The organism is Cyclobacterium sp. 10D3-21, from assembly GCF_055809755.1.
In genome coordinates this window covers 2,133,843-2,191,513 of record NZ_CM147924.1, presented here as the reverse complement: position 1 = coordinate 2,191,513, position 57,671 = coordinate 2,133,843, and the positions used below count along the sequence as shown (strand labels likewise).

The 57,671-nt window shown below is 38.5% G+C and carries 46 protein-coding genes and 1 tRNA gene (1 of these 47 only partly in view); 21 read left to right on the top strand and 26 right to left on the bottom strand.

The window, feature by feature from the left end; genetic code table 11:
- A protein-coding gene (locus tag AC0L7T_RS08915) for a DUF1349 domain-containing protein (RefSeq protein ID WP_473342210.1) crosses the window boundary here: on the bottom strand, positions 1-547 show its 5' portion. It extends 23 nt beyond the left edge of the window; only the first 547 of its 570 coding nucleotides appear in the window; the start codon lies at positions 545-547; the stop codon falls past the left edge of the window.
- A 266-nt stretch (positions 548-813) separates the two neighbouring features.
- On the opposite strand from AC0L7T_RS08915, the gene AC0L7T_RS08910 reads away from it, so the two are divergent.
- Positions 814-1,059: a hypothetical protein gene (locus AC0L7T_RS08910; RefSeq protein ID WP_473342209.1), complete on the top strand. Its 246-nt coding sequence runs from the start codon at positions 814-816 to the stop codon at positions 1,057-1,059.
- Positions 1,060-1,254: 195 nt separating this feature from the next.
- Here AC0L7T_RS08910 and AC0L7T_RS08905 read toward each other — a convergent pair whose 3' ends face one another.
- The 4 genes from AC0L7T_RS08905 to AC0L7T_RS08890 form a co-directional block, all read right to left on the bottom strand.
- Complete coding sequence (locus AC0L7T_RS08905) at positions 1,255-2,301, bottom strand: hypothetical protein (RefSeq protein WP_473342208.1); 1,047 nt, start codon at positions 2,299-2,301, stop codon at positions 1,255-1,257.
- 472 nt (positions 2,302-2,773) lie between these two features.
- Positions 2,774-3,502: a sulfotransferase-like domain-containing protein gene (locus tag AC0L7T_RS08900; protein ID WP_473342207.1), complete on the bottom strand. Its 729-nt coding sequence runs from the start codon at positions 3,500-3,502 to the stop codon at positions 2,774-2,776.
- Between the two features lie 2 nt (positions 3,503-3,504).
- Positions 3,505-4,416 (bottom strand): aminotransferase class IV, encoded by a 912-nt coding sequence (locus AC0L7T_RS08895; RefSeq protein WP_473342206.1) that lies wholly within the window; start codon positions 4,414-4,416, stop codon positions 3,505-3,507.
- Between the two features lie 63 nt (positions 4,417-4,479).
- The gene (locus tag AC0L7T_RS08890) at positions 4,480-5,445 is read right to left on the bottom strand and encodes a Kelch repeat-containing protein (protein WP_473342205.1); all 966 of its coding nucleotides are present in this window, start codon (positions 5,443-5,445) and stop codon (positions 4,480-4,482) included.
- A 282-nt stretch (positions 5,446-5,727) separates the two neighbouring features.
- Here AC0L7T_RS08890 and AC0L7T_RS08885 point away from each other — a divergent pair, with 282 nt between their 5' ends.
- A complete protein-coding gene (locus AC0L7T_RS08885) occupies positions 5,728-6,402 on the top strand; it encodes a carboxypeptidase-like regulatory domain-containing protein (protein ID WP_473342204.1) in 675 nt (224 codons plus the stop codon).
- An 11-nt stretch (positions 6,403-6,413) separates the two neighbouring features.
- Here the strand turns inward: AC0L7T_RS08885 and thrC are convergent, their stop codons facing one another.
- The 5 genes from thrC to AC0L7T_RS08860 form a co-directional block, all read right to left on the bottom strand.
- Positions 6,414-7,706: a threonine synthase gene (gene thrC / locus AC0L7T_RS08880; protein ID WP_473342203.1), complete on the bottom strand. Its 1,293-nt coding sequence runs from the start codon at positions 7,704-7,706 to the stop codon at positions 6,414-6,416.
- 25 nt (positions 7,707-7,731) lie between these two features.
- Complete coding sequence (locus AC0L7T_RS08875) at positions 7,732-8,676, bottom strand: homoserine kinase (protein WP_473342202.1); 945 nt, start codon at positions 8,674-8,676, stop codon at positions 7,732-7,734.
- A gap of 1 nt (position 8,677) precedes the next feature.
- Positions 8,678-11,125 carry a bifunctional aspartate kinase/homoserine dehydrogenase I gene (thrA, locus tag AC0L7T_RS08870; protein ID WP_473342201.1) on the bottom strand — a complete coding sequence of 816 codons (2,448 nt, stop codon included), beginning with the start codon at positions 11,123-11,125 and terminating at the stop codon, positions 8,678-8,680.
- 657 nt (positions 11,126-11,782) lie between these two features.
- Positions 11,783-12,463: a head GIN domain-containing protein gene (locus tag AC0L7T_RS08865; RefSeq protein WP_473342200.1), complete on the bottom strand. Its 681-nt coding sequence runs from the start codon at positions 12,461-12,463 to the stop codon at positions 11,783-11,785.
- Between the two features lie 20 nt (positions 12,464-12,483).
- Positions 12,484-13,164 (bottom strand): SDR family NAD(P)-dependent oxidoreductase, encoded by a 681-nt coding sequence (locus tag AC0L7T_RS08860; protein ID WP_473342199.1) that lies wholly within the window; start codon positions 13,162-13,164, stop codon positions 12,484-12,486.
- A gap of 85 nt (positions 13,165-13,249) precedes the next feature.
- Between AC0L7T_RS08860 and AC0L7T_RS08855 the strand changes: the two genes are divergently transcribed.
- The 3 genes from AC0L7T_RS08855 (at position 13,250) to AC0L7T_RS08845 (ending at position 15,444) form a co-directional block, all read left to right on the top strand.
- A complete protein-coding gene (locus AC0L7T_RS08855) occupies positions 13,250-14,134 on the top strand; it encodes a mechanosensitive ion channel family protein (protein WP_473342198.1) in 885 nt (294 codons plus the stop codon).
- Positions 14,118-14,456: an MGMT family protein gene (locus AC0L7T_RS08850; RefSeq protein ID WP_473342197.1), complete on the top strand. Its 339-nt coding sequence runs from the start codon at positions 14,118-14,120 to the stop codon at positions 14,454-14,456. The genes AC0L7T_RS08855 and AC0L7T_RS08850 overlap by 17 nt, the downstream gene beginning before the upstream one ends.
- Positions 14,457-14,754: 298 nt before the next feature.
- Positions 14,755-15,444, top strand: a complete 690-nt coding sequence (locus AC0L7T_RS08845) for a sugar transferase (protein WP_473342196.1) — start codon at positions 14,755-14,757, stop codon at positions 15,442-15,444.
- Between the two features lie 194 nt (positions 15,445-15,638).
- Here the strand turns inward: AC0L7T_RS08845 and AC0L7T_RS08840 are convergent, their stop codons facing one another.
- Complete coding sequence (locus tag AC0L7T_RS08840; RefSeq protein WP_473342194.1) at positions 15,639-17,093, bottom strand: sodium:solute symporter; 1,455 nt, start codon at positions 17,091-17,093, stop codon at positions 15,639-15,641.
- Between the two features lie 53 nt (positions 17,094-17,146).
- On the opposite strand from AC0L7T_RS08840, the gene AC0L7T_RS08835 reads away from it, so the two are divergent.
- The 4 genes from AC0L7T_RS08835 (at position 17,147) to AC0L7T_RS08820 (ending at position 21,996) form a co-directional block, all read left to right on the top strand.
- Positions 17,147-17,434 (top strand): ATP-dependent Clp protease adaptor ClpS, encoded by a 288-nt coding sequence (locus AC0L7T_RS08835; protein ID WP_473342193.1) that lies wholly within the window; start codon positions 17,147-17,149, stop codon positions 17,432-17,434.
- A gap of 12 nt (positions 17,435-17,446) precedes the next feature.
- Positions 17,447-18,067 (top strand): recombination mediator RecR, encoded by a 621-nt coding sequence (recR, locus tag AC0L7T_RS08830; RefSeq protein ID WP_473342192.1) that lies wholly within the window; start codon positions 17,447-17,449, stop codon positions 18,065-18,067.
- Between the two features lie 42 nt (positions 18,068-18,109).
- Positions 18,110-18,183, top strand: a tRNA-Ala gene (locus AC0L7T_RS08825).
- 234 nt (positions 18,184-18,417) lie between these two features.
- Positions 18,418-21,996: a T9SS type A sorting domain-containing protein gene (locus tag AC0L7T_RS08820; RefSeq protein ID WP_473342191.1), complete on the top strand. Its 3,579-nt coding sequence runs from the start codon at positions 18,418-18,420 to the stop codon at positions 21,994-21,996.
- A 205-nt stretch (positions 21,997-22,201) separates the two neighbouring features.
- Here the strand turns inward: AC0L7T_RS08820 and AC0L7T_RS08815 are convergent, their stop codons facing one another.
- Together AC0L7T_RS08815 and rimO are read right to left on the bottom strand one after the other, a co-directional pair.
- On the bottom strand, positions 22,202-23,362 hold the full coding sequence (locus tag AC0L7T_RS08815; RefSeq protein ID WP_473342189.1) for a hypothetical protein: 1,161 nt from the start codon (positions 23,360-23,362) through the stop codon (positions 22,202-22,204).
- 59 nt (positions 23,363-23,421) lie between these two features.
- Positions 23,422-24,732 carry a 30S ribosomal protein S12 methylthiotransferase RimO gene (rimO, locus tag AC0L7T_RS08810; protein WP_473342188.1) on the bottom strand — a complete coding sequence of 437 codons (1,311 nt, stop codon included), beginning with the start codon at positions 24,730-24,732 and terminating at the stop codon, positions 23,422-23,424.
- Positions 24,733-25,200: 468 nt separating this feature from the next.
- Between rimO and trhA the strand changes: the two genes are divergently transcribed.
- Together trhA and AC0L7T_RS08800 are read left to right on the top strand one after the other, a co-directional pair.
- Positions 25,201-25,845 (top strand): PAQR family membrane homeostasis protein TrhA, encoded by a 645-nt coding sequence (gene trhA / locus AC0L7T_RS08805; RefSeq protein ID WP_473342187.1) that lies wholly within the window; start codon positions 25,201-25,203, stop codon positions 25,843-25,845.
- Positions 25,846-26,034: 189 nt separating this feature from the next.
- Positions 26,035-26,427 (top strand): DUF302 domain-containing protein, encoded by a 393-nt coding sequence (locus tag AC0L7T_RS08800; RefSeq protein WP_473342185.1) that lies wholly within the window; start codon positions 26,035-26,037, stop codon positions 26,425-26,427.
- A 49-nt stretch (positions 26,428-26,476) separates the two neighbouring features.
- On the opposite strand, the gene AC0L7T_RS08795 is transcribed toward AC0L7T_RS08800, so the two are convergent.
- On the bottom strand, positions 26,477-27,148 hold the full coding sequence (locus AC0L7T_RS08795; protein ID WP_473342184.1) for a ferredoxin reductase domain-containing protein: 672 nt from the start codon (positions 27,146-27,148) through the stop codon (positions 26,477-26,479).
- A gap of 350 nt (positions 27,149-27,498) precedes the next feature.
- Here AC0L7T_RS08795 and AC0L7T_RS08790 point away from each other — a divergent pair, with 350 nt between their 5' ends.
- Positions 27,499-29,169: a hypothetical protein gene (locus AC0L7T_RS08790; protein WP_473342183.1), complete on the top strand. Its 1,671-nt coding sequence runs from the start codon at positions 27,499-27,501 to the stop codon at positions 29,167-29,169.
- A 1-nt stretch (position 29,170) separates the two neighbouring features.
- On the opposite strand, the gene AC0L7T_RS08785 is transcribed toward AC0L7T_RS08790, so the two are convergent.
- Complete coding sequence (locus tag AC0L7T_RS08785; RefSeq protein ID WP_473342182.1) at positions 29,171-30,019, bottom strand: alpha/beta hydrolase; 849 nt, start codon at positions 30,017-30,019, stop codon at positions 29,171-29,173.
- Between the two features lie 164 nt (positions 30,020-30,183).
- Here AC0L7T_RS08785 and AC0L7T_RS08780 point away from each other — a divergent pair, with 164 nt between their 5' ends.
- On the top strand, positions 30,184-31,314 hold the full coding sequence (locus AC0L7T_RS08780; protein ID WP_473342180.1) for a DegT/DnrJ/EryC1/StrS family aminotransferase: 1,131 nt from the start codon (positions 30,184-30,186) through the stop codon (positions 31,312-31,314).
- A gap of 166 nt (positions 31,315-31,480) precedes the next feature.
- Here AC0L7T_RS08780 and pgi read toward each other — a convergent pair whose 3' ends face one another.
- Complete coding sequence (pgi, locus tag AC0L7T_RS08775; RefSeq protein ID WP_473342179.1) at positions 31,481-33,127, bottom strand: glucose-6-phosphate isomerase; 1,647 nt, start codon at positions 33,125-33,127, stop codon at positions 31,481-31,483.
- 1,240 nt (positions 33,128-34,367) lie between these two features.
- On the opposite strand from pgi, the gene AC0L7T_RS08770 reads away from it, so the two are divergent.
- Positions 34,368-36,404 (top strand): ATP-binding protein, encoded by a 2,037-nt coding sequence (locus AC0L7T_RS08770; RefSeq protein WP_473342178.1) that lies wholly within the window; start codon positions 34,368-34,370, stop codon positions 36,402-36,404.
- Between the two features lie 148 nt (positions 36,405-36,552).
- The gene (locus tag AC0L7T_RS08765; RefSeq protein ID WP_473342177.1) at positions 36,553-37,203 is read left to right on the top strand and encodes an MCP four helix bundle domain-containing protein; all 651 of its coding nucleotides are present in this window, start codon (positions 36,553-36,555) and stop codon (positions 37,201-37,203) included.
- Positions 37,204-37,683: 480 nt separating this feature from the next.
- Here the strand turns inward: AC0L7T_RS08765 and AC0L7T_RS08760 are convergent, their stop codons facing one another.
- The 6 genes from AC0L7T_RS08760 to AC0L7T_RS08735 all read right to left on the bottom strand — a co-directional run bounded on the left by AC0L7T_RS08760 (position 37,684) and on the right by AC0L7T_RS08735 (position 45,628).
- The gene (locus AC0L7T_RS08760; protein WP_473342176.1) at positions 37,684-39,165 is read right to left on the bottom strand and encodes a sodium:solute symporter family protein; all 1,482 of its coding nucleotides are present in this window, start codon (positions 39,163-39,165) and stop codon (positions 37,684-37,686) included.
- Positions 39,166-39,340: 175 nt separating this feature from the next.
- A complete protein-coding gene (locus tag AC0L7T_RS08755; RefSeq protein WP_473342175.1) occupies positions 39,341-40,273 on the bottom strand; it encodes a dihydrodipicolinate synthase family protein in 933 nt (310 codons plus the stop codon).
- A 58-nt stretch (positions 40,274-40,331) separates the two neighbouring features.
- On the bottom strand, positions 40,332-41,504 hold the full coding sequence (locus tag AC0L7T_RS08750) for a sialidase family protein (protein WP_473342174.1): 1,173 nt from the start codon (positions 41,502-41,504) through the stop codon (positions 40,332-40,334).
- Between the two features lies 1 nt (position 41,505).
- Positions 41,506-43,101, bottom strand: a complete 1,596-nt coding sequence (locus AC0L7T_RS08745) for a fucose isomerase (protein ID WP_473342173.1) — start codon at positions 43,099-43,101, stop codon at positions 41,506-41,508.
- Positions 43,102-43,236: 135 nt separating this feature from the next.
- Complete coding sequence (locus AC0L7T_RS08740) at positions 43,237-44,466, bottom strand: FG-GAP repeat domain-containing protein (protein WP_473342172.1); 1,230 nt, start codon at positions 44,464-44,466, stop codon at positions 43,237-43,239.
- Positions 44,467-44,473: 7 nt separating this feature from the next.
- Positions 44,474-45,628, bottom strand: a complete 1,155-nt coding sequence (locus AC0L7T_RS08735; RefSeq protein ID WP_473342171.1) for a sialidase family protein — start codon at positions 45,626-45,628, stop codon at positions 44,474-44,476.
- Between the two features lie 170 nt (positions 45,629-45,798).
- On the opposite strand from AC0L7T_RS08735, the gene AC0L7T_RS08730 reads away from it, so the two are divergent.
- On the top strand, positions 45,799-47,166 hold the full coding sequence (locus AC0L7T_RS08730) for a Gfo/Idh/MocA family protein (RefSeq protein WP_473342170.1): 1,368 nt from the start codon (positions 45,799-45,801) through the stop codon (positions 47,164-47,166).
- The gene (locus AC0L7T_RS08725) at positions 47,163-48,272 is read left to right on the top strand and encodes a hypothetical protein (RefSeq protein WP_473342169.1); all 1,110 of its coding nucleotides are present in this window, start codon (positions 47,163-47,165) and stop codon (positions 48,270-48,272) included. Before AC0L7T_RS08730 ends, AC0L7T_RS08725 begins: the two co-directional genes overlap by 4 nt.
- A 147-nt stretch (positions 48,273-48,419) precedes the next feature.
- Here the strand turns inward: AC0L7T_RS08725 and AC0L7T_RS08720 are convergent, their stop codons facing one another.
- Together AC0L7T_RS08720 and AC0L7T_RS08715 are read right to left on the bottom strand one after the other, a co-directional pair.
- On the bottom strand, positions 48,420-49,886 hold the full coding sequence (locus AC0L7T_RS08720; RefSeq protein WP_473342167.1) for a Gfo/Idh/MocA family protein: 1,467 nt from the start codon (positions 49,884-49,886) through the stop codon (positions 48,420-48,422).
- A 187-nt stretch (positions 49,887-50,073) separates the two neighbouring features.
- Complete coding sequence (locus tag AC0L7T_RS08715; protein ID WP_473342166.1) at positions 50,074-50,316, bottom strand: VF530 family protein; 243 nt, start codon at positions 50,314-50,316, stop codon at positions 50,074-50,076.
- A gap of 374 nt (positions 50,317-50,690) precedes the next feature.
- Here AC0L7T_RS08715 and AC0L7T_RS08710 point away from each other — a divergent pair, with 374 nt between their 5' ends.
- A complete protein-coding gene (locus tag AC0L7T_RS08710; protein WP_473342165.1) occupies positions 50,691-51,230 on the top strand; it encodes a YfiT family bacillithiol transferase in 540 nt (179 codons plus the stop codon).
- Positions 51,231-51,369: 139 nt separating this feature from the next.
- Here AC0L7T_RS08710 and AC0L7T_RS08705 read toward each other — a convergent pair whose 3' ends face one another.
- Complete coding sequence (locus AC0L7T_RS08705; RefSeq protein ID WP_473342164.1) at positions 51,370-52,053, bottom strand: hypothetical protein; 684 nt, start codon at positions 52,051-52,053, stop codon at positions 51,370-51,372.
- Positions 52,054-52,221: 168 nt separating this feature from the next.
- Entirely contained in the window at positions 52,222-52,374 is a 153-nt protein-coding gene (locus tag AC0L7T_RS08700; protein ID WP_473342163.1) for a hypothetical protein, read from the bottom strand.
- Between the two features lie 548 nt (positions 52,375-52,922).
- On the opposite strand from AC0L7T_RS08700, the gene AC0L7T_RS08695 reads away from it, so the two are divergent.
- The 3 genes from AC0L7T_RS08695 (at position 52,923) to AC0L7T_RS08685 (ending at position 57,353) form a co-directional block, all read left to right on the top strand.
- Entirely contained in the window at positions 52,923-53,264 is a 342-nt protein-coding gene (locus AC0L7T_RS08695; protein WP_473342162.1) for a YciI family protein, read from the top strand.
- 87 nt (positions 53,265-53,351) lie between these two features.
- Positions 53,352-54,587, top strand: a complete 1,236-nt coding sequence (locus tag AC0L7T_RS08690; RefSeq protein WP_473342161.1) for an RNA polymerase sigma factor — start codon at positions 53,352-53,354, stop codon at positions 54,585-54,587.
- A 456-nt stretch (positions 54,588-55,043) separates the two neighbouring features.
- Positions 55,044-57,353 carry a hypothetical protein gene (locus AC0L7T_RS08685; RefSeq protein ID WP_473342160.1) on the top strand — a complete coding sequence of 770 codons (2,310 nt, stop codon included), beginning with the start codon at positions 55,044-55,046 and terminating at the stop codon, positions 57,351-57,353.
- Positions 57,354-57,671 lie beyond the last annotated feature (318 nt).

Sequence of the window (57,671 nt, the reverse complement as noted above, 5' to 3'; positions counted from 1 at the left end):
TCTCAAAATGATCAAAGGTAACCTCAAATCCAGCTCCCTTAGGAGACGCGGCCATAAAACCTATTTGTAATGAAGGTGAAGGTGGAAAATAAGCTTGTCTCAATAATTGAAAAGAGGAACCATCCAAACTGTAACTTACCTCAACATAATCTTTGCCACGCTTGGCTTTGATATAAAAAGTCGCAGGCATGCCCTCAATTGTTGCTACAGACCAGTCTGAACAATCTCTTGTAACAACAGCACTGGCATTTTGAACTCCATCTACATATTCAATCCCTGCTTTAATCCAGTTCTCCCTATCAAGAAAAAGCATTAAACCAGCCTGGTCATACAAGTCAGTATATTTCCCTGAGAATTGAAGTATAAGTTCAAAATCTCCGGATTGGTCGGTATGTAAGAAATGACCGGTTTCACTAATAAAACCATAATGGGTCTTTCGCCAGAAGTCTGTTTCTGAGTCTGTCCTCAAATGTAGCAGCCCATTGTCTTCTGACCAGGAATGAGGTGGGTTCATCCAATTGAATTCACGTCCTTCAATATTTATCATAAATGATGTGGCTTTTTGTTTAATTGTTCAATTCTTTCTACAATAGCAGAGATGCTTATTATTTGTTAAAAAAGACGCATTGCCTCGCCATAAATTTTTTCAGCACTTCTTTTTGAGAGTTCAAATTATTTATTAAAAATTGATCTTTCCTATTTTTGCTATTAATTAATTTGATTTGGGAAAGTATTTTAAATTGCTTTTATTTTTGATAATGTAACTGGAAAGGTTTCCCATCCGATACTTATGCACAGATGCACTAAAATGGCATGATTTTAGCGAATTCTTCGATTACATCTAACAGCAAAGCCATGAATTTAAGCCAACCATCCATAACCAGTTTACAAAATCTTCTTTTTTTTGGAAAAAAAAGAGATGACGTAGATAAAGGTACCAATCGATCCACACCAGGAACTTCTGGTGAAGGTCCTCGCCCTCCCAGAAAGGATGAGTATCCTGACGACAAGGAAGATAAAAATAACGAGGGAAAAGTTAAAAAAGAGCACAAGAATTGAGGGAAACCTCAGTTTTTGTGCTCTTTTTTGTTTTGTTTGCCAACAGTAAATTCTTAAGTGCTTTTCTTCAAGGTTCTGTTCAGAAATAAGAAAATCACAGACCTTCTCATGTCGAGACAATAATTTTAGTATTGTTTAGAATGAAAGAAATTGCTTTAAAGTCAGCTAATTATTATAGCATCAACGCAATTAGATTTAATTAACGTCAATCACCATCTTACCTAAGGAAACCACTATTTTCAAAAGACGGTCATTGATTCCTTTTCTAGCAGAAGCGAATGAATCCTTATTGTAACAGTCCGTATAGTCGCTTAGATGCAAAAAGAGTTTAGTTCCTCCCTCTGTAAGTTCAGCACTAATCTTGAGTCCACTGCTATAATCCAACTGAACCATGTCCATTTGCCTCAATTCGGGTTCGCTTTTTCTTCCTGTAAGTTTGTTGAAAAACAATTGTTTTTTATAATCAGAAACACTTACCAACTCTTCATGCATGGCATCAGAAGGCGGCTTGTTTCGAAACCTGTCAAAGATTTTTTTGTTTTCCCCTTCTGAAGTGATATTAAAGGTTTTCTCCCCATATAATTTATACCTGATCTGTAGATCAACATGAAAATCGTAGAGACTTTTTTCTTTACCTTTTAGTTCTTTCACCAATTCTTCAATCAGTGAAATCTGCAATTGAATGTTTTTATCTTTTTCAAGGTCAAGAATTACATGATTCCGTTCATCAAAGGCCAAGTAAGCTTCAAACCCTTCTTCCATGGAAAGAATTCTTTCTTTCAAATCCTCGTAACCTGCATGTGACTCCTTATAGGCACCATTGTTTTTAGTAACTATTTTGTCAATTTGTTGTGAAAGTACCACTCCTTTGATCACCAACTTGGTCTTTTCTTCATCCATAGAAGGAAAAGAATTTCCTGCCAAAAAGGTGTGGGTGAAAATCGCAGCTTGTTGGTGTGCATTGAAGACCAAAAATCTTCCCTCAGCATTTGGGTAACCAATTACTGTTCGGCTAAGCTCTGGGTCGAAACCTATAACATAATCATAATCTTGCCCCTTTATTTTGTCCAAAGCCGGTAATAAAAACTTATAATTAAGATTTTCAATAGGGCTATCGTCAGGAGTATAGAACAAGGTTTCAACTTCACTTTCTGTGACAAATTTTAACCCTTTTGCAGTCTCTGGCAAATAGATTAACCCCTTGGGCGTAATATTTACTTCTACAGGCTGGTCGTTTTCCATTTGTATACTTATTTCAATTTTGTAAGATGTACCTAATTTGTATAAACTATTGATATGCTAGCCCTGAGGATTTCTGTTTATCTCTCAAAATCCCAGGCGGAAGGAATAAGTATCAAAATTATGTTTTAATACACGACAAAGCAAGAAAGCAACCCAACCTTTCTAAAATATTCTTATTTAACACAATTTATTTTCCGGTATTTTAATGAATCTTTTAAAAAATTCTCCAAATTATCCATAATCAACTCTTCTTAAAAGAATCTATTTCTGAAACACCCTTTTCTAATAAGGATAAGTGCAAAGAATTCAATTTTTAAAAAATTAGGTTAGCAGGAAACGATAACATTCCGACACCAGAATTAGGAGGACTTGATTACAAAACAAGGAGCTTCAAAATTTTTTCCTGCCTCTCTACAGTAAACGCCTTCATCAAAATTCCTTTGTATGGAATTACCGGTATCCCGTTAAGCAATTAAAGCGCATGCTTTACAAGGCTTTCATAAATGGGTCGACACTCACTCAGCAGTGGAAGCAATTGCTCAGGAAATGCTATTTTCTTCTTCTCGTAAGGCTGAAATCCAGTTGAAAGATGAACATTTTTATACCAATATTTGGCCCAAAGACCGTCCTCTGGTATAGGACCCTTGCTCCATTGAAGCATACTATCCATAAATGGAATACCCAAAGCCTCACATAATTTTCGCAACTGACCTTCAGGATCCTGTAAAACCTTTTTGGCATCAAGCACCACAAAAGGCAAATTCCTTGTTTGTAAATATTCTACTAACTTCTTTTGCATGGCATAGCCAACATCTTCCATGCCTGGTTGTTCAATCACTTTGGAAAAAGACAGCAGCATTTCTTCAGGGTTACGGGTCAAAATAATATTGAATCCTGATTCCATGAATTGCCAGTCAAGCTGTATTAGGTGATGGCTCATGTTCTTATAGAAGGCAACAGGTTTATTCTGTGGGCCCACCATCCTTTTAACAACCTTCTCCCCATCTGTTTCCATTTCTGATAAAATCTCATCTGCACCGGGATGAAAAGGTTTAGCAGAAGAATGGCTAAGGTAATGTCCATACAGAGGCTCATCCGCAACAATGGTATCGCTTCGCTGAGCAAAACTGTACATTAAGGCTGTGGAAATATTTCGGGGACCCGACCAAAGGAATATTCTTTTATTATTCTTTTCTACCATTCTTATTGTAGTTGTTGTGCCACAAGGTCTTCATACAATTGACGCAAACTGGTAGTAACAGGCCCACTGCCTCCATTACCGATGGGTTTTCCGTCTATCTTTACCACTGGTGTTAGGCCTCCAAAAGTTCCAGTGACAAAGGCTTCATCGGCACCATAAACATCAAATAAGGAGAAGTTTTTTTGATGGCAAACTATTCCATTTTGAGCACAAACTTTAATCACATTTCCTCGTGTAATGCCATTCATACAGTAGGCACCTGTAGAGGTCCATACTTCATCCCCTTTTACCATAAAGAAGTTAGTCGCATTACAAGTCGAAACAAAACCGTTGATATCCAGCATTAGTGCTTCATCGGCACCTGCCTCAATGGCTTGGATCAAAGCTTGCACTTCATGTAGCTTACTGTGGCAATTTAACCTGGGATCCAGGTAATCTGGAGACCCTCTACGAATGGCACTTGTGAAAAGGCTAATTCCCTGGTTTTTACTTTCGCCATCTGCTTGTTTGTATTCTGCAATAATAACCAGATTTGGCCCAGAAATGGTAAGTCTTGGGTCTTGTGAGGGTGTTTTTTTGATGCCTCTTGTAATCATGGCTCGAACATGAACATGGTCTTTCATACCGTTTACCTCGAGCGTATCCTGAACATTTTTTATCAGGTCTTCACGAGAAAATGGAAGCGTAATTCCTATAACTTTTGCAGATTGCCAAAGTCGGTCTAGGTGCTGGTCTATAAATATCAGCTTTCCATTGTGCACCCTAAAAGCTTCCCAAACGCCGTCTCCAACTAAATAGCCACTGTCAAAGACTGATATTTTCGCTTCCTCCCTAACAAAAAATTCCCCATTAATGAAGATTTTGACCGTTTCATTCCTGGCATCATGCAATGCCTGATGTGTTCCTTTTACCATGCGGCGTAATTAAAATTGACTGGTTAATTCTGAAAAATAACTGACTACAATATTGACAGCTTGTTATTTAATGACAAGTTTTTCTATACTATTCAACTCGGGATTACCTCCCCTATTGCCACAACCTGCTGCTAGGTATAGGGCACCGTTTATTGCTACTGCAGGAAACCCATGCCTACCTCTGTTCAAGTGATTCAGTAATTCCCACCCATTTTCAGGGTGAAAGTATTCCACCTCACTATGAGCTGTTATTTGTTCGTCACTTTCGCCCCCTATGACCAAAAAACCATCTTTATAAGGAACCGTGGTACTTCCAGCCCTTTCTGTTGGTAAGGGGTGTTCCGATAAAGTAGTCCACGAACCCGTCTTAAAATCATATACATCCAATTCTGGATAGGTTAACTCAAAACCATGTCCTTCTTTGGCAAAAGAACGCCTGCCTCCAACGGCATACATCTTATCGTTTACTACTACTGCCTGGAAATGATCCCTGAGTCTTGGCATTGAAGGAAGCGTTTTCCAAACGCCACTTGCTGGGTCGTATTCATCCAAATAATCCCTATTGTCAGCCCAATGACCATCCTGAGCACCTCCCAAAAGGTAAAATTTATCGTTATGAACCACCAAACCAGTAGCCCCCCTTCTTCTCTCCTTAGGAATTTCATGACTCTTAGTCCAGGAATCGTCCTCAGGATCGTATATATAGACATTTGGAACTGGTGTTTCATGTGGATAACCACCTGTAAATGCACCTATTACATAAATTTTGTTCTGATAAGCCACTGCCTGGAAGTGATGCATTTCAAAAGGGGCATTTTTCAATTTTGTCCAGTTACCACTGGAAGGATCAAATTCTTCAACAGGCTTTTCACCCCTTCCGCCAATTAAATAAAATTTTCCGTTGACAGCAGCGCCAGAACATTCGTGGCGATTTGTACAGGTGGTTTGAGGGTCAAGCGTCTCCCAGGTTTGGGCTTGAATACCAGCCCCCAAAATGGCTAGTGCAAATGTTAAAAATATCTTTACCATAACTTTTTTTATTCTGGTTTATAGGTTGGTTTACCATGAATTTGTTCGATACCTAAAATTACAAATTAAAATCAGCCTATGGTAATTCTATAAAAATTAATCCTATGGGCTAAAGAAAAATAGCTATTGAAAGCGGAAGAAGCAGATTTTTAGATACAGTTTGCGAAAATAATCAATCTTATATTTTGTTAAAAACCCAGTTAACAAGTGTTAATTACTATTTATATCAATTCAACAGCTCTATTTTTATCAGATCTTTTGCTGATAACCTAAAATAAGTCCATGTCTTTAATTTACCTGATCCCCCTGCTTTTCACATCAAGTCCGTCCATTCCCGAAAATGTGCAAAATGAATATTTCGAGCTCCATGGCAAGCTATTAGACGCAAGTACCATGCTTCCCATAGCTAATGCCCATCTTTACTGGTCAGCACACAAAACCATAAGTAATGAAAAGGGAGAATTTTCTATTTGGGTAACAGAAGGTATTCTTCTCCAAATTTCTCATATTGGATACGAAACATTAACCTACCTTACCAAAAGTGATACAGATGCACCGGTGACTATTATTCTTATTCCTTCATCTGTAGAATTGGAAGAAGTAGTTGTAAGGACTTTACCAAATGAGCAATCCTTTAAACAGCAAGTTATCGCAACGAAACCCGCTAACCACACCCAACATGAGCTTTTAAAAAGCAACCTGAATTTTATGAAGAATATTCATCATTTGGGCTATCGATACGACATGAACAGCTACGACAAGCTCCTATCGAACTTAAGCGATAATGGCTCGGCCGTGCTGTTCTCCAGCAACCCATCAATGGGTATTCTTGGATTAATCAAAAAATTAAAAAAAAGACGCAATCTCCCCACCAAAGAAAGGCTCATAAATACAAACCCCTTTCCTTTGTATCCTTACATGCGTAAAAAGGGAGATTTTCAAAAGTATTTTGACTGAGGAGCGATTGATTACTTCAACAAATAATCTCTGAATTGAAGGTAATCGTTTTCCATGGTATCCACTTGCTTGTTACCTTGCATAAAAGCAGCCAGTCTTTCCGGCAATACTAACTTCTCCCCAAGTGCTTCCTCCACTGTACTTCTGAATTTACCAGGGTGGGCTGTCTCCAAAAACACCCCTTGATAATCAGAAGGATACTTTTTCATAAAAGCTTTCAAACCAAGATAGGCCACAGCCCCATGAGGGTCCATTGTGTATCCCATCTCATTTTTCACTTCCATCATCGCCTCCTTTGTACTTTCATCTGTATAATAACAGCCTTTTACTTTTTCTTTTAGCTTATCTTCATCCCCACCGAACAAGGCTAGTAATCGGAAAAAATTACTTGGATTGCCAACATCCATGCTATTGCTTATGGTTTGTTTAGAAGGTTTCGCTAGGAATGCTGACCCATTTAAAAAATCGGGAACCACTTTGTTGACATTGGTGGCAGCGATAAACATATCAATTGGTAAGCCCATTCTCTCCGCCAGAATCCCTGCAGCGAGGTTACCAAAGTTCCCACTTGGAACGGAGAATACCAGTTTTTTATTCTCTTTAGGCAGTCTTGAATAAGCATAAAAATAATACAAACACTGAGGAATCCAGCGTGCAATATTAATAGAGTTGGCAGAGGTAAGTAACAACTTACTATTTAATTCAGTATCCAGAAATGCTTCTTTAACCAATTTCTGACAATCATCAAAAACACCGTTTATTTCTATGGCCTTAATATTCTTACCAAGGGTGGTAAACTGTTTTTCCTGAAGTTCGCTTACTTTTCCCGAAGGATATAAGATCACAACTTCCACACCTTCTATACCCAAAAAGCCATTGGCCACAGCGCTTCCTGTATCTCCAGAGGTGGCAACTAAAACCTTAATCCCATGCTTGTCCTGAAGCATGCTCATCAATTTGGAGCAGAACCTCGCACCAAAATCTTTAAAGGCCAATGTAGGTCCATGGAAAAGTTCAAGTGTAAAAACATCCTTTTCTACAGGCACTAATGGTGCATCAAAATCCAAAGTATGGTCTACAAGGGTTTTGATTTGCTCAGTAGATAAATCTTCCGAGAACAAAGCATCTATTACCTTATAGCCAATTTCCTTAAAAGTTAGCGTATGTAAAGAGTCATAAAACGCCTCAGGTAATACCGGAATTCTTTCGGGCATGTACAGCCCTTGATCAGGCGCCAGCCCTTTAATAACGGCTTCTTTTAAGTCTACTTTATAATTCGGATTGTTGGTACTGTAGTATTTCATTAGATGTGACAGGTTTGTCAGCGAATTAAACTTCTTCTTCAATAATATATGCTCCTCGGGTGTTTATGGCCGATACATATAAATCTATAGGCAATTGAATTTTATCAAACACCTGTTGGGAAATTCTACTTACTTCCCAGGCAATTTCCTCGGTAGGAGACAAGATAAACATGGTTGGTCCTGAACCGGAAATACCACAACCCAAAGCTCCCGCAGGCACAATACCTACTTTTACTTCATCATATCCTGGAATAAGAATCGACCGGGAAGGTTCAGCTATTACATCATTAAGAGATCGGCTGATTAAGGCCATGTCCTCTTGAAACAATCCGGCTACCAAACCTGCTATATTTCCAGATTGTGTAGTAGCATCTTGCAGGCTTACATTCCTTCTTAATACACTTCTGGAATCTGAAGTATTCAATTCCAAATGAGGATGAACCAAGGTACAATACAGTCCTCTCGGTACATGCAATGGAATTACATCCAGGGGTTGATATTCACGAATCAGGACAAATCCACCTAATAAAGAGGGGGAGATATTGTCTGCATGTCCTGCCCCACAAGCAATTCTTTCAGATTCAATCCCAAATTGAAGCAAATCCTTTTTTTCGTATGGATTGCCCAGCAAAGCATTGGTCGCCATTAGTGCAGCCACTGCACTTGCGGCACTTGAGCCCATACCACTCCCTAAAGGAAGTCCTTTGTATAGCTCTATTTCCAGTCCCCCCTTAAAACCAAGATCATCTACCATGGCTTTAACGGCAACGCTACAAGTATTTTTCTCAGTTTCATAGGGCAACTTCCCTTTGTCACCTTCAATTTTCACTACCCTAACTCCTGGAGTTTCAGAAAGCGCTACACTTACTTTGTCCCCTAAGTCTTCAATCGCAAAACCCAAAATATCAAAGCCACATGAAACATTGGCTACAGTAGCGGGTGCAAATGCGGTAACTTTTTGCTTTTCCATTTTACCTTGAATAATTTCCTAACCTGATAATGTCTGCAAATACGCCTGCAGCAGTCACATCTGCTCCTGCTCCCGGACCTCTTATGATCATAGGGAACTCATGGTACCTTTCAGTGGTAAACAAAATCATATTGTCACTCCCCTCCAGAGAATAAAAAGGATGCTTTTTACCCACAGATTTTAAGCCAACAGTGGCTTTACCGTTTTCTAAAACAGCCATAAACCTAAGTGTTTCTTCTTTTTGGTTGGCTTCGTCTACCAATCCTTTAAAGTAGGCATCATGTTCTTTCAGTTTTTCCAGAAATGCCGTTACAGAATCTATATCCTTACAGTCATCAGGAACCATGCTTTGAATAGAAACGTCTTCAAAATGCAAATCCTGTTCTGCTTCTCTACCTAAAATTAAGATTTTTCTCGCAACATCCATACCACTAAGGTCATCTCGTGGATCTGGCTCTGTAAATCCTTTCTCCTTGGCTTGTTCTACTACCTTACTGAATGGTATACCTTTACTTAATTCACTGAATATGAAATTCATAGAACCACTTAGTACCCCTTCCACCTTTAGCACCTTATCTCCACTCAAAATCAAATCCTGTAGGGTGCTAATCACGGGTAAACCTGCCGCAACATTGGTTTCGTAGAGGAATTTAATATTTCTTTGACCGGAAAGCTTTTTCAGAGATTTGTAATTCTCCAAAGAGCTCGAATTGGCTTTCTTATTTGGAGTTACTATGGCCACTTTTGATACAAGTACTCTTTCGTAAGTATCTGCAACCTCTTGACTTGCGGTACAATCCACCAATACTGAATTGGAGAAATTCATACTGTTCATCGTATTTAAAAATACGCTAAGGTCCATGGGTAAATCTGAAGCAGACGGAACTGGAATAGAGGTAAGGTCAAACCCATCCTCATCAAAGGCCATATAGCGAGAATTCGCCAGTCCATGAATTTTGATATCCAGCATATAATCCTCCTGCAACTTATTCAATTGATTTTGAATCATTGATATCAAAGTTTTGCCAATTAGGCCAACTCCGATAAGGAATACGTGCAATACCTTATTGTCAGAAAGGAAAAATGCTTCATGCAAGGCATTCAATCCTTTTTGAAGGTCTGACTGTTTTATAACAGCAGATATATTCAATTCGGAGCTGCCCTGAGCAACTGCCGAAACATTTATATTGTTCCTTCCCAGCGCCTGGAAGAGTCTTCCACTTGCTCCGGGATGATGCTTCATGTTTTCACCAACAACAGCTATTACAGACATGTTTGGCATAACCTGGATCTTGTCCATCTCCCCAGCAAGAATTTCATAATGAAATTCATTTTCCAAAACCTCGCGGGCAACACTGGAATTTTCACTTTTAATAGCGATGCAAATACTGTGTTCCGAAGAAGCCTGACTTATCAATACTACATTGACATCAGCTTTAGCCAAGGTACCAAATACCCTGCTGCTTACCCCTACCACTTCTACCAATCCTGAACCCTGGACATTTAATAGAGTAATGTGATTTAAGGAGGAGATACCTTTGATCAATTTGGTGTTCTCCGGATTCTCACAAATAAGCGTTCCATCCTCTTCTGGCTGAAAGGTGTTTTTAATATATATAGGGATTTTTCGCTTCATTGCTGGTTGCATGGTAGCTGGAAAAACTACCTTGGCACCAAAATGAGAAAGCTCCATTGCCTCGTTATAGCTTAATTGCGGAATAGTAATCGCAGAATAAACCAACTTAGGATCAGCCGTCATTACTCCGGTCACATCTGTCCATATTTCCAGGCTATCTGCTTTTAATGCTGCAGCAAAAATGGCTGCAGTGTAATCAGATCCACTTCTTCCTATTGTAGTTGTTTCCCCCTTTTCGGTTGAGGCTATAAAACCAGTAATGATAAGAACTCCTGCATTTTTGGAATAAAAATCACTGATCAATTGATTTGTTGTAGGGAAGTTCACTTTAGCATTCCCAAAACGATCATTGGTTCTGATAAGCTCTCTGGCATCTACAAAATGAGTATCCATGTCATTTTCCCGCATCCCTTCAGTCATAATATAGGTGGAAATACGTTCCCCAAAGCTTACGACATAATCAGAAGTTCTGGCAGAAAATTCTTTTATTAAAAATATGCCATGATACAAATCCTCTAGCTCATTGAAGCGAACCTTAACAAAGGTCAAAACTGAGGATTGCTTTCTTACGGGAATTAGTTGTTTTACAAGCTGAAGATGGCGCTTTTCCATGGAGAGTAAAAGTGCCTGATAGTCCATATCGTTTTGCATGGCGAGATGGGCACATTTTAACAAATCCTCAGTTACTCCACCAAATGCCGAAAACACTACTGCTATTCGATCGTCTAGGGATGCTTTCTTGACAATGGAAAGAACATTTTTAATTCTTTCCAAATCAGCGATGGACGAACCTCCAAATTTTAATATTTTCATTGCTATTCTTTATCGGTTAATAAGGTTAACAAAAGTCTGTGAAAGACCTCTTGTGTCAGGGGCTATATGTATGAAAGCACGGGATTACCCCGTAATACCTGTATTTGTGGTGGTATTGCCACTAAAAAATAGACTGCAGTTTAATGACCGAAAAGATTCGGTTAATGAAATTTCTTGAATTTTATTTACTGCGAAAACCATGGTTGAATGTTTGAAGGGACAATTCTAATGACAAATTTTATATATCACAAGTTTTTTAGATTAGAAATCCCTTATTACCTTAAGATTAAAAAACTGATTGCCTGCCAAACAAGTTCCTTATAACTAATCAAAGATTGGTTATTTCGGCCCTTAGCAAGCTAATTTCAAGGAGAAAGCAACCTTTTCAGGACACATAAAATGATAAAATTTAAAGAATATTGAATTGTGTTCATTAGAAGTTTAGCAACTTCCTTACACAACTAAGCCTATTCATACAATTTAAGACAAAATCATTTACCGTTGCTTCTCAGGGAAGGTTAATGGTGAACCAAGGCCTTTGGAGCATTTCTCTTTTAAGAAGTTTGTTTTGCGAAGCAAGGCAAGTGAAGGTCAATTGAATAGCAAAACAGATTGGTATAAAATCCAATCTGTTTTGCTATTCAACTATCCCGAACATTAAAACTGTTCTATAGTCCCTCCAATATTTTCTTTAACGTCTATTATATTAGGATCTCCTTTATACCTCACTCTTCCTCTCGTGGCTGCAGTTCCTTTAAGCGATTCTAAAACCTCAAAACTTCCACTTGCATTGGTATTGGTTCTGATTTCAGCATTTTTCACAACCAAACCCTCTCCATCAATTTCCGCATTTGTAAATGCATTGTAATCAAGATTATCAGCAGTTCCCTTCACAAACATTTTTGCGTTGGTTTCAGCGGCTAAAACCAATCTCTCCGCCTTCACTTCGACTTCTAAATAGGCATTGCTGGCCACTTTTAGCTCAACAACTTTATTTTCTATTCGATCCTTCACGAAAACCTTTGCCCCTGAAGACACCTCAATTTCATTTATTTGAAGGTAAGTTATGACCACTTTGATTGAGCTTGACTTGGGGTTATTTCCAGCAACCTCAAGTTCCAATTCACGCTTGTTGATCTTGGCAGACACCTGACTAATATCGATTCCAGAGGCAGTAATGGTGATTTCGTGTTTTTCTCCTTTGATAAGCTCCACCTCAATGGCATCACTTACTGCTATTTGATCAAAAGCGTTTAATTCTCTTGTTTCGGTAGTGGTTTGTGCCTTTGCAGCAACCACCAATAGCAACATGAATAAGGTTAAAATAGTGTTTTTCATAATTCTAAATCATTAATAAATCAATTCACGCCACCGTACAATTTAAATGTCATATTCCTTAAGGCGGCATTGGTGGCAGCATAATGCATGGCCTCAGCAATTTCATCAGTTTTAACCCAATCCCCATAATCAGCATCCGGCATGGATGCTCTATTTTGAGGAGTGTCGATGATACTGGGAACAAATACGTGAGACCTGACTTTTAGGTTCGCTGTTTCATTGGCAATAAAGTCTGCCAGGTCAATCACCATGCTCTTACTCAAAGCGTATGCCAAAACATCTTTTCCTTCATTAGGCTGAAGGGCTGGTTTTGCACCCACAAATAGGAAGGTACCATTGTTGGCTTTCCTCATCAGCGGTATAAAATGTTTCACCATATTGAAAGCACTGAAAAAATTCAATTGAATCATCTTTTCTATGTCTTTACTGGACGTTTCATCTATTCCTCCCATTGCAAAGCCTCCTACCAATAAAGCCATGCATTCAAGACTCCCATATTGTATTTGGTATTCTTTGCTAAAATCCTTAACAGATTCCTCATCAGTGACATCTACCTGATAAACATCATCAGCCTCTTCCACTTCTTGGTCACTGCCAGGAGAAATAACGGCTATCACCTTAAATCCTTCCCTCTTAAATTTACTTACGACTGCACTACCCAAATTCCCTGCACTTCCTGTGATGATAATATTTCTATTCATGCTATTATTTTGTTTGGTTATTATGCGGTATTTTTGTCAGGTAAATAGACAAAACATAAAAGTAAGCTTTATTTTTAAAATAGTAATGGAAACAGGGAAAAGCAATATTGAGGTTAATGAGCGAAGAAAACGAATAATCTTTGTTTTAAAGGTGCTCGCTTATTTTACTTTTCTTGTGCTTCAGGAAACCATAGAACCGGATAAAAACATATTATACTCCAGGCTTTACAACATCGTAGATGCATTGGCCTTCCTTCTCTCAGGGAATATCCTGGTTTCTCTCGGAAGGATATTTTTGGTCAGGTTTTACTTGAGAAAAAAGAAAACCAACTCTCTGCATAGTAATTTTGTCTTAGGAATTAATAGAATTGCGAGCCTGCTGAATGTGATTATCCTATTGATCGCTATCATGGTTTTCTTCGATATTGACCCGAAGGAATTCCTCTCCAGTATCACAATTGTAGCTGCCGCCATTGCACTTCTATCCAGAGATTACATTATCAATATGCTCAATGGCCTGATTATCATGTTTTCAGACCAAATAACGCTGGGTGACTACATTAAGGTTGGCGAACATCAAGGGAAAATACAGGACATCACTTTGTTGAATATCGTACTTTTAAATGATGACTATGATTTGGTAATGGTTCCCAACAGCCTAATTCTCACAGCAAATGTGGTGAATTACAGTCGACAAAATATAAGAAAGCTTACCTTTAACTTTGAAACTACCAATCACTCAAGATTGAATGTAGATGACATGGAGAGTAAACTTAAGAAAATTATACAGCCATATAAAGAAGAAGTCCACAGTAGTAGCCTTTCCTTAAAAGCCCTTGAGATTCGCAAAGATATTGTCCGGATGAAACTTCAAGTTCAACTCAACAGCAAATCCAGAGAATCAGAGAAGAGAATCCAACGCATTATCAACCAATCAATAATAAACCTGACAGGTGAAGAAAACAAATGACAACTTCTTTTCACAAGTTTACCAGGTGGTGAAACTTATCCCCCCTGGTAGGGTAACAACCTATGGGGCAATTGCTTCCTATCTAGGGAGCAAAGGAAGTGCCCGAATGGTAGGCTGGGCAATGAATGCTGCACACGGTATGGAAGACGTACCTGCTCATAGAGTAGTTAATCGAATGGGACTTTTATCAGGGAAAAATCATTTTGCTTCACCAGACCTAATGCAGCAAATTTTGGAAAAAGAAGGAATAAAAGTAGAAAATGATTTGATTGTTGATTTTGACATCTTGTTTTGGGATCCAGAATCAACTTTAACCATGTAATTAGTCTTTAGTCACATGATAATTTTAGGTTTATTACAGTTCGATTGCATAAAACCAAAACCTCCACAATAAAATAATTTTTTCACAATTAAATAGTGGAAAATTAATAATATTTTAATTATTCGCTATATTTTTTATTAAAAACAAAATACTAAGATTTAATATTAGGAAATTAAAATCCTTTATTTTAGTTTTGAAATACATTTTTCGAAAGACAAAATTCAATTACCGTCCATTGTGGCACGATAATAGTTAATGGACGTTTAATCTTTTGAATTGCTTAAATAAAATCACCCGTATGCCCTCCACTATTACCGAGCGAAAACCAACTGCTAAATCAATTAATTTAAAGGGGAAATATTTGAGAATTTTTCCTGTGGCAATGTTTGATGAATCTCAACAAATGCTCAAAAGAATTTTTGATGTTTCCTTGAGTCTGGGGCTGATGCTCTTTGTTTTTTCATGGCTTTTCCCATTAATTGGCATTATTATAAAATTGACCTCTTCAGGTCCAGTTTTTTTCCAGCAACTTAGGCATGGAAAGGACAATGTACCCTTCTTTTGTTACAAGTTCCGGACAATGTATATTAATGAGCAGGCAGACACCCAACAAGCCACTAAAGATGACCCTAGGATTACCTGGATTGGTAAATTCTTACGAAAGTCAAGCATGGATGAATTGCCTCAGTTTATAAATGTAATTAAAGGTGAAATGTCTATCGTAGGTCCAAGGCCTCATGCCATGCCAATGAATTATAAATTCTCGGCAGAAATTGACAATTTCATGTATCGACACACCGTCAAGCCAGGAATTACTGGATTGGCACAAGCAAAGGGCTTTAGGGGTGAAACCAAAGATTTTTACGACATCTATTCAAGATGTAAATTGGACATTTTCTACGTCAATAACTGGTCCCCATTATTAGATATAAAAATCATTGTATGGACTATTATTTCTTTACTTTTGGACAAAGGCAAAGCTTATTAACCAACCATTGACCATAAATCCAGACCCCAGGGAAATGACATCTCCAAACAGCCTGATTTTCTTGCAATTAGAACACTTACCGTAAACACAGGAAATCCTATTACATAATCTGGGTTTAAACGAAATGCAATTGTGGACACCTACTTTTATGGATTAAAGTAAACACCTATCCAAATGAGGCAAAGGGAAAACAACTATCCTTCTGTATTTTTTCTTCTGACCAACCAAAGACCTAAAAACATTAACAACCCATTCAATATCAGTAATTCAAAGCCGAATTTGTATCCCCAAAACCATTGCTCCGATTGCGAAGAAAAGAAAAAGGATATCAATGGTGCCAATACGGCCAAAATGGGTACCCATTTATCCCAAACTTTGTACTTGGTAAACAAACCAAACGAATAGAGGCCAAGTAAAGGCCCGTAGGTATATCCAGCGATAAGGAAAACAGCATTGATGACACTCTGGTCATTTAACCAACGAAAGGTCAGAATCACGAAAAACATCAAAAAAGTAAAACCAAGATGGACAACTTTTCTGGTGACCATCGCTTTTTCCTTATCAGGGTTTTTATCAATTTCCAGAAAATCATAGCAGAAAGAGGTTGTTAGGGCGGTAAGAGTAGAGTCTGCGCTGCTGTAAGCTGCAGCCGTAATACCCAAAACAAAAACAATCCCAGCAAAAGTAGAAAAGTAGGATGTTGCCAATAATGGGTACAAATCATCTGTGCGCTCAGGAAGGGTGATGTGATTGGTTTCCGCATACATGTACAATAAAACGCCCAAAGCCAAGAAAATCAGGTTCACTACCACCAAAATATTGGTAAACCAAAACATGTTTTTTTGTGCATCTTTGAGATTTCTACAGGTCAAATTTTTCTGCATCATGTCCTGATCCAATCCCGTCATGACGATTACTATAAACATCCCCGAAAAAAACTGCTTGAAAAAATTAGTACCACTTTTCCAATCCCAGTTGAATATTTTAGAATAAGGTTGATCTGCCACTTTTAGCATCAAATCCCCAATTCCCGAGATGCCAAGTTCTTTGGATACCAAAAAGATGCTAACAAAAACTGCCAAAAGCATAAAAAATGTTTGCAAGGTATCTGTCCACACCACTGTTTTAATACCTCCCCTAAAAGTATACAGCCAAATTAAGGTAACAGTGATCAGGACGGAAACCCAGAAAGGAATCCCCCATTTGTCAAACAATATTACCTGTAAAACCCCTGCGACTAAAAACACCCTTATGGAAGACCCTAGAATTCGAGAGAGGATGAAAAAGAAGGCACCCGTTTTATAAGACCAAAAACCAAATCTTCCTTCCAGATAAGAATAAATGGACACCAAATTAAGCCGATAATAGAGCGGAAGTAGAACCTTTGCTATCACAGCATAACCTACAGTATAACCTAAAACCAATTGGAAATAGTAAAAATTACTGTTCCCCACTTCACCAGGAACTGAAATAAAGGTAACACCCGATAGAGATGCTCCGATCATCCCAAATGCGACCAGAAACCAAGGAGATTGCCTGTCCCCTGTAAAAAAAGTATCTGATTTTAAATTTCTGGAAGTAAGCCACGATATCAGGAACAACAATAAAAAATAAGATGTTATAACAATTAATACAAGATTTGAGTCCATAATGCTTTTGGCTAAAGGGCATTAAAATTGGGATAAATTATTAACTTTGCAAAATGAAACCTTTAGAACATTTATTTGAATCCGAAGAAGAATTACTAGTAGAAGAACTGGTAGACCAGGAAGAGCATGAATTGGTGGTTTTTAATGACGACGTCAATACGTTTGATCATGTCTCCAAGGTTTTAATTAAGGTGTGCAAACATACTCAGGAACAAGCAGAACAATGCACTATTATAATACATTATAAAGGCAAATGTTCTGTAAAAAAGGGAAGTACAAGTAAACTTAAACCTATGTGTGAGTCCATCCTTGATGCAGGCATACAGGCTTCAATTTTATAAATTAAACCTTAATTGAATTTCCCTTCCAAATTAATCGAAGATGCTGTATCGGAAATAAGCCGACTTCCTGGTATAGGAAAAAAAACAGCATTACGACTTACCTTGCATCTGCTTAAGCAAAAAGAGCCGGTAACCATCGCCCTTACGGACGCATTGCTAAACCTTCGGAAAAACATCCAATACTGTGTGATATGTCATAATATCTCTGACCATTCAGTGTGCAGTATTTGCGAAGGACATAAACGGGACAAAAGCGTGATTTGTGTAGTAGAGGATCTTCCTGATGTATTGGCAATAGAAAACACCAATCAGTATTCAGGGTTATATCATGTATTGGGAGGTGTTATTTCTCCAATTCAGGGAATCGGGCCGGATGAATTAAAAATAGAAACTTTAATAAAACGCATAGATTCACCCCTAGATGATAATCAGGTAAAAGAAATCATTTTAGCACTACCTGCCACTATGGAGGGCGATACTACCTCTTTTTTTATTACCAGAAAGCTGAAAGACAAAGGATTAAACATTAGCTCTATCGCCAGAGGAATACCTGTTGGTAGTGAATTGGAATATACTGATGAAATAACCCTTGGGAGAAGTATTTTAACTCGGATAAAATATTCTACCGAATAATTTGATGAATTAAAATACCTACCTATATTTGCACTCCGTTTCGGGGGATTAGCTCAGTTGGCTAGAGCGCTACACTGGCAGTGTAGAGGTCATCGGTTCGAATCCGTTATCCTCCACAATAGGTTTACAACTTTAGTTGTAAACCTATTTTTTTTTATTTTGGAACTTTTTTAAGGTCTATATAATTATTATAAGATATTCAACCCATATTTACCCTTGGATATAGCAATATTATTTTTGTTGTCATCCGTTATATCGCTTTTGCGCTCTTTATAACTAAAATATTTCTCCTTCCAATGGTAATATTTTTTGAGACTCCTGTTTCTTATTGGAAATTTAAATGAATGATCATGTCTTTTTATCTTAAAAATAAGTTAGTTCTAATAATAGTTTTCTTTTGCGCTACGATTGCTTCGCATGCGCAAGATGGTATTCACCAACTCATAGGAAATATCAGTTCAAGCTCTACTGCTCCCCAATCTGATTCAAACAATGCTATTGATGGGTTACAGAATAGCTCTTGGGTATCAAACAATCCTTTCCCTACCAACTATTATGAAAATGCTTATCAGAATTTAACACTACAACCTAACCGTATTAAACTAAGCAATATATATCCCGAGTCCACCAATTCCTATTCACCATCTATTACATTGCCCGCTGAAGCTTTCATTAATTTCTCCTCACCAGAAAACATCTATTTACTGGGACTAAAAATCAATGGTCTACAAGAGAAGGTTACCATATCCTTTTTTGATAGTTTAGGAATCGTTAGCACTGAAGAATTTTTACCTTCTCAGAATTACAATAATATCCGGTATGAGGTTGGTCTGGATAATATTGAAAAAATAAAACTTACCAGTAGTGCCGCCTTTACGCTTATGAATTTTGCCGTATTAGAAGACCTACCCAAGGAATTCATCACCCTCGACCTGGGAGATAGTTATGCGGTAAGTGAATTGAAAACCAAGCATTGGACGGGAAATAACAATGCGATCGCTACACAGCTTCTCGCAGGAAACCATCCAGACAGTCTTGATTTAATTGCTGTTCTTCAGCCAAGTGAGATTGCATTTATCAGTACTCCTTTCGTTGAACCAATTGTAGCCAGGTATTTCCGAATTGAGCACACCGTTGTTCCCGAGGATTACAAAAAAGTCACCGTGTTTGAGATTGAAGCCTATGGAGACAATGCTCCAGAACCGGACCCAATAACTCCTGAACCAGACCCTGCGACTACCTGGGATCCAGATGCAGGTTTGTATCCTGCCTTGTCAAAAGCTGCCACAGTTGATGCGAGTTCCTCTGTCAACAATACTCAAAATAGACCCGAAGCAATAATGGACGAAAACAATGCTACCGCCTGGCTTTCTTCCAATCCTCTTCCAGATGCATACGTTAGTAATTCCCGTCAAAATATTCTCCTGAATGAAAGTGGAACAGCAGGCAACGGGGCAAGCATGGTCAATGCTACCGATGGAAATCTAAGCAACAGCACCCCATCTCTAACACCAAAGGACGGTGAAGCTTTCTTTTCGCTGGAATTAACACCGATTAGGATACATAGATTAGGGCTTCGGTTGGTAAATAACCACCTTGAACCGGTAAACATCCAAGTAATCAACCTACAAGGTGACACCTTGAGAGAAACCTATACTACCACCACTGTAGGCCATGTAAGGTTTCAAATTGAAATGGACGAAGTAACAGCCATTTCCTTGTCTTCAAGTGCAGCCTTTAGTATTCAGGAAATCGCGGCCTACTCAGCACCACTGTCAGAGTTTGTAACCTTAGACTTGAAAGAGACCAAACCTGTTTCGCGAATATCGGCCAAACAATGGAATGGTAACAATACGGCCATTTCCTCTAAACTATGGGTAGGACCTACTCTTGATAGTTTGACTCTATTGGCAGAACTTGACCCCTCTTCATTAGACATTCATAATATTGAACTCCCAGAAGGAAACCGAACCAGGTATATTCGCCTAGAACAGCAATTGGTAGACATTAACTATAAAAAAGCCACTGTCCAAGAGCTAACCGTATATGACCAATTCGGAAACTATGGCCCACCACCTGCTCCAAAACCACAAGCATCAAGTTTTGGTAAGCTCTTTGGCGTTAACACGGTATGGGCATGGGGAACGAAGAAGGTTCCCAATTTACAAGGACCAGACGAAGGGGCTCAAAAATTTATCCGAGCCGCCAGTCAGGCAAGAAATTACCACTATATCCATTGGGACACAGCTGATCCGGACATTACGCCTTCTTATGGAGGAGAAAACCCGGTAGTGTTACGTCCATGGACGCAGTGGACCAGAGAATACAAAGATTGGATTGATAAAGGGTTTGAAGTGGATGCTACTTTCACCTTTGACAGGTTTTCAGAATCCATCTGGGACCAACCCTTTTCCTCAGGTTACGGGCTTGGACATGCTTTTGCAAGCACTTTTGGCCCTAGTCATGAAAACCTTATCCGAACGGTGGAAATAGGTAATGAGCCATGGGATTACAGTGACTCTACTTACCGTAAAATCCTGGAAGGGACCGCTCAGGGGTTAAAAACCGCAGATCCTATGATTAAGGTATTGCCAGCTGCGCTTCAGGCCTCACACCCTATCACCAATGATGGTCAGAAAAATTACATGGGTGCCAAGCTAAATGAGGCAGCGGCACCCTATCTCGACGGCGTAAATTTACACCTCTATAGCTATTATAGAAACAATGAAGGCGCCAGGATAGCTGTGCATCCAGAGCATCCTGCATCAGAGATGAGGGCCCTGTTTTCTGGATTGCGCTTTAGGGATGCCAATATGCCAGGTAAGGAAGTTCATGTGACCGAATGGGGTTGGGATGCCTCGAGTGAAAATGAAACGGCTATTAATTCAGAAGCAGTAAGTGCTGTCTCACAGGCAGTTTATGCATTACGTGGCTTATTTTGGCTAAGCAGAATGGGCGCAGACAAGGCTCATTGGTACTTTTATGCCAACGTGGATACCCTTGAGGGCATAGACCCGATTAACTATCAACGATCTGGATTGACCGAATCAGGACATTATGGTTTCAAGGAGAAGCGGGCATTTACAGCTATTGAGGCCATGCAAAACAGGATGGGCAACCTTTATTTTGAAGACGTGATCAAAGAAGATGATCAGGCATACATTTATCAATTGCGAAATGAAAAAGGACAATTGACACACCTTGTTGCCTGGAGACCAGTCTCGGGAGACGATTCCTTGACGGTTAATTATCAGCTTCCAGTTGAGTTTCCAGCTCAGGATGCCTGGTACTTGTCTGGACTTTCTCCGAATGGAGAAAGTGTGACTCTTTCTTATGCCAATGGCAAACTTACTTTGCCCCTTTCCTCCAAACCCTTATTGATACAATTGGGGAATTCCGTTCAAAACGGAGCAAGCATACCTATTGAAGGGAATTTAAAAATGTTAAAGAATGAAGCAGCGGAATTTGAATTAAGGCTAAGCACAAATATACCATTAAAAAGCCCTGAGGAAATCACGCTTATAAATGAACAAACACCGCTTATGCATCCTTCCATTAACTGGGTTCAGGAGTCAGCGCTACTTTGGAAAGCAGATTTAGCCACCCTTGATCCTGGGACTTACCATACGCGAGCTGAATTAGGCGCTAATAAAGTACAGACAAATATGGTGTCAGTTGACATTCCCGATAGATTTGTATTGTCACCAAATCCCACACAGGGCAAAAGCACCTTAAGGTTAATTCAAGAATTTACCGAAATTACAAAAATCGCTATTATCCGACTAGACGGTTTGCCAATAAGAACCATCTACCTACCGGCCTTCTCATCAACCGAAGACTTAAATTTAAGCGGATTAAAGAATGGAACTTACTTAATTCAATTAGAAAACTCAAGTTTTAAAGGTCAACAAAAATTCATTAAGCAGTAAATAACAAACATTCAAGTACAGACACTAAATCGTCACTACCAAGCCTATTAGTACTGCTCTTGAAGTGGAAAAGTGTTGGCTGATCGTAAATCAAAAGGAAAAAGTAGCTAAAGCAAAAAAGGGCTGGCGCGTTTTTAAACTCCCAGCCCTTTTTAATATACAATTGTTTCATTTGCCCATAGGTTTGGGAAAAGGAACCTTTACTTTACAATACTTTGTGTTTTTCGAAAGGAACATTCCTGTCAAAAATATAACGGTAAGTATGGTGCGTTTTAAAGATTGTAGCATTTAATTGTTCACAGACCCGCATCATTTTAGGGTTAAAATCTCCCACCCAGTTCATTTCTATGGTCTCATAGGGCAGTTTCTTTTCTGCTACATTGTCTCTATAATCCGTCGCCATAGCACTTTCTACCCCTTTTCCCTGGAATTCCGGCACCACGCCAAATACCAAACCCAACATTTTATCTGGTGGGTTAAAAGTTTTGTGCCAAAGAAATTTAAGTTTACCAATTAGATCCATTTTACCATCAACATATTTAAAGAGTTGATTGATTTCAGGAATACTAATAAAAAAACAGATGGGTTCTCCTTTAAAGAAACCAAAAAAGATAAGGTTTGGATCTATGATAGGCTTCATTTTTGAAAGCATTAATTTTGCTTCTCTTACGGAAATGGTCTTTCCTAAATGAGCCGCCCAAGCCTTATTGTATACCGTCATAAAGTATTCAGGGAATTTCTCCCACAGCTCTTTACCTTTAAGACACCTGAATTCAAAATCCTTGTTTTCAAGAATTTTCAAAGACCTTTCCCTGATTCGTGGATCTACAACTACCCCTTTTACATTTCTGCTGTAGGTATATTGCTTAAAATAAATCTGGAAGCCATAGGCTTCAAACAGGTCTTTATAATAAGCAAAATTCCAATACATGTTATAGTTAGGTGGAGAAAAACCATCTACCAATAAACCCCACCATTTGTCCCGCTCACCAAAATTCACCGGACCATCCATGGCTTCCATGCCTTGGGCTTCCAACCAGTCTCGAGCTACATCAAACAACATAAAAGCTGCTTTTTGGTCATTGATACATTCAAAAAAACCCATCCCTCCGGTTGGGATTTTTTCTTTCCATTTGGGATTGATAAAGGCGGCATTTCTGCCAATGGTTTTTCCCTGATCATCGATCAATAACCAACGGATGGATTTGCCTCCACTTTTGAACAGTTTGTTGGTCTCCGGATGAAAAAGGTCCTCTATATCTTTGTCCAGGGGTCTGATCCAGTTTTTCTCATGCTGGTACAGCCTCACTGCCATTTGAAAAAATTCCTTTTGATGTGCTGAGGTGGTGACTTCCTGTAAATACATGGGTTTAAAAGCTGCTTTTATTATGAATAAATCATTTAATAATTAGAAATAACAATGGTCTAGATAACTTCTCCGTAAAGGTCAAATTCGGTAGCTTCAGTAATTTTCACATTAACAAAATCTCCTAACCTGCAATAATACTTGCTGGCATCTATCAACACTTCATTGTCTACTTCCACAGAATCATAAGCCGTCCGTCCTACAAATTTGCCATTTTCTTTCTTATCAATCAGAACCTTGTATTCTTTCCCTATTTTCTCCTGATTGAGTTCAAAAGAAATTTGCTCTTGAATCTCCATCAGGCGGTTGGCTCTTTCCTGCTTAACTTCCTGAGGAACTAAATCCTCCAAACCATAAGCATGAGTATCTTCCTCATGAGAATAAGTAAAAACACCTAATCGTTCAAAACGCATTCGCTCAACGAAGTCCACCATCTCTTCAAATTCAGCTTCCCCTTCACCAGGATGCCCTGTAATAAGGGTTGTCCTAATGGCGATGTCTGGAATTTTATTTCGGATTTCGTTAATCAAAGCCTCTTGTTTCTCACGGGTTGTTCCTCTTCTCATGGTTTTCAACACGTCCGAAGATCCATGTTGCAAAGGAATGTCCAGGTAATTGCAAATATTGTCCCTTTCAGCCATCACCTCCAGCACATCCATAGGAAACCCAGTAGGATAAGCATAATGTAACCTTATCCACTCCAATCCTTCTACATCCGAAAGGGCTCGCAAAAGGTCTGCAAGTCTTCTTTTTTTATAGAGATCCAAACCATAATAAGTAGAATCCTGTGCGATCAAAAGTATTTCTTTGGTTCCACCAGCCACTTTGTGTTTGGCCTCTTTAACCAACTCTTCAATTGGACGGGATACGTGTCCTCCTCTCATGAGTGGTATGGCACAAAAGGCACATGGCCTGTCGCAACCTTCAGAGATTTTCATGTAGGCATAATGCGAGGCGTGGCTTAGTAGTCGCTCTCCCACTAACTCATGCTTATAATCTGCCTTAAATTTCTTCAATAACGCAGGAAGCTCTCTGGTTCCAAAAAAAGCATCCACCTGAGGGATCTCCAACTCCAGGTCATCTTTATACCTTTGAGAAAGGCATCCTGTCACATAGACTTTGTCCACCAAGCCCTGATCCTTTGCGGTAGCATACTCTAAAATGGTATTGATAGATTCCTGCTTGGCATTGTCAATAAAGCCACAAGTATTGATAATCACTATATTATTGTCCTCAGCATTTGATTCATGCCGGGCATCAATACCATTTCCTTTTAGTTGGCTTAGCAACACTTCAGAATCCACAAGGTTTTTGGAACAACCCATGGTGATGATATTGACTTTATCTTTTTTTAAGGTTCGTGCTTTCATATCTTCCTGCAAAAGTACAAAATTACCCTGACAACCATTCTATACATCTCAGCTTTAGCGTAATGTTATTGAATTATTAAAGTCTGAAATAATATGTAAAGAATCCTTAATCTCGGTAAGGCTTTATTAAATCAATAAAAGCCTACTTTTGAAACAGTAATACAGCGACAATTTTTTTATTACTCCTTGTAATTTTTTGAAAAGGCCACGATTCCATTCGAGGCCTTTTTTCTTTTTGAGCCAAGTTTCCAGCTAACGAATCCAAATTACTTCCTTCCTTAAACCTGCAAACCTTCCAGGTTTAAGGAAAACCAGCCTGATGTTAAAATTAACCGATTGAAACCTGAAAGGTTGTATTTCGATGAGAACCATTTGAGTAAACAAATAGCCTACGGATTTTAGGTGCTAACCATCCGAAATATTGACGTAAAAAAGCGATATTTACTGAATTACTATTAAACGACTACAATGGCTGGACAGGTAGAAAGAAAACAAACAATTAAGGAAGAGTTTGCCAATACCCTCACCCACCTGATTGGTATTCTTTTTAGTATTGTTGCCATATCTCTCTTAGTGGTTTTTTCTGTTTTAAATGGCACTGCATTGCATGTGGTAAGTTGCTGTATCTTTGGTGCCACCATGTTGTTACTTTATACCTCCTCAACCCTTTATCATGCCATACAATCCAATGAACTAAAACCTTTATTGCGAAGCATTGATCACATTAGCATTTATTTTTTGATTTCCGGCACCTATACTCCCTTGTTGTTGATAGGTTTAGGAGGTACTTTAGGATGGGTATATTTCGGAATCGTATGGGCCATCACCTTACTGGGATTGGTTTTTAAAATATTCTTTATCGGCAGATTTGAAAAACTATCGCTTATTCTGTACCTGGGAATGGGCTGGATGGCCTTGCTTCTTATTAAACCATTGGTAGCTAATCTGAGCATGGAAATCATTTACCTAATTGCTGCCGGAGGATTGGCTTATACCCTAGGCACCATTTTTTACGCCAATAAAAAAATGCTTTACGCCCACGCCATCTGGCATATTTTTGTCCTTGCCGGAACGATTTTACATTTCATTGCCGTCCTTTTTCTGATAACCTGAGGGATTTCAACCTCCAGGTAAATCCTCCGAATTATAAAATTTATTCAAAAAATTATCAAATAAAAAGGATCACCTTTCAGTCTATCGCGATTTTCAGATAAACAAAGACAGCTCAATATGTAACAATGGTCACTGTCTTTGGCCCGATCTATGTGTAGTTTTATAGTTGAACCAATAGATGAATCAGCTATGAAATATTATATCAACAAAACACTTGAAGCGCAATCCTTTTCAGGAGTAAAAGATAAGGTAACTGCAGCCCTAAAAGATCAAGGGTTTGGTGTGCTTACGGAAATAGATATTCAGGCCACCATGAAAAAGAAATTGGACAAGGATTATTTACCTACCGTGATATTAGGTGCTTGTAACCCTGGTTTTGCAGACAAGGTTTTGACCATAGATCCAAATATGTCGGCCATGTTGCCTTGTAATGTCACGATAAGGGAACTTGAAAATGGTAAAATAGAGGTTTCCGCCATTGACCCTGAGGCTGCCATGGTTCCGGTAGGAAAAGAAGAAATAAAACCTCTGGCAAAAGAGGTTAAAGAAAAACTTGCGAAAGCCATTGAGGCAATAAAATAAAAATACAGGAGATTTCTGTTGATAGAAATCTCCTTCTCTTTTCTGCCATTTACTTTTCAAAAACCAAAGCCTCCGGAGTTGCCCCCAATTCTCCCAGTGCCCTATTGACTGCTTTTATAAATCCTTCGGGACCACAGACGTAAAAATGCTGGTGCTTGAAATCATTAATATTCTTCATTAGGTATTCCTTATCGATTCTACCGCGATCATAAGCAGTATCTTTTTGATTTTCGATGATATTTTGAAATTTATGACCCAGAATGGTCTTCAATTCTTCAAAAAGTATGATGTCGGCATTGGTTTTATTGGCAAATATCAATCGGTTATTGCCAATCTTGTTTTTTTGACGCAAATCTCTTAGGATTGAAATAAAAGGGGTGATTCCTGCGCCTCCTGCCAAAAATACACCTTCACCCTGGTAGGCAATGGCTCCCCAGGCATCCCCTATTTCCACCTTCTCCCCAACCTCAGCATTCCCCAGCCTTTTGGTCACTCCTTCATGGTCATCGTAAGTTTTAATGGTAAATTCCAAAAAATCATCTTTAGGAAGGCTTGTAAAAGAAAATGGTCGTTTTACATCCTCCCAACCTTCCTTCAATAAACTCAATTCTGTGGCTTGCCCAGGTACAAAGGAATACCCTTTGGGTTTTTCTATTTTAAAAGCATAGGTATCGTGCGTCACTGCACTTTTCTCTAAAATTCTCAATTGATAGCTTTCCATAGGACTTTGGGTTTTATGGTTTATTAACTCAATTAATTACCACAAACATTAATCCATAATTAAATTATGTACCTATTTAACATTATTTTGTTATTTTTTACTTCTTCATAAATAGAAAGCGCCAGATTTAAAGTATCATTACCTGGAGAATTAGACAATAAATTTTTATCCAATATAGGGGGCTCTGTTTTGGTGTTCATCTGATTATTTCAGGCCAGCCTATAGGTGAACGGCTGTCCGTAGATGAATTGAGAATTTTGAACTTAAAACAATTTATAAGAACATTCTGACAATATTAATTGTGATTGTCTACCATAGCCCTTACTTTAATCCAAAATAAAAGCCTCAAAATGATCACTCTGTTCACCTCCCTCCTGCATTGGTCCATGGTTTTGTCCTTGCTTGTTTCAGAAGCCCCGACCAATACCATTAAAGTCACAGATTTCACAAAAGCTTTTGAAGATTTGAATAATCTGCCTTCCTCCTATTTGGTAACAAATAATATTTCTTATAACTCCGAAGGAGGCCACCTCCAAGGCATTCAACTGTATAAAGATCAAACTTTATACTTAAGCGGAAGCTCCGAAGAACTGAGTTATATGGTAAAAATGGAACTGGGAGATCAATCCAAGGCAGTAACCATCGATACATTGATGCATTCTCCGCTGCGTCATGCGGGTGGATTTCAAATATTTGATCATTATCTGGCTGTTGGTATTGAAGACAATAAGGAAAGGAACCTTGCGTACCTACAAGTCTATAACTTAGAAGCGGAAAAGCCCTTTGACAAACCTTTTTATTCCATTGAACGAAAGGGGGAATACGAGCGGGTTACTGCCGGAGCAGTGGGGATTACTGCTTTCCAAGGTCAAATATTAATTTTGGTTGCCAATTGGGACAGTCGGGTACTTGACTTTTATTCCTGTCCTGAGCAGGATTTTTATGCTGGAAAGGGGGATTTCATTCTGAAGAGTGCAATAGAAGTAAAAAGCCAAACTACAACTAAATGGTCCGATCCTCATTGGTTGTCCTACCAAAACCTAAATTTATTTTCCGACCAGAAAGGCCGACTGTACATGGTTGGTACCGCCAAGAATGATGCAGGAGAACAAGTAGCAGACTTATTTCACCTTCAATTAGCCTCCTCATCCGCAAAAATCTCAAAAATAAATTCTAAAATATTCGATACCAGTACTTCGGTAGACTTTAAAGCCGCGGCCGGTCTAAATGTTTCTAACGCAGGTAATTTAATATTGGCGGCAGCCCCCTATCAATTGAAAAAGAATACCACAATTAATTTATTCACCAATAAACCAACCAAAGCACCTCACTGGGGGAAAATAAAAGAATGGCCATCTACCGATGCCCGACAGGCTGCTGCTGCCACAGAGCAGCACATCTTTGCGATTAACAACCATTCTATTAGTAAATATGAGAGGTTTTCAGAAAAGTTAATCGCTACCAAAAACTACCCAAACACCAAACATTTGAACAGCGGGTTTCTGAGTGAAGGCCTTCTCTATTGTGCCCACTCCAATTACCCTAATCAACCCGATAGCAGTAGTATTCGATTAATTGACCCCAAAACACTCGCATTAACACAAACGATAAATCTGGGAAAAAGTGAAGGCAGCCTTACATGGATAGTCAAAGCCAACGGTTATTGGTACGCCCTTTTTGCTTACTATGGTGAAAAAAATCACCTCACTTACCTGGCCAAAATGAGTGAGAATTGGGAGGTTATGCAAAAATGGACTTTTCCTGAGTCTATCATTAAAGAGATGGGGAAAATGAGCATTTCTGGTGGCGTGGCCTGGGAACAGGGATTTCTAGTAACAGGTCACGATGAAAAATTATTGTATTATGTAACCCTACCCAAAACCGGTGAAAATTTAATCTTTATAAAACAATATGAAGCACCATTTACAGGTCAGGGGATCGCATTGGACCCTTTAACTGGAAATTTTATTGGAATAAATAGAGCCGAAAAAAAGGTGGTTTCCGCCAAATTTTCACCATAAATCATTCGCCCACTGCTTTAACAAATCTAGTTACCCACCTGAATCCTCGACTTGGCGTATAAACCATTTGAAGCATCATGGGAATATGCCTTTTGTTCTTCTGGACTTTAAAATTGGGCTCTGGTTCATATTTCTTGTATTCCTTCATAAACCTGTGAGTACCTTCAATTATGCTTTCCTCCGTTTTTCCACCCATCATAATTAGCATTGGAGGCATATGGTCATGTAAAAAATAAATCGGTGAGGTATCCTTCCACACTTCAGGTGAATCTGTAAACGTCTTCAAATGAGATGTCCCTGGCGCATTGTTTTTCTCCTTAAAATAATGGTACATATCAAAACCTGCAGCATCGATTAAAACCGCAGCTGCAATTGGGTTATTAACGCCCAAACTATCGAAATATTCATCCCGAATGGCAACAAGACTTGCCAAATGGCCACCAGCAGAATGCCCTGACACTACTATTTTTTCAGGGTCTCCTCCATAATCAGCAATATTCTCTTCCACCCAATTCAATGCTTTCGCAGAAGCTTTGCCCATACTATGGATTTTATATTCCGGGCTTAGAGGATAATCAATAATGACCGTAACAATATTTCTTCTTGCCCATCTTCTAGCAACGAGGCTGTATTTTTCTTTGGATCCTGACCGCCAGCTGCCTCCATGGATAAATACCAAAACGGGAAGGGCCTCTTTTATTTTTTTAGGCTTAAAAATGTTCAATCTTTTTTCTGGTAATTCACCCAGATACCCCTCTTCCATATAAATAATATTCTCAGAAATCGTAATCCCTCTTAAAGAACAGGAACCACACAAAGCCAAGAGAAAAGAAAATATCAGTAAACGCATTTTATTGTCCTTTATATTTAATATACGTTGAATCATCCAATGCAGACCATTCATAAAAACCACGGAAATTAAATATTAATAAATTTTTATTGAGTTTATTTCAATTAATGGTATCAATCCTTCCTAGTTAATTATTTTCGTGTCTTAATTCACGATTTAGATAAATGAAGGAAAATTCCCCTATAAAGTTTTTGGACTTAAAAGCCATAAATCAGGCATTTGAGCCTGAGCTCACTGATACGCTTATAGAGATCAGTCAAAGCGGTCAATATGTCAATGGAGAAATTTCTGAGAAATTTGAAAAGAACTTTGCGAGCTATATTGGTACGAAACACTGTATCAGCTTAGGGAATGGCACCAATGCACTTGAATTAATATTTAGGGCTTATCTGCTTATGGGTATTTTAGAAAAAGGAGATGAAATTCTTGTTCCTGCAAATACCTTCTTTGCTACTTTCCTAGCCATTTCCAATCAGGGTTTGGTTCCAGTTCCTGTTGAACCTGATCCTCTAACTTTTAATATTTGCACTTCATCTCTTGAACAAAAAATCACTAAAAAATCCCGAGCCCTTTTGTTGGTACATCTGTTTGGTAGGAATGCATTCAATGAAGAGATAAAACAGCTTGTAGAAAAGCACCAACTTAAGCTAATTGAAGACAATGCGCAATCGGTGGGAAGTGTTTACAATGGAAAAAGTACTGGTGCACTAGGGCATGTTGCAGCGCATAGTTTTTACCCTACAAAAAACCTAGGAGCCTTAGGAGATGCTGGGGCCGCCACTACCAATGATCCTGAACTTGCCATCACCATCAGGGCATTGGGCAATTATGGGGGTAAAGAAAAATATGTATTCGAGTACTTCGGTACGCATTCAAAAATGGATGAAATTCAGGCCGGTGTACTCAATGTAAAACTCCCTTATTTGGATAAAAGCAACCGCTACAGAAATGAAATCGCTAGCGCTTACCTCAAAGAGATTGATTCAATTTACCTGACCCTTCCAAAGGCTCCGGAGCTAAACCAGCCGCTTTCTCATACCTGGCATTTGTTTACCTTAATGGTCCCAAATAGAGAAAACTTAATTCGACACCTCTCCAAAGCTGGAATTGAGACAGCCATTCATTACCCCGTCCCACCTCATCTCCAGCCCGTTTATGTACAAATGAATTTTGGGGAATTACCTATTACAGAAAAAATTCATAAAGAAATATTGAGTATTCCGCTAAACCCTGTATTGACCAAATCAGAAGTAAAGACCATTATTAAATCAATTAACAATTGGGATGGAAAGTGATACAACTGGAATTCGTCCAGATACAATAAATGAACATTTATTAGAAAATAAACTTATTTTCAAGGTCTTTAAAAAAAATTCCTATACAAACTGAAAACAGTCCGTACAGGAATTATTTATTTTTTATTACTAGCCATTCAATTAAATAGTTTTTGACTGAATCAGCTTATGCTTTTCTGAAATCTTTGAATGCATTGATCAACCCATTGGTAGAAGAATCATGGGATGTTACCTCCTCTTCAGATTTCAATTCAGGCAAGATTGATTTCGCAAGAACTTTTCCTAACTCAACTCCCCACTGGTCGAAACTAAAAATGTTCCAAATCACACCCTGAACAAATATTTTATGCTCATACATGGCAATCAAAGCTCCTAAAGTCGAAGGATTTATCTTTTTCACCAAAATAGAATTAGTAGGACGGTTTCCTTCAAACACTTTATGGGGCGCAATCTTATCAATGATTTCAGGAGATCTCCCTTCTTTCTTCATTTCTTCCCTCACCTCTTCGAGTGATTTCCCGTTCATTAAAGCCTCTGTTTGTGCAAAAAAGTTCGACATTAACTTTGAATGATGATCACCAACCGGGTTATGCGTTTGAGCAGGTGCGATAAAATCGCAAGGTATCATCTGCGTACCTTGGTGAATCAATTGGTAAAATGCGTGTTGCCCATTTGTTCCAGGCTCTCCCCAAATGACAGGACCTGTTGAATAGTTGACTTTGTTTCCTTCCCTGTCTGTATACTTCCCATTACTTTCCATATTTCCTTGCTGAAAATAAGCAGGAAAGCGGTGCATGTATTGATCGTAAGGAAGAATAGTTTCGGAAGTAGCACCTAAGAAATTGGTGTTCCAAATACCAATTAGAGCGAGTAGGACCGGTAAGTTTTTTTCATATGCTTCCGTTCTAAAATGTTTGTCCATGTCATGGGCACCCTCCAGCAGTTTCCTGAAATTTTCAAATCCCACAGAGCAAGCGATGGTCAAGCCTATGGCAGACCATAAAGAATACCTTCCTCCAACCCAATCCCAGAATCCAAACATATTATCAAGGTCAATCCCAAATTCACTCACGGCATTTCCATTAGTAGAAAGGGCTACAAAATGCTTGGCTACTTCCGCTTCATTTTGGGCATGTTCTAAAAACCAATCTCTTGCAGTATGGGCATTGGTCATGGTTTCCTGAGTAGTAAAGGTTTTAGAAGCAATGAAAAACAGGGTGGTTTCAGGGTCTACTTGTTTTAGCACCTCTGTAATATGAGAACCATCTACATTGGAAACAAAATGGGTTTTTATATGCGAATGCTGGTAAGGTTTCAATGCTTCCGTCACCATAACTGGACCAAGATCACTCCCTCCAATACCAATATTTACTAGGGATTTGATGGGTTTACCAGTAAAACCTTTCCAAACTCCGTTGGAAACTTTCTCTGAAAATTTTTTCATCTTATCCAACACGGCATTGATTTCGGGCATCACATCCTTACCCTCTACATAAACAGGCACATTGGACCTATTCCTTAATGCGGTATGCAATACAGACCTGCCTTCTGTCCCATTGATCGGTTTGCCTACAAACATGTCTTCAATGGCTTCCCTAAGACTGGTCTCATTTGCCAGATTGAAAAGCGACGAAAGAATTTCTTCATCTATTCGGTTTTTAGAATAATCAAGGATGATATCCTTAAACCGGACACTGAATTTTTCGAATCGGAGCGGATCCTCTTCAAACAAGGATTTTATTGATAAAGGTTTAGCCTTGGCGGCGGAGAGTGATTTCCAGGCTTCTGTCGAGGTGGGGTTGGTATTTTTCATTGTACGTATAAATTCAAATTTGAACCTTAAAGCTAAAAATAAATTTCAAGCATTTAAAAAAGTAATCCACTTACCTACTTTTATATTCTCAAAAAAACTAACCTTTATTACAACTGCTAAAGAGATACTTGAACCCGTAGTGGTAAATAGGCAATTGAATTCCTTATAGAATCGCTTCCTAAATAGGATTGGAAAAGGTTATTTTGAATCCATTCCTGAAATTCGAGTAAAAGATATTGAACCCAATATCGCTAATTTGCAAAAGATAATCTAAGACCTGATTACCCAGCACTATTGGCAAAATTAATTCATTAATGCTATACCCAATTTCTCTTTAAGAGCCGGAGTTACCCAATTGATAATCCTATGAAAAAGCTGTTTTAACCTATAGTTTAAACCTCAAGTGGCTAATATTCTTAGGAATACAATGGGCATTTAGAACCCATTTGCATAATTATTTCATAAGGGGATTACATTAATTACAATAAAATTCAAACTAATTAGATTTACCACTAATTCATAACTAACTGATATCCAATCGGTTAAATTTTCAACTAGGGTAAATTCATCAAAATCAAGAATAAAACTGCTCATTAACTAAAAAATCCATCAATTAATATTCGATAATTAATATTTTAGCAATAACTTTGTAATATCTCTGAAGGGTCAAAAACCCCTACTTACCAACGGCAGGAAAACAAGACACGACAGGGCTTATTTACGCTAAGGATTAATTAAAACCGAAATATGCAATAGCCATTCTACTAGGTAATAAAATCACTTCTATACAGTTTAACCTTCCTGTACTTTTGTGATTACATTACTTCCTGAAAAAAATTGAACAGGCTATAATGGATACGATTGTATAATCCGTGTTGAAACATTAATCTACCCTACATGTTTAATTATTAGAGAGACTAGATGCGAATCAAGGAAATGCACATTGCTTTCATTGATTATATCAGATTCTAGGAATAAAAGAACTAAAAGCCACTAAATCAATTATAATTCTCTTATATTAATATATTGGGATTATTAGGGCTTTGAATCCCGCATGATTAGCAATAATATCTCTAATTAAGACAATAAACTATATTGAATGGGGCCTAAATATGCCTGGACTTTGATCAAGACAATTGAATACTAAAACAACCAAAAACCTTTGACTGCGTTTTTAAATTTTAAAACATATTTTTTTACTTCTGCTGTTATTTCAGTAGTATTTGCAACGCATTCTTTATTGGCACAAACAGAAAATATCCAAAGCCAAGTTGAACAATTACAAGCCAGTGAAAACCAAGAAAATTTCAGTCCTACTTATGATTATATAGATCAACTGAACCGATTAGGGGAACGTTATTACAACCGAAATCCAGACAGCACCTTTTTATTGGCAATGAAGAGTCTAAGGGCAAGTGAGCAAATCGACTACGCCCGAGGTATGGTAGATGCCTACAGAAACATTGGTGCTTATCACAATATCAAAGGCGAGTACAATCGAGCCATGAATTTTTTCCAAGAAGGCTTGTCCATTGCGGAAAAAGAGCAATACTGGTTAGGTTTAGCAAACATTTACAATAGCATAGGCCTAAACTACTATGAAAGAGGGAATTACCCCGAAGCTGTCAGTAATTATTTGCTGGCCCTTGGAATAAAAGAGGAGCATCTCTCAAAACTAGAACAAAGTAAAACGCTAAATAATCTAGGTTTGGTATTTACGGATTTTGGTGATTATGACAAGGCCTTAGAATACCATACCCGAGCATTAAAAATCCGAGAAGAGTCCAATGACAAAACAGGCATGGCCTCTTCCAGAATCAATATAGCTCTTGTTAATAAAGAAAAAGGTCAATTGGATGAAGCCATTAAGCAATTCAATGCAACTCTTGAACTAGGCTTAGACATGAATAACCGGCAACTTATATCGGTAAGTTATTTTAATATTGGTGAAATTTTATTGATTGAAGAAGATTTTAAGGGCGCACTTGAATATTTTGAAAAAGCACTATTAGTCGATAAAGAAAGAGGAGACCGTGTTGGTATTGGATTTGACTTATTGGGAATCGGTGAGGCACAATTGTATTTGAATAGACTAAAACCAGCAAAGAAAAACATTGAGGAAAGTTTAGCCATTTTTGTAGAAAGCAATATCAAAAGTAATATCAACAAAAGTCATCTTCTTCTGAGCAAGATATTCGAAAAGGAAAACAAGGGCATGCAAGCCCTGTATCATTTCAAACTACACAAATTATACCAAGACAGTATAATCAATTTAGAAACTGAGAAACAAATTCAAGAGATTAGCTCAAAGTATGAATTTGACAAAAAAGAAGCTGAACTTATTCAAATTCAAAAGGAAAAAGAACTCCTTAATGAGAAAAAGATGGAGCGAAACATCCGTATTGGAGTTACCGTGATTCTTGTTATCCTTCTGATTGCTTTTATACTTGCTATTAGGTCTATAAAAACACAAATAAAAGCAAAAGCTCTGGTCACCCGACAGAAAAATAAATTTGAGGACTTAAATAAAAGGTTGCTAAAGCAGAAAATTGAAAATGAAAAAATAACAAATCAATTATTTCAGGTCAATGAAACCAAAGACAAGCTTTTTAGCATAGTTGGCCATGACTTAAAAAGCCCTATAAATAGTCTAAAGGGGCTTATGCAATATGTGGTGGATGAAAAGTTAAATCAACAAGAGTTTTTGATGGTTTCTACTCAATTGCGAAATGAGGTAGAGCAAGTCCACTTTACACTTACCAATTTACTAAACTGGGCCAAAGGACAAATGAAAGGGATAGTAACTGATCCTTCTGCACTATCCATGCACAAATTGTTAAATGAAAACATCAACTTGAATCAACCTATTTCTGAAGGTAAAAAGATTGAAATCATTGATCAATTGGAAGAAAACACCATCTGCTTCGCAGACAAAGATCAAATTAATCTGGTGCTAAGAAATATTATAAACAATGCTTTAAAATTCACCCACAAAGGCGGGGAAATAATTGTTTCTAGTAAAAAGCATGGTCAGGATTTTTGGGAAATTTCGATTAAAGACAATGGTATTGGAATGTCTGAAGAGGCCCTTAACAACCTTTTTACTAAAGAACTTGCGGGAAAACGACAATATGGTACAGAAGGAGAGAAAGGAACAGGTCTAGGCTTGAAACTCTCGAAAGATTTTATCGAGAAAAATGGTGGAGAAATAAAGGTTTTTAGTGAGTTAGGGAAAGGCTCAAATATCACCTTCACCCTGCCTTCGGCGTATTTTTAAGGAACGGGAATATTTTTCTCTTTGGTTGGTTAATTAGAAATTAATACCTTATTTAATAGTATGAAACTTACTTGATAAATTAGGTCTACCTATCAACTAAAAAAGAAAAAAACAGGTCATTTTATAAAGCGAATTAAATTAAGGAAATATGACAGGAAAAACCTTCTTCTCATTCAAAACAAAAATAGCCATTGCATTGATTCTAATTTTGTTTCTCATTTTTGCAAAAAGTCTAGTAGACAAAAGTAATGTAGACGAATTAGAAGCTTCTTTTGTTACTGTGTATGAAGACAGGTTAGTCGTTCAGGACTATATTTTTAATATTACTGAATTGCTTTTCAGAATGCGCTTAATAGTGGCAAATACCGAGTCTATCGAAGAATATTTGGCGGTCAAGAATCAGGTAATTGACTATCATGAACAGATACTAGCCATAATTTCAGGTTTTGAACGAACCTATCTTACACCTAAGGAGGAACAGTACCTTAATGATTTCAAGCAATTGGTATCAAAAAAGCTTGAAATTCAAAGCTATTTTAGCAACCTGGAAACCTCGGAAAAAAACTATGAGAACAGTGTCCTAAGATTCAATTCGGATTTTGAGCGGGTATTCAACGATTTAAGGGAATTGTCAAAAATCCAGTTGTTGGAAGGTAAAAAACTTGCCAACCTAAGTTATAGAATCAAAGCCAGGTCTGACATATGGTTGCAATTTGAATATGCTGTACTTTTTATATTACTAATTATCATCAGCATGCTCATTTACTCTTCGAGAGGATTTAAAGAGCAAAACTCTTAATAGGCAATTGCTCGCCTATTGGGAGAATAAATTGCTTATTCCATCTAACTTAATTAATTTTCATAGGTTCCCCATGTGATTCCCCACTTGAGAAAGCAATTATTTAGGCCCATAGATGTGGGTGTGGATTAGCTTTTTTCCTTTGTTTTAGCAGTCCCTGACGCTCACTATATTGTTCAATGCAGGCAATACGGTTTAGGCGGTTTATAATTATTTCAAAGAATAATTAATGGTTCAATGCAATGCTTTTCGCCACCCTCAATTGATTAAATGACTTACCAGAATTAATTTCATCCAGAACGGGGAGGTAAATATTATTCCCTCATGTTCCAGTCTGGTAAAGGATAAATCAGACTCGATTTTGGCGGCATTGTTGCTTTTTTTCGGCAACAATGCTGACAAAATCTTATACGTTAGCCTCTCGCTCCAGGTAACTTTTCAATGTCTTCGAATCCGAGTTAAACCGTTATCCCCTTCCCATTAGCTCTTCCTATTGGCTATAGCTGATAAGACAAATCCCACCAAGAAGATGACAATAGTACCAAATACAATGGTAAGGTTGGCATGAAAGGTACTTCTAAATCGCATCCCTTCTTCAAAAATTACTGGTGACAAACTCATCCAGCCAATAACCAATACTCCAAGTGCAACACCAATGGCGGCGAATTTTTGTTTGATGTTTTTACCAATGAAACCGAGCAAAAACAAACCAAGAATACCCCCACTAAATATCGCTGATAAGGCCCACCACGCTTCCAATGCACTCGTGACACCATTAAATGCTATGGCTACTACAATGGCCAATACGCCCATTACAAATGAAGAGAAAAGCAACACCCTCATTTCTCCTTTCCCGGTTATATCCGGAGAAATATATTTTTTATAATGATCAGTCAGTATAATTGTAGCCGAACTATTGATACTAGTAGAGATAGTACTCATTCCTGCCGCGAAAATGGAAGCAATAAGCAATCCCGTCATACCCACAGGTAAACCACTCACAATAAAATAAGGGAAAACCTTGTCTGCCTGATCTGCACCACGAAATGCTTCTGGCAATAATTCAGGCATTGCCTGATAATAAGCAAAAAGCGCTGTTCCAATAAAGAAAAACAGAAGCGACACAGGAACATATAGTAGACTCCCCAATAAGGTAGATTTAACCGCTTCTTTATCTGATTTAGCACTGAGGTAACGTTGTACATAGTTTTGGTCCACCCCGAAATTCTGCAGGTTAATAAAAAGGCCATATATCAATATCACCCAAAAAGTACCCTCAGACAAGCTGAAGCCAAAACTCCCTAAACTAAACTTATCATGCTCCGCTCCTATAGTAAATACTTGTCCTGGTCCTTCAGGCATGGAAAACATAATAATCAATAAACAGGCCAAAGCACCAGTAATAAGAACTATGCCCTGTATGGCATCTGTCCAAATAACAGCCTCAAATCCACCCATAATCGAATAAATAAGAACGCTTACCCCCGTAATTATTATAATAACAGGAATGCTCCATCCAAACATAACATTCATCGGCAAAGCCAACAAATACATAATGGCTCCCATTCGTGCCAATTGTGTTAGCAAGTAACAAATGGATGCATAGGTTCTAGCCCATGGCCCAAATTTGGTCTCTAGGTAATAATAGGCCGATGGGTTTTTTATTCCTCTATAAAGGGGTACAAAAAACTTGACCGCTAAAACGGCTGCAATTGGTATGGACAAACTAAATACAAATCCGCTCCAATTGGACAAATAAGCATTTCCAGGAAGAGCCAAAAAACTGATACTACTCACAAAAGTAGCAAAAATGGACATCCCTATGGCCCAGGAAGGCAATCGCCCCCCTCCTGTAATATAGTCGTTTGCGGAACGCTTTTTAAAGTAAAAGGAGGCTCCGAAAAGGATAATGGCCAACATATATGACAAAAATACAACTAGATCAATAAGGGGTAAATCCATTCTTTTTTACTTTTTAAAATGATTATTTCAGGGGTAAATACTGATTATGCCATAGGATTTGCACATAGTAGTAAATTCATTAGAGAATCAGAACAGCTAGAGAAATTAATCTCAAAACGATTGATTGGCTCTAATTTTTTCACCACGGAGATTAAAACACTATGGCATATTTGGGTTATACGTATTGTTTATAAGCAGCAAGCCCAATCAATTTTTTTCTAATTACTTCAATTTCGTCTTTTTCAAAAGCGGATAGCGGCGTAGCCAAATAACCAGTACCTATTCCCAAGATAAACATCGACGCTTTCAATCCTTTTAAGAAACTTGATCCATAAGATCCCATGGCATAAATTTCATCAGCCAATTCCATCGCCATTTCCTGAAGTCTTGCAACCTCTTTCAAATCACCTTTGTCAGCAGCATTGTAAAGATCTACAAAAAGTCTAGGGAAAACATTGGCCCCTCCACTTACGCCACCATTTCCACCCATCAGTACAGTTGATGCCATCATTTCTTCAGGTCCTACCAGCAAAGTGAAATCAGGTCTATTTCTGAAAGCATAGATCATGGCATTGAAAAACACGGCTTGTCCTGAGCTGTCTTTAAGCCCATAAACATTTGGGTGTTTAGACAATTCCAAAACAGCTTTCTGAGTCATCATTGTTTTCGTATGCGAAGGCATGTTGTACAAATACAATGGTAGGGTCAACTTATCCGCAAGCTTGTTGAAATAAGTAATCAATTCACTTTCTCCCAACCCATAATAATAGGGTGGCGCTGCCACTACTGCTGTAGCTCCAGCTTCTTTTGACAAGCGACTTAAAGCCAGGCTTTCCTCAAGCGAAGTATCAGTAATACCAACCAACACAGGTACTCTACCATTGACTAATTCACAAGACAATGTAATTAGCTCCCTCCTTAATTTATAGGAAATATTAGTACACTCTCCAGTAGTACCAAGAATGAAAATACCATGAACTCCCCCAGCAATCAGGTGCTCTATAAGTTGGCTTGTTCCTTCTTTGTCTAGATGATCATCGTCCAACAAAAGCGTGGCCATTGGAGGTATAATACCCCTCAATGGCTCTTTTTTTAAATCTCTCTGCATTTCTTATTCGTATAAATAGGCATTGAAAACACCTACTCTATTCTGGTTATAATTGTCTTTATTTAATTTTACTTGGATCTACCACTGCATATTTAACAGTTTTCCTGTCATAGGTGTAGGTCATATGAACCATTCCATCTTTGCTTTGGATGATCGCAGGATAGCTATATCCTGATTCATTTGGTTCGTTTTCAAGGGTCATAAATGGATCCCAGGTCTTGCCATCATCAGAAATCGCCAAATTCAGAATGTTTCTTCCTTTAGGTTCTTTCCCTTCTTTGGTGCTATGGTTATAAATCAATAATTGTCTGCCATCAGCCAAAGTCACGGCATCTGTACCCGAATTAGGGTTTGGAAGAGAAGTAGCCTTCATTGGAGACCAGGTCTGGCCATTGTCAGTAGACCAACTTTCTGAAATAACATCCTGCCGGGTACGGCATAAAATCTGAAGCGAACCATCTTTGTGGAACAAAATACTAGGTTGAATGGCATCAAACTCAACTCCGTCATTGATAGGTCCTACAACCTCCCATGTCTTTCCATTGTCCTTGCTGATTTCAAAATGAACCATCCAAAAGGTATCGTCATCTTTTTTGAATTCTGTACTTGTTGGAGCGATGATAGTTCCATCCTCAAGTTGAACTGCCTTGTTTTTTACTGGACCTAAAAGGGGGCCAATGGCTGGGTCTTCTCCAAGTTTTTTAGGCTCAGACCAGGTTTTACCATCATCATCCGAAGTGATCAACATGCCCCACCAGGTTCTAGGATCTGGACCTACTTTATAGAAAAGCATTAAAGGACCATCTTTGGGTTGAAACAGCACTGGATTCCAGGCTGGATACCTCAAATTAGCATTTTGTACCCCATTCGCTACTTCTACAGGTCTTGTCCATTTTCCATTTTCCAAATGAGTGACCCTAATGCCTACATCAGGATTTTTTTCATGCGTTCCTGAAAAGAAAGCAGCCACTATTCCTGAGGGAGTTTCTACCAAAGTGGAAGCATGAACCTGAGGTGTTGGTCGATCGTCCAATGGATAGATAAGTTCAGCATGTACCAATGAACCTTCTCCTACTTTTTGTTTTTCCGGTAGGTGATAGTTTCCAGTGATGTCATTGGGTGCCAATTGAACATTTTCCTGGGCTTCAGCTTTTTTCTCATTGGCTCCTCCGCAGGAATGCAGCATCAATCCAGCCGCTATTGCTAGTACTATAAGTGTTGTTTTTTTCATATTAGAGACCACATAGTGACGTTTTAATTCCCAATTCATTCATTGCAGCAGCCTTGGCATAGCAAGCTTCAAGCGCACTGTCTTTGTCTGTTGCATAAACCACATGAATATGATTGGCCTTGTGCCTTGCCATCATCTGATCGCGATTTACACCGTCCAATACACCGTGCATAATTGGCCACTCAGGCGTGGTCATGTCCCACCTTCTCTGAGTTTCTTCAGCAGGCAACTCTACAACCCTACCTGTACCAAGGTCGCAATGCAATTGGTCATCCATCACAAAAACCCGACTCCAAACGATATGTCCAGGTTTGCTCACTCCTTTTAAACTCCCTCCACCTAATGGAAAATACATAGGTGGTTGCCTGTCACTGCTTGCTCCTTTAAATCCACCAGTAAAATGGGATGGAGGTGCGGCGCCTGAAATAAGGAAAACCCATACAAATTCTTCTTTACCATTTACTGTGAAGTTTTCTCCATACCTTAAATCATGAAGGGTATTGTCTCCAACCAAACCAAGTTTTTCCCAAAGCTTGTAGGTTATCAAACTGTCTAGTCCTGCACATTCATCCACTTCATTGAAATGAGGGAGTGCTTTACCAGCGATAATTTCAACTCCCTGCTCATCAAGCACCGGAGGTCTTTCTGTATTGTTTAACAAACCTTCCACCAAATCACTGGCTGGGGTTAGTTCATTAAGTCCTTGCTGGTACTGTATACCAATTGTATCACAACCAAACTTATTGGCCAGCCTAAGGGCAGCCACATACATTTTGCATTGCTCAAGGGTTTGCTCCCTTGTAAGTTCTGTTTCAGGTTTGGTTCCCCAGTTAAAGGTCAGTCCTTCATCCAATAACCATTGCAGTACTTCTTCTGCTTCTTCTGAGGAAACATTCCGCATGGCTGCATATAAAGTGGATTGACTTAGTCTTTCCTTAAACAAACCTGTTTTGTGCAATAAATGATCGGGTATAATGGCATTAAACATGCCCATACATCCTTCATCAAAAACGCCCATTATGGCTTTATTCTTTCTGAATTCTTTTGCAAACGCACTTCCTGTTTCCAAAGCTTTGGCAGGAATACTGCTTGGGTCAAAGGCTTTTACATGGCTTAGATCGTGAGAAATTTTCCCAGATTCCAACCATTCTTTAAATCCATTTAAAAAGAAGCTGTCTTTAAAATCCTTGCTCCAAAGTGTGGAATAAGGGACATCAGCTTTGGTTAAAGAGCCATTGAGATTAAGCATGCCTACTAGCCCAGGCCATTGACCACTCCAGTTGGCAATTGTCAAGATAGGTCCTTTATGTGTGGTCAATCCTGCCAATACATGATGCGAAAACTGCCACACGCTTTCTGCTACAATTAATGGCTTCTCGGGATCTATATCTCTAAATACTTCCATCCCCATTTTCTGGGAATCGATAAAACCATGACCTTTTTTCTCATCAAATTTATGCGCCCTGATGACGTTAATTCCCAGGTCATCAAAAACGCCCTGTAGACTGTCTTCCATTTCTTTTTGTGCAGGCCAACAGGTTTGATTGGCTGGAAGTCTTAAATCGCCACTGGCAATCAGGTATATCTCTTTGCTCATTATCCGTCAATATTTTATTTTTAGTTATTTGGTTTTATTTTATTTCAATACAATAAACAAACTATTGGGAGTATTACTCGAATCCCCTATAATCAGGCCTATATTACTCAAAAAAAAACAAGATTGGTAAACATTTTATTTGATCGGGTTTTCGTACCAAATTACACCCAATCCTTTCTTCGATCCATCGGCTCCAGTCTCTTCTGAAGTGATCAAATCCAAATCTCCATCCCCATCTAAATCCTTTAATAAAATGAAATCATATTTAACGCCTTCTTTTCCGCTAATATCTAAAAAGTAAGGGGTGTCAGTTTGGAAACTCATCATTGCAATTACTCCTGATTTGCCCAAAGACTCTGAAAATGTAGCAGTCAAATCTGGAATGCCGTCATTATTTATGTCACCTACTTTTACAGATTTAGCTCTCTTACCTACAAAGTCGGGAAACTGAATTGTATGACTTTCCCATACCCCCTCGTTTTTCACAAAGTGCTCCCAGCCATGTTGAATTACTGGAACAATGAAATTAATATTTTTTTGACCTTTGTCGGTTTCAAAGAAATCCATGAACATGGGTTCCCCGTCTCTAATGCCTAAAAAATGATTCTCCCAAGTATTGGTTAAAGATTTTTTTCCTGGGTTTTCCATCCACCTCAACCCCCGTAAATCCCCTTTTCGATCTGTAATTACAATGTCTACTTCCCCATCAGTATTCATGTCCAAAAGGGCTATAGACATTACCCAACCAAGACCTGAAATCTCATGGTATTTCCAATCTTCCATTATGAGGGGGTTTTCAGGGGCTTCTAACCATCCCAGAGTACCATTTGGAGCCTTAGATCCCACAACCAGATCCAGACCATTTTTCCCATCCAAATTAAAAGGTCGTCCAAACATCCACTTCGATTTCCCTACTGTAACTGGAATATCCTTAGAAATCCAATTTTGCCCATCTAAATACTCCTCCGCATCAGCAGGTGCCCAATGAATCGTAATCCGCTGGTGCCCCCCTTCAGAGAAGGTGATCAAATCCATAAACCCATCTCCATTTAAATCTGAGACAAACGCATCCTCCACATCAGGAGAGGGTAACTCTATATAAGGCCACTGTTCTTTGGTATTTTTAGGCTGCAAGTAAATGCGAGAAATACCTCCTTCTTCCCAACCTGTAATCAGATCAAGCTTTCCATCATTATTGACATCTGAAAATTTAGTACCATCCGAGCCCAATGAAGAATCATCAATGGTATGACGCTCCCAAGGAGCATCAAGGACGGTCCTATAGCGCTCTTGACCAAATACTATACTCGGCTCAAAAAGCGCTATAGTAAATAATACAATCCAAAACCATTTAAAGGTATTCATCAATCAACTAATCTTTTTTCGTACTGATGATTCTTCTATTATTATAAATCTCTACCATTTGTTCATCGTAGGCATCGTTCAAAATATCCTCTTCTTTAAAATGGGTCATTAAAATCTGTTGGTCAATTGTTCTATTGCGGTCGTAGGTAATATAAATAGTACCATCAGCAGTTTGTTGCCCATCGGGATAAGAGACATTGATCCTTTCATCCAACAAAAGCCCTCTTGACCAGGTTGCTCCATCATCCTTAGAGATAAATGCCATTAAATGACTTCTTTTGGTTTTGATGGATATTGGTCCATGTTTTACCAATAGTAGGTTTCCTGATTGTAAACGGCGAATAAAAAATCTAGCACTAGGATGTGCTATCGGGGATTCCTTAAGGTCAGACCAGGTCTTCCCAGAATCACTAGAATAACTTTCTCCAATCCCATATTTGGTCCTTAGCAGTGCCCATAGTTTACCATCATTCTTTTCAATAAAGTGATGCTCATCAAAAGACCTGAATTCTTTGGGGACATGCACTCCACCACGTACCTTCCAGGTCTTTCCTTGGTCATTTGAGACCACCATTTTGGCGCTATTATCCGTTTCCCTCCAAGTAGATGCTGGCAGTACCCAATTTCCATTGTTCAATACAAATGGTTTACACATCATCACTCCATCCGTCAATCTTCTTGGGGCTGACCATTCAATCGACCCGTTACCGGACTTTTCTCCTATAATGGTCCATACTCCACCGATTTTCGCGTCTTTATCTACTGCTTGTGCCCAAAACACCCACACCTTACCCAATGGATCTACCCATACTTCAGGGTCAAATGCCCTCACCATCCCTCCACCATCGGGATCTACAACTAACATTTCATTCCAAGTCTCTCCTTGGTCTGCGCTAGAGGAAAGAACGACATAGTTGTTTTCATCTTCATCGGGACTAATCCCTGCGTACCAGACCGCATAAAAATCCCCATTTTTCTCATCAATGGCCAAAGAAGAAATACCTGAAAACTTTCGGTTTTCCAAGTTATGCCGAGATTCATACGCTGAAAATTGAATTACCCTAGGAGGGTCCAAAAACGAGCTATTTTCCTGACTGTATACAGCTTGTGAAAGCAAAGAAATAATTACAAAAAAAAGAAAATTGGTTGCTTTTTGCATCATTAAAATTTGATTTGGTTGAGGTATCTATTGTTATTCCTGAAAATTACCACAAGTAATTACCCTTTGAAAGAAATTTCATTAAAAATCCATTTTTCAAGAAAGAAAGACTTTCTCTCAGGGATAATTTTTATATATTGAATTTTTAATGTAGACAAACTCCATATAGATAAATGAGCCCATTAAAATTTGACCGAAGAAAATTTATAAAAGGAAGTACAGCAATGGCCACCTTGGCGAGTGTCGGAGTGCCGACAATGGCCTTTTCCGCAAAGGCTAAAAAATACAAGGTAGGATTGATTGGCACTGGATGGTACGGCAAAAGTGATCTTTTCAGGCTTATTCAGGTAGCTGATATAGAAGTCTTGGGAATAGCTGATCCCGATGCCCATTTGCTGGATGAAGCAGGCAAATTGATAAGTCAGAGACAGAAGTCAGGTAAAACCCCAAAAAAATACAACCACTACCGGCAAATGCTCGATGAAAATGAGCTTGATATTGTTTTGGTAGGAAGTCCTGATCATTGGCATGCACTTCATGCAATAGATTCGATCCATTCCGGAGCACATGTATACCTACAAAAACCTATTAGTGTAGATGTAATTGAAGGAGAAGCAATTTTAGCTGCTGCCAGAAAACACAATAAAGTCGTTCAGGTAGGCACTCAGAGAAAAAGTACGCCCCACTTGGTGGAGGCGAAAAAGAATATTGTCGATAAAGGGCTATTAGGAAAAGTTTCTCATGTAGAAATGTGCTGCTATTATCATATGAGAGCAAATGGATCCCCTGATGTAGAACCTGTACCAGATTTTTTCGACTATGACCTTTGGGTTGGTCCCGGTCCTAAGAGACCTTACGATGGCCTGCCTCATAGAAGATGGTGGCGCACCATGATGGAATACAGCAATGGTATCACTGGTGATATGTGTGTTCACATGTTTGATGCAGTTAGGTGGACCTTAGGATTGGGTTGGCCTAAAAGTGTATTCGCTAATGGTGGAATATATGTTCAAAAAGGTGGTAAATCTACCATTGCAGATACCCAAACGGCTACTTTCCACTACGATGATTTGGATTGTGTGTGGACCCATCGCAGTTGGGGTACACCACAAGACCCGGAATACCCCTGGGCCTACAAAATTTATGGTGACAAAGGCACACTGAAGGCTTCGGTGATGAAATATGAGTTTATTCCTCAGGGTAAAGGGGAAACAATTAAAGGAGATGTAGTCTATGAAAAAGAAAAGTACCCTGAAGACCTTACCGAAAAGGACATAGAACTACAGGCTGCCCCTGCAACCAGGGCCCATATGATAGATTTTATTCATGCCATAGAAAATGGAGGCAGACCAGTGGCTGACATCGAAGAAGGACACATTTCCACCGCTAGCTGCATACTTGCCAACATGTCCATGAAACTGGGTAGACCTTTGACTTATGATCCTGAGAAAAGAATTGTAATCAATGATGAAGAGGCAACCAGACTTTTGACCAGGCCTTATCGAGCCCCTTTTATCCACCCAGATCCAAACGAGGTATGAGGCATCTAGGAAATTTCTTCCATTGGAAAAAGTTAGCGAGCACTTTATTGGGCTTGCTTATTTTATTTTCCGTTTCACCCTCATTTTCTCAAACCAAAGTAAAAATCAAGGGAGATAAATTTTACATTAATGGAAAGCCTACCTATTCAGGTCAAAAATGGAAAGGCCAGAAAATTGAAGGCCTTCTAATGAATTCAAGAATGGTACAGGGGGTTTTTGATGACTTAAATGCAGAAACTTCAGACCGGTGGAAGTACCCCGATACAGGCAAATGGGATGCTGACAGAAACACATCTGAATTTGTGCAAAACATGGCCGATTGGAAAACGCATGGCCTGCTTTCTTTTACCATCAATCTTCAAGGTGGAAGCCCTGAAGGGTACAGCAAAAATCAACCTTGGCACAATTCTGCTTTCACTGCCCAAGGTGAATTGAGACCAGCCTACATGAATCGATTGAAGAAAATTCTTGATGAGGCAGATAGATTGGAGATGGTACCCATTTTGGGATTGTTTTATTTTGGACAGGACCATAGGCTTAAGGACGAAGCAGCTATTATCAAGGCAGTAGACCTTACGATCAATTGGCTTCATGATCACAATTATAGAAATGTAATTATAGAAATCAATAATGAGTGCAATGTGAGGTATGTCCACGAAATCTTAAAACCAGAAAGGGTTCATGAATTGATTTTAAGAGCTAAATCCATTGAAAGGGATGGATACAGGTATTATGTCAGCACCAGTTATGGAGGTCGGTTTATCCCTTTACCCAATGTAGTAGAAGTTGCCGATTTCATTTTATTGCATGGAAATGGTGTATCCGAACCCGAAAAGATTGGGGAAATGGTAGCGGAAACCAAGAAGGTAAAGGGCTACCATAAAATGCCTATCCTCTTTAATGAAGACGATCATTTTGATTTTGACAAAGACTTCAATAACCTGACCGCTTCTATTGCTGCTTACGCTTCCTGGGGATATTTTGATTTCCGTAAAAAGGGAGAAGCCTTTGAAGTAGGTTACCAGAGTGTTCCTGTGGACTGGTCCATTTCTTCGGAAAGAAAAAAGGGGTTTTTCAATTTACTGAAAGAAATTACTGGGTATTGAATCGAAAATATGCAATGATATAGGCTTTGCATATTTTCAGGTTTTTAACTTTTTTAGAGTGAAACTAGATATTGATTAATTATAAAAAAAACTCCGCCTTTTAATTAAAAAGGGCGGAGTTTTTTTATAATTTACTTATTACTTAAATCAAACCTTAAATCCTTCTCTGTGATTTCTGCCTACAAATTGATTGGCTTCTTCAAGGTTGGTAATTCTCATGTTTTCACCATCCCACAATAGTTTCTTCCTACCGAAGAATTCAGTTTTTCCTGCGCTGTCTTCTCTTTGAAGCATATAACTTCTAGTAGCAAGATTACCCATCAAGACCGTTTCAGTCATTGGACCTGCATAGTCAAAAGAGGAGGTCAAAGCCTTGTGTTCTGAGCTATTGAAACCTGCTTTACATGCATCTACCCATTTGCGCTGGTGACCATATTCTGGCTCATCAGATTTCTCTACTTCAGGACCAAAATCAGTCGTTCCATCATTTAGGTACAACTTAGGCATCAAAGGAGAGCTATCATTAATATTGGTAGAAATGATTCCTTTTTCTCCTATGATCAGTACACCATTGGCACTGTCTCTTCCTCCGATATCACTGTCAGCAGGAATGATATCTGGATGAGAAGGTTTGATTCCTCCATCACTCCAGGTCATTTCTATTGGTGACCTACTCTTGGTAGTTTCATCAAAATGAAGGGTTATGAATGAAGCTGGAGGACAACTTTTCGGATAATAATCCGCAGTCCACATATCGGTATAGATCGAAGCTACACTGGCTTCAGCATCAGTTGGATACTTTAAGCCTAAAGTTCTGAAAGGGATATCGATCAAGTGACATCCTACATCTCCCAATGCACCAGTTCCATAATCCCACCAACCTCTCCAGTTGAAGGGATGAAGGTTTGGAGTAAAAGGAATGTATTCTGCAGGACCTAGCCATAGATCCCAGTTCAAATCATCTGGTTTTTTGGAAGGTTCTGGTTTTGGGAAAGGAATTCCTTGAGGCCAAACAGGTCTATTGGTCCAAACTTGTACCTTAGACACCTTACCAATTTTATCACTATCGATCCAGCCTTGAACCATGTTCAACAATGGATTTGAACCTCCTTGGTTACCCATTTGGGTTACGATTTTCTTGTCCCTTGCCATTTGCGTAAGCAGTCTGGCTTCCTGGATATTATGTGTCATGGGCTTTTGTACATATACATGTACGCCTCTATGCATTGCATAAGAAGCCGCTGGGCCATGGACATGATCGGGCGTAGAGATGGTCACCGCATCAATATCCTTTTCTTTGTCGAGCATTTCTCTAAAATCCGCATAAAGCTTGGCCTTAGGGAAATTTTCTACAGAGCGTTTTGCCGATCCGTTGAAATCTACATCACATAATGCAATGATCCGCTCTCTACCGTTCACGGATGCATTTTTAATATCACTGGCACCTTTTCCTCCAGCGCCAATGGCAGCTATATTCAGCTGGTCACTTGGAGCCGTAAATCCTACGCCACCCAAAACATGTCTGGGAACGAATGCAATAGAGGAAGCTATCGCAGCATTCTTTATAAAAGAACGTCTGGAGTTTTCCTGATTTTCATTTTTTGGTGATTTCATGGTCATCTGTTATGAATTGATCTATTTTAGGTTTAAAATTTATGAATTTCGCTGTTAACAAAAAGGTTACAACCCTATTAGTATACTGATTTTTAATGGTATTTGACCACTGTACCAGCAATTATTTCCATAATTGGTCAATGCCTGTGATAAAAAGAATAAAACCCTTTACCGTAATGAGGGTATTTCATTGCGATGATTCCCTATTTTTTGTCTTAATGTACAATTCCTCTACCTTTTCCCTTGCCCATGGTGTTTTCCTTAAAAAAGTCAAAGAAGATTTGAGTGTGGGGTTGTTTGTAAAGCAACGGATTCTAATACGCTCTCCCAATTCCTTAAAACCGTATTTCTGTACCAAATAGTCCAGTACATCCACTAGTCGGATTCCGTGCAATGGATTATTTGGCTGTTTTTCTATTTCATCTGTCATTGTACCAAAAATAAAGATAAAAACCTTTTTCTCCTATTTATACCCGAAATATGCCTTGAGGATTTGAAGCCAAAATAAGCAATACTCAATCTATTATGCAGCAAAATCTCCAAACAGACTGATCCCGCTACTAAAGCAAGGCTTTCCGATAAGTCAAGAGATCCTATCCCTTCCTCCCATCAACTGAGGTCTCACAAAAAATTTCACTTAATCCTGAGAATTCCGAACAATCATCTTAGCCGTAGGATCGGTCAAATTTTTATTTTAAATTCACCTTCTAGGGCCCTTTTGCGGTATACTGATAACGCCAATGCACCTTTCGGAATGCTTTTCTTCACTTTCCAGTCAATGTTCACTATAGCTAATCAACCACCATGGATATACAAAAACTCAAATTCCCCATTGGAGAATACATACCCAATAAAAGCCCTAGTAGTGATCTAATCACAAAATGGATTAGTGAAATTGAAGATTTCCCAGCTAAAATTGAAAACCTAACCCATAATATTTCCATTGAAAAGCTTAATTGGAGGTATAGACCAGGTGGTTGGACGGTGAAGCAGGTGGTACACCATTGCAGTGACAGCCATATGAACAGCCTTATTCGATTTAAGTTGACGCTGACAGAAAAAAAACCAACAATCAAACCCTACTTTGAAGACAGGTGGGCTGAATTGATTGATTCTCAAGACGACAATATCGAATATTCACTAAGCTTATTAAATGGATTGCATCAAAAATGGGTAACTCTTCTGATGAGCCTTACTGAAGAACAATTGGAACTGGAATTTATTCATCCCGAACATGGTGAAAAATTCAATCTGGCAGAAACCATTGGGAATTATGCATGGCATTGTAACCACCATTTGGCACATATCAAAAATGCAATTGATTCAAATGGGAAATACAATTAGTTGGTGAAATTGAAAAACCCCAAGCAGAACCGGACTACCGCACCCTTTTCCGCTTCATTAGCCCCCAAAAGGGGTGGGCAGTGTTGATTTAGCCTTTTTTAAAAGACCTTAAGGCGAACTCGGGTTTTTAGGGAATTAATTATTCCACTTTACTTAATGAATGGCCCTCTGTACTAAAAATAGTATCAGGAAAAGCCTTATTAAAATTAACCACTCGAATTATTACATTGGCTTTCTCCTCTTTGCTTTTTAAATTCAATTTTAATGGCAACTCTTGAACACCAAATTTGTCAAATAGACCCGATTCATCTTGGGACTTACCTGCACCTACACTTTGATAACTAAACACACTTGACATAGATAATTTTATATCTTCTGCAAGCATGATTGTAGCAGAATATTTCCCATTGTCAGCTAAAACCTCTCGACAGTGATACCCCTCTAATGTGGTTTCATTTCCAGTAAAATTCAGTTTTTTCCGAGGCCCTGCATTAAAAGGTCGCAATGCATATTGCATTCCTGGCCAATGTTTTTCATCCATAGGCAGGATGTAGCCACTTTTTTTCCCATTCATTTCAAAAAGATTCGTAATGGTAGAATCCTTCGGGCTAAATACCATGCGCATGTCAGGGTCTCTTCTTTTTCCATAAATGATAATTGCCGTTTTATCCTTTCCAAAAAAATAAGAGATCGTATCAATACGTTCATTTCCATTAGGATAATAATGGTTTACGACTAAATCAAAACTACCTGTAAATGTCTGTGCATTTAGCGCTGGAACGATTAAGTAAATAGCGAATAATAGAAAAACCCCCGTTTTCATAAGTAGATTTTTTTTTGAACAATTACCTATAACCTATAGAGAAGCTTATAAATGCTTTTAAAAGGGAGGAAAGCTTTTATAATATTCTTCCGTACTCTCATCGATTATTCTGTAAATCCTCAGTTTAAGGTTTATATCATTTAAACCTTATTCAATGCGTTTCACTAACTATTTGACCGCATCGAATAAAGGTGTGCCTCTCCCACCTTTAGTAGCGTTGAGCATGGCCTCCCATAAAGGTTTGTGCAAAGGTTCCTGAACTTCTGCCCAGCCATTAGGTGATTTCCCCCAAAGTTCCCCTTGTATTTTTGATTTTTTCATATTTTTTTATAGAAATAACATGTTGAATTCAAAGAAAAAAATCGAATTTTATACGGTTGAGTTTATATCTTTTAGCCTTATCGCTAACACCCGTATAATACTATGTTTCAACAAGTTAATGCCTTTAATAAGAATTAAACACGACTACTCAGGTGCTAATTTTCTTCAACTCACTGAATATTTCAGGCAAGGAATTTCGAAGAAATTGAGGATTTTTATTCAGAAAAGCAAACAGACCTCTCTATATCTTATTGACATTTAATCCATTAAAACCAATTATGACAAAAATGACCATAAAACCTAATTGAACCTTTGACAATGGATTAGATGCTGACTTAAAAGCGACTTCTTCACGAAAAAGTATGCTTATTTCCTATTGCATGTTAAACCTTCAGCTATAGTATTATTCAGAAACAAAACAACAATTCCACCTAGCCTAACCATTAGGCAATTGTTAAAAAAATTTATTTATAAAAAAAAACGCAATCCATGTCCTATCTTAAGAACCTCAATCGTCATAGGGGTATAAACTTAAAACAAGAGCAATTATGAAAGAATTTATGATGATTTTCAGAACAGAGAAAGGCGATCAGCCAAAACCATCGCCAGAACAAATGCAGGCAATGGTCAATCAATGGCAGGATTGGATTGGAGGAATTGCTGCCCAGGGAAAATTCGTTAGCACCAATGCATTGGGCTATGAAGGCCAAACAGTAAACGCAAAAGGAGTAGTCAGCGATGGACCCTATGCTGAAGTAAAAGAGATTGTGGGAGGTTATATTATCGTAAAAGCCGACAACCTTGCCGATGCAGTGAAACTTTCCGAAGGTTGCCCAACCCTTTTAATAGGAGGAAAAGTGGAAATTAGGGATGTAATGGTATTCAACTGATTTATCGAATTAAGTGTACGGATGGAAAAACTTGTACTATAAGTATCTGTACCATCATTTAACTCAGTTTAGCGTATAATTTTGGTTATGCAAGAAAAGGAGCTTATTCCTCATTTATTCAAAACAGAGTACAGGAAAATCATTTCTGTACTCTGTAAATTATTTGGAATAGTACACATAGAGATTGCAGAAGACATCGCTAACGATACTTTCCTTCTAGCGGCCGAAACCTGGGGAATCAAGGGTATACCTGATGATCCCACCGCTTGGCTTTATACCGTCGCCAAAAACAAAACAAGGGACCATTTCAAAAGGACAAAAATCTTTACTGAAAAAGTTTCAGTGGTCCTTAAAGATACGCAAGCACCGTCCTACGAACTGGAACTTGACCTTTCTGAAGAAAATATCAATGACAGTCAACTGAAAATGTTGTTTGCTGTTTGCAACCCTATCAATAGCAATGAATCACAAATTGCCCTTGCCTTAAGAATACTTTGTGGTTTTGGCGTGGAAGAAATTTCCAATGCCCTATTAAGCACAAAAGAAACAATCAACAAAAGACTCTACAGGGCAAAAACAGCTTTGCGGGAAAACAATATAGACTTGTCTTTTCCCTCGAACTCGAACCTGGAAAACAGGTTGGACAATGTGCTTTCAATTTTATACCTCTTATTTAATGAGGGCTATTATTCCTCTACATCTTCCAATTCACTCAGCAAGGACCTTTGTTTAGAAGCAATGCGTCTTCTCTACCTATTAACCGAAAATGAGAAAACCAATGTCCCAAAAGCGAATGCTTTAATGGCCCTATTTTGTTTTCATTCTTCGAGATTTGAGGCAAGATTTGATCAGTCCGGACAACAGGTCATCTATGAAGAACAGGATAAAGCAAAGTGGAATTTTGAACTAATTGAAAAAGGTGAAACTTATCTTAACTATTCAGCGATTGGAGGGCGGGTATCAAAATATCATTTGGAAGCAATAATTGCTTTTTGGCATTCAAGGATAAACGTGGCCGAAAAAGAAAAATGGAAAAATATTCTACAATTGTACAACCGCCTTTTGCAAATCGAATATTCACCCATTACTGCCTTGAACAGAACCTATGCACTGGCTATGGCTGAAAGTAAAGAAACGGCATTGAAAGAAGCCTTGAAAATAGACTTAAAAAAAAACCATCTTTACCAATCTCTTCTAGCTGAATTATACAGTGGAATAGATCAGGCCAAACACGTTCACCATTTGGATTTGGCCATAAAACTGGCGAAGAACGAAAATGACAAGCTATTTTTAATACGTAAACGAGAGAAAGCCAGTGGCTAGTAGGCAAAAGATTACTAAACAACCAATTCTACTAACCTATGGTACAATTGGGTTAATCTAACCTATTCTCATCCTGAAAAAATCATTTATCATTAACGGGCTACACCCGTGGCTGTGATATTGCGCATTTAGGGCTGGTAAAAAAAACACAATTCACTTTCTTCTACTATGGACCACTCTAAGTGTTTAAAGCGCTGTATGGAATGTTAAGACTTCGGAAAAAAGTAAAGTAGTGTAGCTTAACCCGACATTCCTCCCTTCATTTCAGGAATTGAATACCTTGGAAATTGGTTTTAACCCATACAATAGAAAATTGGCTTAAGCCTTTTCACCATTGGAACGCCCATTTTTTTGGTCTATATTCACCTCCTAAGACAATATTTCTATTGGTAACGAGACATAGGCTAACAGCAACCACTTGCACTCAAAGTAACCCCATTAATTAAGAATCTAATTATGCTTGGTAATATTTTCAGTGACAATAAGTTTAGACACTTTACCGGATGGCTGCTTCTCATACTTCTGATAAGTAATTGTTCAAACAAAGAGCAGGGTAACTTTAGTACCTCGTATTTTAAAATAAAGATTGATGACAAGGGTTTTATCACCAGCATGAAAAACAATGTGGTGTCCCAAAATCAGGAATTTAGTCCGGCAGATAAACCTTCTCCTTTAATGTGCCTTTATGACGGTGATAAGCAAATCTATTATGAGCCTATTAAGGCGACATTCAATGAAACGAACGAGGCAATAACACTTGATTTCTCCAACGGATCTGTGGCACAAATCAGCCTGGAAACGAAAAACAAATATTTCAAATTTACCCTTGAATCCCTCAGCCAATCTGAGGGAATTGAGGGCATCCAATGGGGACCTTATCATACGAATATCACCAATCTTTTTGGCGAGATAATCGGCGTTGCAAGAGATACCAGCGAGCTGGTCAATTATGCCATTGGGATGCTTGCCCTGGATGACAACACACTGGGAGGTACTTCTGAAACCATAGCAGATGCTGCACCATTTCAGTACATTATCCATTCACCTGATCCTTCACATTACCCCTTACCTGACTCCTTGCATGAAGGTCAGGTTTTCACGCTTGGTGGAGATGGCATCAACGATGTAGCATTTTATGCCCACAAAGAACCCTATTTCAGGATAATGTATGGCAATGCAGCTACCGTTGACGACAAAGGAAGAATCTCCATAAATTACCAGTCAAGAGATCGGACTAAAAAGAGGGAGGTCTACTATTCTTTGATTCCCAATATGGCAGTAAATACACCCAATCATTTGGAAGTTCAGCCATTGCCCGGCATTGACTATATCGGCTCTTCAATAGCACTGTGGGGCAGTCCAGACAGCCTTGCCTTGATGGAGGTTATTCAAAACATTGTATTGTCAGAAGGTTTGCCCTACCCTACCATTAATGATAAATGGGTGAAAGATCCTTCGGCTTTTGTGCCAGATGCCATGACCCACGGAGGATTAAATGACAGCATCATTTCCTATACTTTTCAATTGGGTTTTAAAACAATCAGCCTGTATGACCAGGGTTTTGTCAGACCTGACCGGGGAAATGAAGGTTATATTGACGGGAAAAATTTTGAGCGTAAGCCTATACAGCTTACCTCTGGAAATAAATCCCACAAGGAATTTTCTGAAATGGCCGCCAAATATGGGATTACAATTGGCAGGACCACCATTACAACTGCACTGGCTCCAGGCACCAAAGATGCCAGCCCAATCCCCAGTGATAGTCTTTGTTACCAACAAAAACGATTGTTAGTAAACTCCATCAACCCCAACGATACCATTTTAATCGTGGATGACCCAACCCATTTGGATGAAATCGCAAGTTGGGAAGGCCATGCAGAGAATTTAAATATGATAAAAATTGGCAAGGAACTCATTTATTATCTGGGCGTTTCAGAAAACAAACCCTACAGACTTTTAAATGTAAAACGTGGGTATTGGGGAACAAAAGCACTTAATCACTCCAGAAATGACACCATTTATAAATTACAGGTCACCTTAAATTATGGCTATGATGGGTTAATTCCAAATATGGAACTTCAGGACAAAATTGCAGCATACTATGCTGATGTGTGTTTCATTAATGGGCTGGGTTATTACGATTTTGACGGGCAGGAGTTTTTGTTTAACAATGGGCATGGTTACTATTCGGCAAAGCGATTTTTTCGAAAAATGTTTGAAAGAGCTGCAGCACATGGAATTCCACCCATCCGCTTTACTGGAGCCACATTATCGGAAGGTTCATGGCATTATCAAAGTATATGGAATATTGGAGGAGGAAAGAATTTATACGATTTAGAAACCAGAGAATGGGGCAGCAGCACCAGTCAGGGCAAAGACCTTAGGGATGTGACATATGCCAATTTCTTCCCTGTTGGCATGGGCCGTAATTTCGCAATCAATGCCAGCTCGACAGTTGAACAATATTCACATATACAAGCCATATCTGTAGGCCTTGGCACTACCTATAGTTTGGAGTTGAACCAAAAAGAGGTGGAAAGTTGTCCTCAGAAATACGAAATATTTAGAACAATAAGCACTTGGGAAAAGGCCCGTTCAGCCAATGCTTTTCCACGGAATATCAAAAAACTATTGGTTGATCCAAAAAGAAACTGGATCCTGGAGCAGGGTGAAAACGAAGATTCCTGGATACTGTACGAATTAAAAGAGGGAAAGGAGAAGGTTAAATTTGTTTTACACAGAAATGATAGCAATTCAGCTATATAATGAAAAATATACTGTTCATTTACCCGGATTCGAAGACATTGATAAGTATATTTAGGTAATTAACTTAAAGCAATATTTTTGCGGTTTTTTTGATAAAAAAAGGCAACAAAGCCTTCAAGCATATCCTTTTTTTACCAAACAGGTATTTTTTTTATTCATTGCTATAACAAACCACTGAAAAATAGTATTTTGAACTTTTAATTATAAACAAAGTTTTTTTCAACTAACTGAAGCTGTCCTTTTCCGAATAGTCATTGACTTGCTTTAAACCAGGTACACTATTTTTCAACAGTATAAATTGTTCCCAAAACAGCAAGA

Bases quoted from the DNA above. Each gene is read 5' to 3' on its own strand.
- AC0L7T_RS08910 (WP_473342209.1), top strand. From the start codon at position 814: ATGATTTTAGCGAATTCTTCGATTACATCTAACAGCAAAGCCATGAAT.
- AC0L7T_RS08905 (WP_473342208.1), bottom strand. From the start codon at position 2,301: ATGGAAAACGACCAGCCTGTAGAAGTAAATATTACGCCCAAGGGGTTA.
- AC0L7T_RS08900 (WP_473342207.1), bottom strand. From the start codon at position 3,502: ATGGTAGAAAAGAATAATAAAAGAATATTCCTTTGGTCGGGTCCCCGA.
- AC0L7T_RS08895 (WP_473342206.1), bottom strand. From the start codon at position 4,416: ATGGTAAAAGGAACACATCAGGCATTGCATGATGCCAGGAATGAAACG.
- AC0L7T_RS08890 (WP_473342205.1), bottom strand. From the start codon at position 5,445: ATGGTAAAGATATTTTTAACATTTGCACTAGCCATTTTGGGGGCTGGT.
- AC0L7T_RS08885 (WP_473342204.1), top strand. From the start codon at position 5,728: ATGTCTTTAATTTACCTGATCCCCCTGCTTTTCACATCAAGTCCGTCC.
- thrC (WP_473342203.1), bottom strand. From the start codon at position 7,706: ATGAAATACTACAGTACCAACAATCCGAATTATAAAGTAGACTTAAAA.
- AC0L7T_RS08875 (WP_473342202.1), bottom strand. From the start codon at position 8,676: ATGGAAAAGCAAAAAGTTACCGCATTTGCACCCGCTACTGTAGCCAAT.
- thrA (WP_473342201.1), bottom strand. From the start codon at position 11,125: ATGAAAATATTAAAATTTGGAGGTTCGTCCATCGCTGATTTGGAAAGA.
- AC0L7T_RS08865 (WP_473342200.1), bottom strand. From the start codon at position 12,463: ATGAAAAACACTATTTTAACCTTATTCATGTTGCTATTGGTGGTTGCT.
- AC0L7T_RS08860 (WP_473342199.1), bottom strand. From the start codon at position 13,164: ATGAATAGAAATATTATCATCACAGGAAGTGCAGGGAATTTGGGTAGT.
- AC0L7T_RS08855 (WP_473342198.1), top strand. From the start codon at position 13,250: ATGGAAACAGGGAAAAGCAATATTGAGGTTAATGAGCGAAGAAAACGA.
- AC0L7T_RS08845 (WP_473342196.1), top strand. From the start codon at position 14,755: ATGCCCTCCACTATTACCGAGCGAAAACCAACTGCTAAATCAATTAAT.
- AC0L7T_RS08840 (WP_473342194.1), bottom strand. From the start codon at position 17,093: ATGGACTCAAATCTTGTATTAATTGTTATAACATCTTATTTTTTATTG.
- AC0L7T_RS08835 (WP_473342193.1), top strand. From the start codon at position 17,147: ATGAAACCTTTAGAACATTTATTTGAATCCGAAGAAGAATTACTAGTA.
- AC0L7T_RS08820 (WP_473342191.1), top strand. From the start codon at position 18,418: ATGTCTTTTTATCTTAAAAATAAGTTAGTTCTAATAATAGTTTTCTTT.
- AC0L7T_RS08815 (WP_473342189.1), bottom strand. From the start codon at position 23,362: ATGTATTTACAGGAAGTCACCACCTCAGCACATCAAAAGGAATTTTTT.
- rimO (WP_473342188.1), bottom strand. From the start codon at position 24,732: ATGAAAGCACGAACCTTAAAAAAAGATAAAGTCAATATCATCACCATG.
- trhA (WP_473342187.1), top strand. From the start codon at position 25,201: ATGGCTGGACAGGTAGAAAGAAAACAAACAATTAAGGAAGAGTTTGCC.
- AC0L7T_RS08800 (WP_473342185.1), top strand. From the start codon at position 26,035: ATGAAATATTATATCAACAAAACACTTGAAGCGCAATCCTTTTCAGGA.
- AC0L7T_RS08795 (WP_473342184.1), bottom strand. From the start codon at position 27,148: ATGGAAAGCTATCAATTGAGAATTTTAGAGAAAAGTGCAGTGACGCAC.
- AC0L7T_RS08790 (WP_473342183.1), top strand. From the start codon at position 27,499: ATGATCACTCTGTTCACCTCCCTCCTGCATTGGTCCATGGTTTTGTCC.
- AC0L7T_RS08785 (WP_473342182.1), bottom strand. From the start codon at position 30,019: ATGCGTTTACTGATATTTTCTTTTCTCTTGGCTTTGTGTGGTTCCTGT.
- AC0L7T_RS08780 (WP_473342180.1), top strand. From the start codon at position 30,184: ATGAAGGAAAATTCCCCTATAAAGTTTTTGGACTTAAAAGCCATAAAT.
- pgi (WP_473342179.1), bottom strand. From the start codon at position 33,127: ATGAAAAATACCAACCCCACCTCGACAGAAGCCTGGAAATCACTCTCC.
- AC0L7T_RS08765 (WP_473342177.1), top strand. From the start codon at position 36,553: ATGACAGGAAAAACCTTCTTCTCATTCAAAACAAAAATAGCCATTGCA.
- AC0L7T_RS08760 (WP_473342176.1), bottom strand. From the start codon at position 39,165: ATGGATTTACCCCTTATTGATCTAGTTGTATTTTTGTCATATATGTTG.
- AC0L7T_RS08755 (WP_473342175.1), bottom strand. From the start codon at position 40,273: ATGCAGAGAGATTTAAAAAAAGAGCCATTGAGGGGTATTATACCTCCA.
- AC0L7T_RS08750 (WP_473342174.1), bottom strand. From the start codon at position 41,504: ATGAAAAAAACAACACTTATAGTACTAGCAATAGCGGCTGGATTGATG.
- AC0L7T_RS08745 (WP_473342173.1), bottom strand. From the start codon at position 43,101: ATGAGCAAAGAGATATACCTGATTGCCAGTGGCGATTTAAGACTTCCA.
- AC0L7T_RS08740 (WP_473342172.1), bottom strand. From the start codon at position 44,466: ATGAATACCTTTAAATGGTTTTGGATTGTATTATTTACTATAGCGCTT.
- AC0L7T_RS08735 (WP_473342171.1), bottom strand. From the start codon at position 45,628: ATGATGCAAAAAGCAACCAATTTTCTTTTTTTTGTAATTATTTCTTTG.
- AC0L7T_RS08730 (WP_473342170.1), top strand. From the start codon at position 45,799: ATGAGCCCATTAAAATTTGACCGAAGAAAATTTATAAAAGGAAGTACA.
- AC0L7T_RS08725 (WP_473342169.1), top strand. From the start codon at position 47,163: ATGAGGCATCTAGGAAATTTCTTCCATTGGAAAAAGTTAGCGAGCACT.
- AC0L7T_RS08720 (WP_473342167.1), bottom strand. From the start codon at position 49,886: ATGAAATCACCAAAAAATGAAAATCAGGAAAACTCCAGACGTTCTTTT.
- AC0L7T_RS08715 (WP_473342166.1), bottom strand. From the start codon at position 50,316: ATGACAGATGAAATAGAAAAACAGCCAAATAATCCATTGCACGGAATC.
- AC0L7T_RS08710 (WP_473342165.1), top strand. From the start codon at position 50,691: ATGGATATACAAAAACTCAAATTCCCCATTGGAGAATACATACCCAAT.
- AC0L7T_RS08705 (WP_473342164.1), bottom strand. From the start codon at position 52,053: ATGAAAACGGGGGTTTTTCTATTATTCGCTATTTACTTAATCGTTCCA.
- AC0L7T_RS08700 (WP_473342163.1), bottom strand. From the start codon at position 52,374: ATGAAAAAATCAAAAATACAAGGGGAACTTTGGGGGAAATCACCTAAT.
- AC0L7T_RS08695 (WP_473342162.1), top strand. From the start codon at position 52,923: ATGAAAGAATTTATGATGATTTTCAGAACAGAGAAAGGCGATCAGCCA.
- AC0L7T_RS08690 (WP_473342161.1), top strand. From the start codon at position 53,352: ATGCAAGAAAAGGAGCTTATTCCTCATTTATTCAAAACAGAGTACAGG.
- AC0L7T_RS08685 (WP_473342160.1), top strand. From the start codon at position 55,044: ATGCTTGGTAATATTTTCAGTGACAATAAGTTTAGACACTTTACCGGA.